This window comes from Streptomyces sp. NPDC048389 (assembly GCF_040706335.1).
Classification (GTDB): Bacteria; Actinomycetota; Actinomycetes; order Streptomycetales; family Streptomycetaceae; genus Streptomyces.
This window is the reverse complement of the sequence record NZ_JBEZKP010000050.1, coordinates 1-55,457: the sequence shown is the minus strand read 5'-3', so window position 1 is coordinate 55,457 and position 55,457 is coordinate 1. Positions and strand designations below refer to the sequence as shown.

Sequence of the window (55,457 nt, the reverse complement as noted above, 5' to 3'; positions counted from 1 at the left end):
TGCCGGGAGTCATACGCCCCCGACCAGCACGAGCACCCCGAAGCCCATGCACACCAGCCCCGTGACCTGCAACTTCACGATGCACACAACTCAATGCGTGGTCGCCCGGCGCCCGTCGAGGCGACCTGCGGCGGCCAGCACGTACGAGGCGGTGCAGATGGACACGGTCCGGGCCTCCGGGCGCAGCCGGCGCAGCGCGTCGGCGAGTGGCGCGGGAAGCCAGTCCCTGTCCTGGCCTGGCCCGCAGGCGAAGGGCGGGACGACGAGCGTGTCCGCGGTCGCGACGACGTCGGCGCTGTGTTCCACCATGACGGAGAAGTCCGCGCTGGTGCGGACCGGGCCGCCGTCGAGGCTGCAGGTGATCACTTCGTAGAGCGGTTCGCCGTCACGACCTGCCGCAGTGGCGAATATCCGTACGGGGATGCTCATTTCGAAGGGGTAGACGCCATCGAGGGCGAGTACGACGACTCGATGCAAGGACGGCGGCGAGGGCGGCGGCAGAGTCGGCGGGAGCGGCGGCGGAGACGACGGCATGGCCGGATCCTTGCACACCTTGGCCGCACGGCCACTCGTGGGGGCGTGGGCGGCGGCGGAGGGTGGTCGCACACCCCGTCGACCGCCTGTTGAAGGAGCGGACATATGCGTGCCATCGGCCAGAAGACCCTTGGTGGACCGGAAGTCCTGGAGCTCGTGGAGAGGGAACGGCCCGAGCCCGGCCCCGGCGAGGTCCTGGTGCGGGTGCACGCGGCCGGGGTCAACCCCACGGACCGGTGGCACCGTTCGACGGGCGGCCTGCTCTCCGACGGTCCGGTACCGCTCGGCTGGGACGTATCCGGTGTCGTCGAGTCGGTCGGCCTCGGCGTGACCGTGTACCGGCCGGGCGACGAGGTGTTCGGCATGCCGCGGCTGCCGCAGCCTGCCGGTGCGTACGCGGAGTTCCTGACGTCGCCCGCGCGCCACCTCGCCCGCAAGCCGGCCGGACTGTCGCACGTGGAGGCGGCCGCGTTGCCGGTCGCGGCGCTGACGGCGTGGCAGTCGCTGGTCGACACCGCGGACGTCCGTCCGGGGCAGCGCGTCCTGATCCACGCCGCCGCGGGCGGTGTCGGCCATCTCGCCGTGCAGATCGCCAAGGCGCGCGGCGCGTACGTCGTCGGGACGGCGTCGGCGTCCGCGCACGACTTCGTGCGGGGATTGGGGGCGGACGAGGTCGTCGACTACCGGGAGGCGCCTTTCGAGACGGCCGTCCGGGACGTGGACGTCGTCCTCGACGCGGTGGGCGGCGAGTACGGCCCGCGCTCGCTCGACGTGTTGCGGCCCGGCGGCGTGCTCGTCTCGATCGCCTCTGCGGCGGAGGCGTACCTCGCGGACGTCGCGGAACGGCGTGGCCTGCGCGCCGGCTTCACGATCGTCGAGCCGGACGCGGGTGGCCTCCGGGAGATCGCGGCGCTGGTGGAGTCGGGGCGGCTGCGGGTGCGGGTGGACGCGGTGCTGCCGCTGGAGGAGGCGGCGAAGGCGCATGCGATGGGCGAGGCGGGAGGTGCGCGGGGGAAGGTTGTGCTGACGGTGGGGTAGAAGATTGCGGGGACACGCAGGCGGGGCGGCGGTACGTGGGCCGGCCGGTGCGCGGAGCCCGCTCCCCGCCCCGCCCCTTCCCGGAACCGGGCCCCGCCCGGACTCGCCCCTGGGCTCGCCCCAGGGCCCGCCCGAACCACCCCACCGCCCCCGTCCCCGACCCAGCCCGGCCCCGCGCTGCGCGACGCGGTGCCTTCGGGCGCTCCCACGCCCGGGCCCCCGCGCCTCGAACGCCTGGCAGGGCTGGAACGTTGGGCGGGGGCGGGAGCAGAGAACCGGCGCTAAGACGTCCACTCGTCCGCGACCGACAGCGCCGCGTCCAGCGCCGCCAGGCCCTCCTTGGCCTCCGCCTCGCTGACGTTGCACGCGGGAACCGCATGCGTGCGGTTCATGTTGACGAAGGGCCACAGGCCGTTCTTCTTGCAGGCCGCCCCGAACGCCGCCATCGCCGCGTTCGCCTCGCCCGTCGCGTTGTACGGCACGAGCGGCTCACGGGTCTCGCGGTCGCGGACCAGGTCGAGGGCCCAGAAGGCGCCCAGGCCGCGGACCTCGCCGACCGACGGGTGGCGCTCCGCCAGTTCCCGCAGCCCGGGGCCGAGGACGTTCTCACCGATCGCGGCCGCGTGCTCGACGACCTTCTCGTCCTCCATGACCTGGATCGTGGCGACGGCCGCCGCGCACGCCAGCGGGTGGCCCGAGTAGGTGAGCCCGCCGGGGTAGGGCCGCTTGTCGAAGGTGGCGGCGATCTCGGCGGAGATGGCGACGCCGCCCAGCGGGACGTAACCCGAGTTGACGCCCTTCGCAAAGGTGATCAGGTCCGGCACCACGTCGAAGTGCTCGGCGGCGAACCACTTGCCCGTGCGGCCGAAGCCGGCCATGACCTCGTCGAGGACGAAGACGATGCCGTACCGGTCGCAGATCTCCCGGACGCCCGCGAGGTAGCCGGGTGGCGGCGTCATGATGCCCGCCGTGCCGGGGATCGTCTCGAGAACGATCGCCGCGATCGTCTGCGGGCCCTCGAAGGCGATGGTGTCCTCGAGGTGCGTCAGGGCGCGGGCGCACTCCTCGGACTGAGTGGTGGAGTAGAACGGCGACCGGTAGAGGAACGGCGCCCAGAAGTGGACGACGCCCGCCGTGCCGTTGTCGCTGGCCCAGCGACGCGGGTCGCCGGTGACGTTGATCGCGGTGGCCGTGCCGCCGTGGTACGAGCGGTAGGCGGAGAGCACCTTCGGGCGGCCCGTGTGCAGCCGGGCCATGCGGACGGCGTTCTCGACGGCCTCCGCGCCGCCGTTGGTGAAGAAGATCTTGTCCAGGTCCCCGGGGGTGCGCTCGGCGATCAGCCGGGCGGCCTCGGAACGCGGCTCCACAGCGAACGCGGGCGCGAAGGTCGCCAGCTTCCCGGCCTGCTCCTGGATCGCGGCGACGACCTTCGGATGCTGGTAGCCGATGTTGGTGTAGACGAGGCCGCTGGTGAAGTCGAGGTAGCGGTTCCCGTCGTAGTCCCAGAAGTAGGACCCCTCTGCGCCGGCGACGGCGAGCGGGTCGATCAGGCCCTGGGCGGACCAGGAGTGGAACACATGGGCACGGTCGGCGGCCTTCACGGCGGCGCCGGCCTGGGGGTCGGCATGAGGGGTCATGCCGACCAGCGTAAGGAGGCGCCACCGGGCGGCGACATGGCCACCTTGTACGGCCTCGGCCGCATATCTGGGCAAGATGTCGCGCCCGTCCGGGCAGGGCGCCGCGCCCGCTGGTGCTCCGGGAGGCGCAGTCCGTCGCACAGGTCGCCCGCACCATGGGCATCACCCGGCAGAGCGTGCAGCGCATCGCCGACGTGCTGGTCGAGCAGGGGCTCGCGGAGTACCGGCCCAACCCGGCCCACCGGCGCGCGAAGCTGCGGCACGCGACGGAGGACGGCCGGGCCGCGGTCGGGCGGATCGACCCCGGGCACGCACGGCTGGCCAACCGCCTGCTGGCGGAGCTCGGGCCGGAGGAGTTCGCCGAGACCGTACGGGTGCTGGAGCAGCTCTCGAAGGCGATGGCCGCGATCGAGGCGGAGCACACGATCGAGACGGAGGACACGGACGAGACGGAGGACGCGGACGGCCCGGAGAGCCCGGCCCGGAGCCCCGGCGACGCGTGACGACGTGGACGCCGGGGGCAGGGCGCCGGATGCCCCCGGCGTCCAGGTGCGCGGCAGGAGGCCGGTCCTGGCCCCTGCGGCCGCCGACGGGCGCACTATCCTCGGTGGCGTCGGGGTTTCGTACGGGGGAAGGGCTGCGCGGCGATGGAGCAGCTGGCACCAGGGGATCCGCAGAGCATCGGCGAGTACCGGATCCTGGCCCGCCTCGGCGCGGGCGGCATGGGGCAGGTGTATCTCGCCCGGTCCGACCGCGGGCGGACGGTCGCGGTGAAACTCGTGCGTCAGGAGCTCGCCGAGCAGGAGGAGTTCCGCGACCGCTTCCGTCTCGAAGTCCGTTCGGCGCTGCGCGTCGGCGGGCAGTGGACGGCGCCGGTGCTCGACGCGGACACGGAGGCACCGATTCCGTGGGTCGCCACCGGGTACATCGCAGGGCCCTCGCTGCACGCGGTCGTCTCCGGTGAGCACGGTCCGCTGCCCGAGCGCAGCGTCCGGCTGCTGGCCTCCGGACTGGCCCACGCGCTGACGGACATCCACACGGCGGGTCTGATCCACCGCGACCTCAAGCCGTCGAACATCCTGCTCACCATCGACGGGCCGCGCGTCATCGACTTCGGGATCGCCCGCGCCCTGGAGACCGTCACCGACGGCGGCCTGACCCGCACCGGCGCGCTCGTCGGCTCCCCCGGCTTCATGGCCCCGGAGCAGGTGCGGGGCCATCAGGTCACCGCGGCGTGCGACGTCTTCTGTCTGGGCTCGGTCCTCGCCTACGCGGCGACCGGCCGGCTCCCGTTCGGCTCGGCGGCCGGCGGCGGGCACGCGCAGATGTTCCGCATAGCGCAGGAGGAACCGGATCTGAGCGGCGTCCCCGCCGGTCTGCTCGACCTGGTCCGCGAGTGTCTGCGCAAGGAGCCGGAGGCACGGCCGGCGCTCGCTCAGGTGCTGGAGCGGACGGCCGCCGACGCGGACGGCGAGCCATGGCTGCCGGGGGCTCTGACAGCGCAACTCGGGCGTCATGCGGTGCGGTTGCTGGACTTCGAGGACCAGCCCCGGACGCCCGGCCCGGGGCTGGCCGCGCCCCCGCCGGGAACGCCCGTGCAGCCGCCGACGCTGACGGCTCCCCCACGCCGGGAACCGGCGCCCGCCCCCGCACCCCTCTTCTCGCCCCCGCCGACGCCCGTACCCGCGCCACCCCCGCGGTACGGGCCCGGGCAGCCCCCGCAGCACGGACAGGCGTACGGGTATCCGCAGCCGTACCCTCCGGCCCCGTACGCACCTGCCCGGCATGCCCCCGCCGGCGCCCCCGCGCCGCGCCATTCACGCGGCGGGACACTCGCGCTGATCGCCGTCGCCCTGGTCGTCGCGCTCGGCGCGGGCGGCTCCGTCTACGCGCTGATGTCCAAGGACGAGCACCGCGGGGCGAACGCGGACCCGACGCCCGGCCCCGAGACGCCCACACCGTCGCCGCAGACGCCCACGGACAACTTTGCGCCGCAGCCCGGCAGTACGCCGTCGACCGCGCAGGCAGACGGGGACGTGCCGCAGGAGTACGTCGGCACCTGGCAGGCGTCGTTCGACACTGCGGACGGCACCAACACACGGATCATGACGCTCACGCAGGGCGCGAGGGGCGAACAGGTGATGACCCTGACCGGCACCGGCCCGAACTACGACTGCCGCTGGTCCGCCACCCTCCGCGCCGCGGGCCCGCCCCTCGAACTCGACCCGACCGAGGTGGCGTTCGGGAACCGGGTGTCCTGCGCCCCGGGCCAGTGGAGCCGGCTGACCATGCGGGGCGACAGCACCCTCGTCCGCGAACTCGTCGGCTCCGGGGGCGAACCCCTCACCTACACCAGGACGGGCTGACATCCGCACCCGTACGGATTGGCCAACCCCGTACGAGTTGAGAGGCACGCCCCCCGTACGGGTCGTGAGGCACCCCCACCCGTACGAGTTGTGTGGCACACCCCGGCACGGGCGGGCCTGGTCAGCCCCAGCTGGCGCTGTGGAAGCTGCGGTACTCCCTGCGTTCCTGGGCCGACACCAGCCAGCGCGCGGCCAGCAGTCCCGTCAGGCTGACCCCGATGAGGCCCGCGCCCAGAGCCGGGTTGCCGAAGTCGACGATCGAGGTGACCGTACGCGACGCGATGCCCTCTTCCGGACGCACCGGCGGTACCGGCGGCGCGGGTACCGGCGGCGCACCGGCCCCGGTCTCCCCGTTCTCCTCCCTCGCCCCGTCCGCGTTCGCGTCGCCGGGAGCCGGCGGCCCGCCCGTCAGGTTCACCCCGAGGCTCTCCATGGCCGTGGTCACCGGCTGGAAGTAGGTCGTGCCGCCGGTGGTGCAGTCCCCGTCGCCGCCCGAGGTGACGCCGAGCGCCAGCCCCTCGGAGAAGAGCGGGCCGCCGCTGTCGCCGGGCTCCGCGCAGACGGTGGTCTCGATCAGTCCGGTGACCGTGCCCTCCGGGTAGTTCACCGTGGCGTTGACGGCGGTCACCATCCCCGACCGGAAGCCGGTCGTGCTGCCGCTGCGGAACACCCGCTGGCCGACGGCCGCCCGGCCGGCGCCGACGATCTGCACGGCGCTGCCGTTGCCGGTGTCCACGACGTTGGTGCGGTCGAGGGTGCCGACGTCCTCGTAGCGCACCAGGGAGTAGTCGTCACCCGGGAAACTGGACACGGTGGTGGTGCCCACGAGTTCGTCGGCGCCGCGGTCCAGGAACCAGGTGGTGTCACGCGGTCCGCAGTGCCCGGCCGTCAGGATGAAGGTGTCCCGGCCGTCGGTGACGTTGAAGCCCGCCGAGCAGCGCCGCCGGTCGCCGAAGACGGGGGTGCCGCCGTTCACCCGGGTGGTGAAGGCGCCGTCGGTCCGCTCCATGCGCACGAAGCCGCCGATCTGCTCGGCGAGGCCGGACAGGTCCGACCAGTCCTCGGCCGAGACGGTGCTGTCGGCGCGCACGGTGATGCTGTTGTCGGCGTAGTCCACCGACCATGCCGTGCCCGGCACGCGGGGTGCCGAGCGCAACTCCTCTGTGGCCGAGCGGAGTTGCTCCATGCTGTGCTCGACGACCTTCGCCTCCGCACCCGCCCGCCGCGCCTCTTCGGCCGCGTCCTGGTCGGTGACGGCGACGACCGTGCGCCCGTCGGCGCCGGTCCAGCTGCCGGCGGTACGGGACGGGCCGAGCCGCGCCACGACGTCCGCGGCCGGGTCCACCGCCTGCGGACCGCCGGCGGGCGGCTCGCCCGCGACGGCGCCGGAGACCATCAGGCCGCCGCTGAGCAGCCCGACGACGGCGGCCAGCCGCACGATCCGCTGGAGTTTTCGTCGTGCGCGCCTCCGGCGTGTGTGCATCATCCGCAGCCCCATGGTCGTGACGGAACGGTCTGACCGTTGGCGGGGGCCCCGGAAACCGGGGCCCCCGCGCTTCAGTACGTGCCACCGGGCCGGAGCGTTCAACGGCGCTTCTCCGAGGGTTCGGTGGCCGCCCCGCCGGTCTTCGGGCTCTTCGGCTCTTCGGGCTCCTCGGGCTCTTCGGGCGCCCCAAGCGCCTCAAGCGCCTCCTGGGACCCGCGCCGGGGCCGCTGCGTGGGCGGTGGGAGCCGTCGCCTGTACGGGATGAGCCGGAAGCCGGGCCGGTGGACGCCCGCGGGGGATGCGCCACGGGAGCGTGACCCGGTTCCTACGAGCCGGGAAGCCCCGCGTGTCCGCCCCCGAGTCAGCGATCGGCCGGAACCACCCTGGTCACCCTGCCCTTGAGATCGGCCTCGACGAAGCCGCCGCCGTACTCGTCGGACAGGTAGAACGCCAGACCGAGCGGGGTGTCGAAGGTGTCGTTCGCCGGGTTGACCAGCACGTAGCGGGAGGTGGGCTTGTCGACCTTCAGGTCCTTCTCCGCCCTCGCGATCAGGCCGGGTACGACGTCCCAGTCGAACTCGTCCACGTCGAAGGGGAGATCACCGCCCATGAGGGAACCGCTGATGGACCCCTTGCTCATGCCCTCACCCGGACGGTACGTCCACGTGTCGTACCGTTTGTCGCTGCCCTCCACCATGGCCCACACGGCCACGTACTGCGGATACACGGCCAGGTAACCGGCCCTGTCGGTCCCCGTCTCCTTCTTGATCTCCTTGACCGCCCCTCGGATGCCGTCGGGGGTGAGCAGGTTGTCGGCACCGACCTGCGAGGGCACAGAGGAGGACTTCGACGGTGCGGCGGTCGACGGCGAGGGCGTGGGCGAGCCGCTCTCACCGACCTGTGAGGGGACCTCACGGCCCTTGGCCCCGGCCCCCGTGCCGTCGCCGTCCTCGCCGTCCGGCAGCAGCGTCCACACCAGCACGGCGGTCAGCGCCGTACCCGCGAGCGACGAGGCGACGGCGAGCCGCCGACGCATCGGCCGCCCCCGGGCGGGCTGCCGCGGTGTGGTGGGCGCGGCTTCGGGCTGCGGGGTGGGCTGAGAGGTGGGCGCCCCCGTCGGCACGGCGTCGCGCGGCGACGCTGCGCCCGCCCCTGCGGCTGCGGCCGGTCGTGCCCCGACCTCGGGTGCGCCCGGCGGGGGCGCCAGCCGGTACGAGGTGGCCGTCGACCCGCCGTCCGGTGCGGCGGGCCCGTCCGCGCCCACGGGCGGCGTGGCCGTGGCGTCCACTGCCGTCGGCGGCGGCGCGACGCCGTCGGCCACCGAGGCCAGCAACCGGTCCACGGCGTCGGCACCGGGCCGGGCGGCCGCGTCCCGGACGAGCACGGCGTTCAGCACGTCTGTCAGGGGTCCGGCCTGCCGCGGCGGCGGCACTTCGTCGCTGAGCACGGCCGCCAGCGTCGCGAGCGTCGTACCGCGCCGCAGCGGATGGTGGCCCTCCACCGCCACGTACAGCATCATCGCCAGCGACCACAGGTCGGAACCGGCCCCGCCGCCCTCGCCTCTGACCCGCTCCGGCGCCATGTAGTCGGGAGTGCCGATGAGCGACCCGGTCGTGGTCAGAACGGTCGACTCGCGGATGGCCGCGATCCCGAAGTCGGTGAGCACCGGGCGCCCGTCGGGGCGCAGCAGTACGTTCGCCGGCTTGACGTCCCGGTGCTGGATGCCCATGTCGTGCGCGGCCCGCAAAGCGGCCAGCACCTCCCGGCCCAGCCGGGCGGCCTCGACGGGCGCCATCGGCCCTCGCGCGAGCCGGTCCGCGAGCGACCCGCCGGTCACCAACTCCATGACGAGCCACGGGTAGGTGTCCTCGCCGCCGTCCACCACGTGGTGGATCGTCACGACGTTGGGATGGTCGACGCGGGCGAGCGCACGGGCCTCCCGCAGCACCCGGGCCCGCAGCAGACGGGCCGCCTCCGGGTCGTACTCCGCGAGCCCCGGGTCGGGCGGTCGCACCTCCTTCAGCGCGACGGCCCGGTCCAGCACGGTGTCGCGCGCCCGCCACACCGTGCCCATCCCACCGCCGCCGAGCCGCCCCTCCAGCTCGAACCGGCCGTCGATCACCCGTCTCGCGGGCCCCCCGTCGCTCATGGCGGGAGCATAAGGGACACGGATGACAGCACATGCCGCGGGCGACGGGAGTGGCATCCCGATGGGGAGGATCGCGTGCCGACCGTCAACGTGGCAGTGCTGCTCGCGATCGTCGTCGTTCTTCGGCTGCCCGCCGGGCCGAGCGCCGCCCGGTCAGTCGCCCGCGCAGCCGGACCGAGCCGCACAGCCAGTCGACCGCCCAGCCGCACCAAGCCCGCGCGGCCGGGCCGAGCCGCCCAGCCGGGCCGCGCAGCCGGGCCGCGCAGCCGGGCGACGCGGCACCCGCGGTCGGCGTGCACCGGGCCGGCGACGGACTCACGCCTGCTCGTGTCCCGCCCGCCGGAATCGTACGGAACATGGTTGTTTGGGCGCATGATCAGCAGAGTCCGCGCCCGTGTTCTGCCCGCCTCTCAGCGCCGCTCACTGGACGAGCTGACCGAGGATCTGGACCTGTCGTCCGGGGACACCACGTCCAAGCGCTCGGCTTTCTGGACCATGCTGACGCTGTCGTCGGTCATCGCGGCCGGCGGGGTGATCACCGACTCGACGGCCACCGTGATCGGCGCGATGATCATCGCGCCGCTCTCCACTCCGATCATGGGCATCGCCCTCGGGTCGGTGAAGCGCCGCCGCACCGGATCGGCCAGGACCGTCCTCCTCGCGTGCCTGCTCGTGATCGCGGTCGGGATGCTCATGTCCGTGGCCTTGCCCGGCAACTACGACCTGCTGTCCAACAGTCAGATCGCAGGGCGTACGTCGCCGGGCCTGATGGATCTGATCGCCGCCCTGGCGACCGGTTTCGCCGGTGCGGTGGCGCTGGCCCGCCGGGACGTGGCCGCCGTGCTGCCCGGGGTCGCGATCGCCATCTCCCTCGTCCCACCCCTGGTGGTGGCCGGGGTGTGCCTGGGCGAACTGTCGGGGTGGCTGGCGCTGGGCGCGCTGGTGCTGTTCGTGTCGAACCTCTTCGCCCTGGTCTTCGGGGGCATCGTGGTCTTCGCCTCGCTGGGCTACGCCGCGGAGGCCGACAAGAAGGCCGGTCGGCCCGCCCGCAGGACCTATGCCGCCATGGTCGTGCTGTTCGCCGTCGTGTTCGTTCCGCTGACGGCCAACACCGTGGTCACGCTGCTGCTCAACGTCTGGACCGGCCGGACCAAGGAAGCGGCGCAGCAGTGGCTCGCCGACGAGCCGGGCGCGTCCGTCACGAGTGTCGACGCGACCTCCCGGACGATGTACATCCACGTCCGCACCCCCGGAGACCTCCCGCCGGTGGAGTCCCTGCTCGACCGGCTGGAGGGACGCGTCCCGGACGGCATCCCGGTCGTGGTGGACACGTCCCGTGGTCGCCGCATCGACGCCGGGGTGGTCGGCGACTGAGTGTCGCGACGGCCCGACGCATGGGAGGGCCCTGCCGTTGTCCGGGCCGTCGGCACCGGCGCCGGACCCGGAGGAAACCCCCGGGCGCGGATCCGCGGCGAAGGCGCTCGGCCCTCGCCGCGGAACTGCCCCTCGGGGGTTTCCAGTGTCCGCCTGACGCCCCACAGGAACGAGTCGATCTCGCTGAGGCCACATCGCCTGCCAGGTCGGGGAGTGGGGAGCGTGTGGGCGACACGATCACCTCCGCGTCGCCCACACGGGTCACCGGTCCACGACTACGGACGGTGGCCCCGGCCGCCGCCTACTGCGGGCTTGCGACAGTCGGGGAGGGCGGACGCAGGGGTGGTCGCGGACACGGTGTCGTCGTCCAGGGCGTAGCAGAGCTGCGCGTGGAGGACCTCCGCCTCGGCCGGTGTGAGCCGCAGCGGAAGGTCCGCGGCGAAGGCGCCGTCCCGGCACAGCCAGAGGTCGATGGTGAGGTTGCCGTCGCGCTCCCGCCGCACCCGCTTCCCGGGCACGCGACTGACCTGCATCCGGGGTGCGTTGCTCATGCCGCCACTCCCGTCAGGGCCGTTGCCGGGGCTGGTTGGCCGATCGGGTGCCCGTGGATCACCCACGGGCCGATGTCGATCCCGTCCAGCGCGAGTGCGAGCGCCCTGCGGCGCGAGCGCTGTTCGTGGGCGACCAGGTAGGGGCGCACACGGTAGGCGGACCGGTGGAGGACGTCGTCCTCGCGGCGCGCCCGCCGGAAGAGGTGCGGGGGCAGCATGGGCATCTCGGCGTCGTCACCGAAGACGCGGTAGCCGGGCGGACGCCGACCTGCGTCGGAGGCGGAGGCCGGTACGGGAAGGAGTGCGCGCACGAGGCACGCGAGGACGAGGACGGCGAGGCGCACGAGTGTTCGCGCGCGCCCGGGCCGGTTACGGTTGGGCATGCTGACGCTCCTGAGAGGCGTTGGCCGAGCCCCGGGGTGGTCGCACACCGCCGGGGCGCTCTACATGGCTGGACAGTTACCGGTCGGCTACTGTCCGGAATCACGCTAGCCGCAACAGTGAGTTCGCATCAACATTGATGCGCCAACTCGTTGGGATGGCATATGCCCGAACGAGACGGGTCAGACGAGGTCGTCGAACTCTCCGGCCTTCGCCCCCGCCAGGAACGCCGCGAGCTTGGACGGAGTCGTCCTGACGATCACGCCAGGGTCGTCGCTCTCCCGTACGAGCACCTGCCCATCGACCACCGCCAGCTCCAGGCAGTTTCCGGACTGTTCCGAGTACGAAGCCTTGCGCCACTGAATGTCCAACGTCCTTCACGCCCTCACAGCTCGTGCAGCACCTTGCGAATGAAGTCCCGAGAATGTGTCGCGTCCAAGGCCCTCTGCTCCATGCGGTCCAGTACTGCGCGGTAGTTGGTGAGGTGCGTCTCGGAGTCCAGAAAGGTGACGCCGTTCGGGACATCGATCTGCACGGTGTCCAGTTGCCGGACCGGGCCACTCGCATACATCGTTGAGCTGCCCGCGCTCGGGAACCCGCCGGCGGTGAATGGCACGACCCGCAGGGTCACCGACTCCCGCTCCGACTGCTTGAGCAGCTCCTCCAACTGCCGGCGTACGACGTTGCGATCGCCGAACAGCATCCGCAGGGCCGCTTCGTGGAGGAGGAACGAGCACCGTGGCGGTTCGGTCCGGTCGAGCAGCGCCCGGCGCTGCAACCGGAAGTCGACCTGAAGATCGAGCGCCTGAGGTGTCAGGGGCGGGACGGCCTCTCCGAAGACCGCCCTCGCATAGTCCTCGTGCTGCAACAAGCCGGGCAGGTGCGTGATCTGTACGTGTCGCAGGCCGACTGCGTGGTGCTCCAGCTCGACCAGGTCCAGCATGAAGGAGGCCATCGAATCACGATACGCGTCCCACCAGTTGGAGCCGGACCGCTCTCGGGCCATGTCGGCGAGCGCACCCACGTAGGCCGCATCGGGGCACGAGTAGTTGGCGGCCCACACTCGCACCCGGTCGGCGCTCACACCGAACCGCGCGGACTCGGTGTTGCTGATGGCCGTCTTGTCCACGCGGTGCAGCGCGGCTGCTTCGGTGAGCGACATCCCGACCTGCTCACGCATCCGCCGCAGCTCGGCCCCGAGCCGCCGCTGACGCGCGGTGGGCGGCTTACGGACGGGCATGCATGGCCTCCCGAGGTTTCGCGGGTCGTTCGACTACGCCGCTTGACCGGCCAGGTCACCGCTGAGCAGTTCGGCAGCGAGCCCCTGCTTCATGGTGTGGATCTTCTCAAGCTCGGCGGACTCCGCCGCGATCCGTTGAGTGTGCGGCCCTCAGCCTAGTAGCCGCGAAGGAGCAGTCCGTCCTCGACGAAGGCGAAGACGTCCGTGCAGGGGTCCCACTTGTTCGGATCGGCCGAATCGCAGCGGTCGTTGATCTTCTTCGCGTACCTGCGGGCATTCGCGTAGCGGCTGCCGTCCGCGCTCAGCACCTGGTCCGCGTACACGTGCTTGGACTGCTGCTCGGTGACGGCGCGCGCCCCTCGTCCATAGGTCGCTTGCGCTGCTTGCCCTCGGCGTTGGGGTTGCCGATGTGGCGCTGGACTTGCCGGAGGCGTTGGCGCCGAAGACACCGAGAACGGTGTGGACGGGGAGCCGCCGGCCGTCGGCCACCTTCCCGACGGACAGCCCGGTCAGCAGCGGCTTGCACGGCAACGGGCCGGCCACCACCCGACGCCGCCGTGCCTCACTGCGGCGGCTGACCACCGTAGGGCTGGTGACCGTACGGGGGCTGGGCCGGGGACTGGTGGCCGTACGGGGGCTGCTGGGCGTACGGCTGGTGCTGCGGCGCCGGGTACGGAGGCTGCGGCCCGCCGTAGGGCTGCTGGGCGTACCCCTGCTGCGGGCCGGGCCCGTACTGCTGCGGCTCGTGCCACTGGGCGGGCGGCAGGCTGCCGGGCGGGAGGTAGGAGACCTGGCCGGGGGAGGGCTCGTGACGCACGAAACCCGCGGCCTCAAGGTGTGCGGCGGCCCTTTTGTGGCGCGCGAAGTTGAACCAGACGCCGAGGCCGACGAGCGCGGCGAGGAAGCACACGTAGCCGAGAGCCAGGCCAGGACTGCCGCCCAGGGAGCCGAGCGGGCGCAGGCTCGCCAGCAGGAGCGCGATCCCGATGACCGGCAGCCGCCTCAGCAGCGCGGCTCTGCTGCTCAGGTCGAACAGAACCCGCTTCTTGTTGAGTTCCAGCACTTGCTGCGGGATCTCGGGGATCCGGGGTGCGTACGGCCAGTACTGCGCGGCACGCGCCTGCGCCTGCGGGCTCGGGTCGGGAGTGAAGGCCAGCTTGATGGAGAAGACCTCCTGCCGGGCCCCGGCGTACTGGTAGCCGAACAGCTCGGCGACGCACACCAGCGTCGCGAGCCGCTTCGTCATCGACATCTTGGTTGTGAACTCGAACGGCATGCCCCGCCGCATGCTGTCGAACAACTGCGTCGTCTGGCGATCCGCCATGTGTCTTCACCCCTGAACCGGCCTCGGCAGTGCTCCCGCCTCGGCGCCGGCGTGAACATTCGGAACACGCAGCCTAACCAGCCGTGTGCACGGCGGGGAGAGGCCCCTGCCCGCCTCGTACGCCGGCGGACCTCGGCCGTCATTCGTGCGTCACCGCGCGGACCGTCCACCGTCAGGCGGACGCCGGCGGTCGGGACCGGGCACCCTCGGGCGAGGACACCCGACCGCCCACCGCCGCACCGGCTGACTCCCCCGGCGGGAACCGACGCGAAGGCCCCGGACGCCGATTCGCGTCCGGGGCCTCGCACCGTGTCCGTCCAGCCCGGCAGGCCTACAGGAACGAGTTGATCTCGATCGTCTCGGTCCGGCCGGGGCCGACGCCGATCGCCGAGATCGGGGCGCCGGACATGTCCTCCAGCGCCTTCACGTACGCCTGCGCGTTCTTCGGGAGGTCGGCGAAGGTCTTCGCCTTGGTGATGTCCTCGGACCAGCCCGGCAGCATCTCGTACACCGGCTTCGCGTGGTGGAAGTCGGTCTGCGAGTACGGCAGCTCCTCGACCCGCTTGCCGTCGATCTCGTAGGCGACGCAGACGGGGATCTGCTCCCAGCCGGTGAGGACGTCCAGCTTGGTGAGGAAGAAGTCGGTCAGACCGTTGACCCGGGTCGCGTAGCGGGCGATGACCGCGTCGAACCAGCCGCAGCGGCGGTCGCGGCCGGTGGTGACGCCGCGCTCGCCGCCGATGCGGCGCAGCGCCTCGCCGTCCTCGTCGAACAGCTCGGTCGGGAACGGGCCCGCGCCGACGCGGGTCGTGTACGCCTTGAGGATGCCGATGACCCGGCTGATCTTCGTCGGCCCGACGCCGGCGCCGGTGCATGCGCCGCCCGCGGTCGGGTTGCTCGACGTCACGAAGGGGTACGTGCCGTGGTCGACGTCGAGGAGGGTGCCCTGGCCGCCTTCGAAGAGGACGACCTTGCCCTCGTCGATGGCGTTGTTCAGGATCAGCGTGGTGTCCGCGACGTACGGCTTGATCTGCTCCGCGTACTGGAGCATCTCCTCGACGATCTTCTCCGCCTCGATCGCGCGGCGGTTGAAGACCTTCGTCAGCAGCTGGTTCTTGGTGTCGAGGGCCGCCTCGACCTTCTGCATCAGGATCGACTCGTCGTAGAGGTCCTGGACACGGATGCCGACCCGGTTGATCTTGTCGGCGTACGTCGGTCCGATGCCGCGGCCCGTGGTGCCGATCTTGCGCTTGCCGAGGAACCGCTCCGTCACCTTGTCGACGGTGACGTTGTACGGGGTGATCAGATGGGCGTTACCGCTGATCATGAGCTTGGACGTGTCGACGCCGCGGTCGTTCAGCCCGCTCAGCTCGGAGAGCAGAACCGCCGGGTCCACAACGACGCCGTTGCCGATGACCGGAGTACATCCGGGCGAGAGGATTCCGGAAGGGAGGAGATGCAGCGCATACTTCTGGTCGCCGACGACGACCGTGTGGCCGGCGTTGTTGCCGCCCTGGTAACGCACCACATAGTCGACTGATCCACCGAGCAGGTCGGTGGCCTTTCCCTTGCCTTCGTCACCCCACTGAGCACCGAGCAGCACAAGTGCGGGCACAGGCGTACACCCCTTCCGGGCGGGGCAAGACCAAGGTCAGGGGGCTGGAGCCGTGCCTGAGTCCTGGGACAGGTTGCCCCGGAATAGACGAAGCCCCTGGCGCAATAGCGCAAGGGGCTCTTGCACAAAGATGCTACCCGAGGAAGGACCGAGGTGTCGGCTCACGACCAGCTGCTGGTGGTCATCGACCCGGTCGCCCGCCGAATGGACGGCGAATCCGTGCGCATCGCGAAAGATGTGCTGTGCGGCGGGTCGGAGGCGAAAATCTGTTTCCCGCAGGGTCCGGAGGAGTTCGCCCGTGCACTGGCCCGGCGGGGTCCGCGCAGGCCGGTGGTGGTGGGGGACGACCGGGCGCTGTTGCGGGCGGTGGCGCTGCTGCACCGCGACCGATGGCTGGGCGACGGTGTGCTCGCGCTGGTCCCGGTGGGCGCCTCGGTGGGGCTCGCGCACTCGCTCGGCGTGCCCGCCGGGGCGGTCGCCGCGGCCAGGGCCGTGCTCGACGGCAGCCCGCGGCGGCTGGACCTGCTGGTGGACGAGAGCGACGGCGTGGTGCTGGGCGACCTGTCGATCCCCGTGTCCCATCGGACGGCGTCGCGCATGGAGGCGGCATCGGTGTGGACGACGGCCCGCTCCCTGGTCCGCACGCTCGTGCGCCCCGTTCCCGCGACCGCTCCGGTCCGTACGCACCGGCTGCGGGTGGAGGCGGACGGCGTCCTGCTGACCGATCTCGACCGCCCGGTGGAGGACGTGACCGTACGCGCGGGTCTCGGCGGCCGCGCGGAGGTCGTCGTACGGCACGGTTCCGCGGAGGAGCCACTGCGGGCGAACGCCCGGTCCCTCACGGTCTCCGGCCCGGACTTCCGCTACCGGGCCGACGCCCACGTCACGGGCCCGGTCCGGACGCGGACGTGGACGGTGCGTGCGGGGGCCTGGGGGCTGACTTTGCCGGTGGCATAGTCTCGTGCCCCCCTCGGACCGGGGTTTCACATGAGCAGGACCGCCAAGGCGGCGGGCGACCTCGCCGCGACCGTGGACGGGTTCCACGCCTACCGCAGGCGGGCCGGGTTCTGGGCGGCGGCCGGTACGGCGCTGTTCGCGGCAGGCGCGCTCCTGGCCGGCATCGTGCCGACAGACGTCCTCGACGACATCGCCGTCGGGGCGATGGGGCTGAGCACCGTGATGTGCGCCGTGGGATTCGGCTCCCTCTTCCTGGCACGGCGGATGCGCCGCGTCCTGACGGCCGGACCCCGGCGGGCCTGCGCGGCCCTCGCCGTGCCGCGGAGCCTGCACGCTGCCACGGTCGGGCCGCTGCCCGCGGCCAGCGGCCATCCCGGCTGAACCGCTGCTCGCGACCGGGCTGTCCCGCGGCCGCTGGGTGGGCAGCCACCTGGCCGTGGCCATGGCGGGCGGTACGGCGCTGCTGCTGCTGGCGGGGCTCGGCTTCGGCCTCTCGGGGGCGGCGTCGGCGTCGGACGGCGCACTGTTCCTCGAACTGCCGGGCGCGGCGCTCGCGTACGCACCGGCGCTGTGGGTCACGGCCGGAGTCGCGGTGGTGATCTTCGGCTGGTTCCCGAAGGCGAGCGCGGCGGCGTGGATCGTGCCGGTGTACGCGTTCGTGGTCGGGTACCTGGGGCGGCTGCTGCGGTTCCCCGACTGGATGGGCGACCTCTCGCCGTTCGGACACGTCCCGCAGCTGCCGGCGGCGGAGATGAGCTGGACGCCGATGGTGGTCCTGACGCTGGTGGCGGCGGGACTGGTGTGGGCCGGGCTGGAAGGGTTCAGGAGGCGGGACCTGGAGACGAAGTAGGAGGCGCGGGTCCGCGTGGCGGCGCGGGTGGCGCCCGGAGGCGCGGGTCCGCGTGGCGGCGCAGGTCCGCATGGAGGCGCGGGTCCGCGTGGCGGCGCGGGTGGCGCCCGCGGCGGGCCGTCCCCTCCCCGCCCACCACGCGCGACCCGTCACAGCTCCACCCGCAGCTCCTCCACCCCCCGGATCACGAAGCCCGGCTTCCAGCGCGGCTCCTCCACCAGCCGCATCCCCGGCGCCTGCCGCAGCAACTCGCCGAACGATGCCACCAGTTCGACGCGGGCCAGCGGTGCGCCCAAGCAGTAGTGGATGCCCGCGCCGAAACTGACGTGCGGGTTGTCCGCGCGCGTCAGGTCCAGCGTGTCAGGGCGGTCGAACCGCGCGCCGTCGCGGTTGGCGGAGCCGAACAGCAGGGCCAGTTCGGAGCCGCGCGGGACGACCGTGCCGTCGATCTCGATGTCGTCGAGCACCCAGCGCTCGAAGAGCTGGAGCGGGCTGTCGTAACGCATCAGTTCTTCCACGGCACTGGACAGCAGCGAGTGGTCCGCCCGCAGCGCGGCCAGCTGCTCGGGGTGGCGGAAGAGCGTCCACCAGCCGTTGGCCGTGGTGTTGACCGTCGCCTCGTGCCCCGCGTTCAGCAGCAGCACACACGTGGAGACCATCTCCTGTTCGCTGAGCCGGTCGCCCTCCTCGTGCGCGGCGATCAGCGCGGAGATCAGGTCCTCTCCCGGGTCCGCGCGCCGCAGCGCGATCAGCTCCCGCAGGTAGGCGCTGAATTCGAGCGAGGCCCGCACCGCCCGCGCCGCCGTCTCCTCCGGCGGGTTCAGCTCGTACATGCCGCAGATCTCCGCCGACCAGGGCCGCAGCAGCGTGCGGTCGGACTCGGGGATGCCCAGCATCTCGGCGATCACCGCCACCGGCAGCGGCTCCGCGACCTCGGCGAGCAGGTCCCCGCCACCCGCCTTCTTGAAGTCGGCGACCAGACCGGCCGCCAGCCGCCGCACGACCGGTTCCAGTCTCTGCACGGTCCGCGGGGTGAACGCCTTCGTCACCAGGCGCCGGATCCGGGTGTGGTCGGGGGCCTCCAGATCCAGCAGCCCGTGGTCGTTCAGCGTGTGGAACGGCTCGTGCGCGGCGGGCGGCGGGGTGCGGCCGAACTCCTCGTGGGTGAAGCGGTGCAGATACGTCCGCCCCAGCCGCCGGTCCCGCAGCAGCGCCGACACCTCCGCGTGGTGCGGTACGAGGAACTGCCGCGTCGGCTCGTACCAGTGCACCCGGCCCCGCGCCCGCAGCTCGGCGAAGGCGGGGTACGGGTCGGCGACGAACGAAGGCGACCAGGGCTCGAAGGGCAAGGGCACGTCACTCGAAGCGTCCATGGCCGGACGCTAACCGCCGCTACCCGGGCGTGACCAGCCTCGCCTCGTACGCGAACACCGCCGCCTGTGTACGGTCGCGCAGCCCCAGCTTCACCAGGACCCGGCTCACATGCGTCTTGATGGTCGACTCGGCGACGACCAGATGCGAGGCGATCTCCGCGTTGGACAGGCCCTGCGCGATCAGTACCAGGACCTCCGTCTCGCGCTCCGTCAGGTCGGCGACCTGTGTCATCGCGGCAGGACGCGGAGTGTCGGAGAGCTTGGAGAACTCGGTGATCAGGCGGCGGGTGACGGTCGGCGCGAGCAGTGCCTCGCCGGCCGCCACGATCCGCACCCCGTCGGCGAGCTGCCGGGCGGAGGCGTCCTTCAGCAGGAAGCCGGAGGCCCCGGCGCGCAGCGCCTGGTACACGTACTCGTCCAGGTCGAAGGTGGTGAGCACCAGCACCTTGGACTCGGCGTGCGCGGCGACGATCTCGCGGGTCGCCTCGATGCCGTTGAGCTCCGGCATGCGGATGTCCATCAGGACGACGTCGGGCGCGAGCTCGGCGACCTTGGTGACGGCCTCGCGGCCGTTGACCGCCTCACCGATGACCTCGATGTCGGGCATGGCGTTCAGCAGGACGGAGAAACCCTCGCGGACCATGATCTGGTCGTCGACGATGAGGACCCGGATCGTCATGACGTCTCCTCGGAGGCGGCGGTCGGTGCGGCGACGGGGATGAACGCGGTGACCGCGTAACCGCCGTCCTCCGTCGGCTCCGCGGTCATCTCGCCGCTCAGCATCGTCACACGCTCCCGCATCCCCGTGATGCCGTGACCCGCTCCCGGTGACGCCTTGACCAGCCCCCGCGGAGCGGTGTTGACGATCCGCAGGCCCAGGCCGCCGAGGACGTACGAGAGCTCCACCTTGGCGGTGGAGCCCGGCGCGTGGCGCAGCGCGTTGCTGAGCGCCTCCTGGATGATCCGGTACGCGGACAGCTCCACGCCCTGCGGAAGGTCGCGGACCGCGCCGGTGATCGTCTTCTCGGTCTCGAGGCCGGCCTCGCGGACGTTGGCCAGCAGATGGCCGAGGTCGGCGAGGACGGGCTGCGGGGCGTCGGGGGCCTGGTAGTCCTCCGCTCGTACGACGCCGAGGATGCGGCGCAGCTCGGTCAGCGCGGCGACCGCGTTCTCCCGGATCGTGGCGAACGCCTTCTCCAGTTCCTCCGGCGGGTTCTCCACCCGGTAGGGCGCGGCCTCCGCCTGGATGGCGACGACGGACATGTGGTGGGCGACCACGTCGTGCAGTTCCCGGGCGATGGTGGTCCGCTCCTCCAGGAGGGTGCGCCGGTCGCGCTCGGTGGCGGTGACCGTCTGCTGGGCGGCGACCTGCTGCTTCGCCTCACGCCGGACGAGGAACATGCTCACCATCAGCAGAAGGACCGCCGAGGTGAAGAGCATGGGCGCCGCACCGGGGCCGTAGCCGCGGCTGATCACCGTGTCGGCGAACATCCCGTACGCCGCGGTGATCACCCACATCCAGGCGGCCGTCCGCGGGCGGGTCCGCAGGGCCACGACGATCATCACGGTCAGGTGGGAGAGGAACCCGGCCGGCGCCCAGGGCCAGTCGCCCCAGGAGCCCAGCACCGCCACGAACGGTGTGCTCGCGATCGAGACCCACCATGCGCCCACCGGTCTGACCAGGGTCATCACGACGGCCGCCGCGGGGACGAAGCCGCCGACGACGAAGGCGAGGCCGCCCTCGTCGTCGGCGTAGGCGAGCAGCAGTGTGCACAGGGCGAGGAACAGCACCACGGCGTGCGGGAGCCACACCGCGCCCCGGCGTATCCGCTCGCCCGGCAGCCGGCGGACCAGCGGCCCTTCGACGCTCAGCGGCGGCAGCGGCCGGTAGGCGAACGCGTCGTGGACGAGGTCCTGGCGGAGGCCGCTGAGCGCTCCCTGGGCCAGGTCGTATTCGGGGCTGCGGGTCTTCTGGGTCACGTAATGAAGGTAAGCGGGCGGCGGGTCCCCGGTCGTCAGCATCACTGCGGATCCTGGGGCGTCCGCCTTGAGTACTACCTGATGGGGCCGGGGTTTCGGTACGCGGCGGGACGCGTCGGCCCGTCTCGCACGCGACGACGACGCCGAGTGCGGTCACGGAGCGGGTACGGCGGGTACGGGCACGGCCGCTCGGGGCCCCGCCCGTACCGTGCCGCGTCAGCCGCGGAAGGCGTCCGCGTGCTCCTCGGCCCACCGGGCGAAGGTGCGCGGCGGGCTGCCCGTGACCTTCTCGACCGTGTCGACCACGGTGCGCCCTTCGACAGGCGTGTTGCCGTAGACGTCCAGCAGGAAGCCGATGACGTCCTCCGGCTGCCCGGCGGCCCGCCACTGCCGCACCGCCTGCTGCTCGCTCAGTTCGACGAGCCGGATCTTCCGGCCCCGGGCGGCGGCGAGGGCGTCGACCTTGTCCTTGAGGGTCAGCACCTGCGGGCCGGTGATCAGGTACTCCTGGCCCGCGTGGCCGTCCTCGGTGAGGGCGACGGCCGCGACGGCGCCGATGTCGGCTTCGTGGACCATGGCGCTGAGCCTGCCGACGAACGGTTCGCGTACCTCCGCGTCGGCGCGGACGCTCTCCGCCCATTCAAGGGCGTTGGCCATGAACTCGACGGGCATCAGCACGGTCCAGGCGAGGTCGCTCCCCCTGACCGCGTCCTCCAGCGGGCTCGGACCACCGCCGTGCAGCACGGTGACGCGCCGTACGCCGGCCGCCTCGGCCAGCTCCATGATGCGCGGGCCGGTCTCCAGTGGGGCGAAGTACGGACCACCGAAGGTGATCAGGTGCAGGCCCGTGACGCCCTCCAGGGCGGCGGCCAGGGTCTCGGCATCGGTGAGGTCGCCCCGCACCACCTCGACGCCATCGGGGAAGTCGGCTTTCGCCGGGTCGCGGGTCAGGGCGCGGACGGGCTTTCCGCGGCGGAGGAGTTCCGCCACCACCTGGCGGCCGACGGTTCCGGTTGCTCCGGTCACGAGATTCGTCATGGGAAGAACGTAGGAAGCCTTGCGGTCAGGTTCTGTCCGCTTCTACCAGGCGAGTTGAGCGATTTCCTCCGCCACCACCGCGCAGGCGTCGGCCGTCGGATCGATCAGCGGAAAGTGCCCGACCTCGTCCAGCAGCGTCAACCCCACGGTCTCGCCCGCCTTGGCCGCCGCGTCGACGTAGGCGTCCGCGACGTCCTGCGGGACGACGATGTCCGTGCGCCCCTGGACGACGACGGTGGCGATACCGGTCGGCACCAGAACGGCGGGATCGGCGTGCGGCGCACGCTTCTCGTACCCACCCTCGCCGCCCAGCAGTTGAGGGACCGCGCCGCCGCACACCCCGAGATCGACGGCAGTCGCGAAGTCGGCGATCGGGGCGAGCGCGACGACGCCGCGCAGCGGGGGCGGCGCCGCCAGCCGCCACGGCGAACCGGTCGGCAGCACATGCCGGGCGGCCGCCCACAGCGCGAGATGACCGCCCGCGGAGTGCCCGGTCACCACGATGCGCCGCGGATCGGCCTGCGGCAGCGCCTGTCGCGCCAGGTCCGGGAGCGCGTCCATCGCGGCGGCCACGTCGTCGAACGTGTCCGGCCACCGGCCCGCGACCGGCTCGGCCCCCGCGCCGTCGTCGCGACCCCGCCGGTACTCGACGTTGGCCACGGCCAGTCCGCGGCCGGCGAGGAACGCCGCGAACGGCGTGACGTGCCATCGGTCGTACGGCGCGCGCCACGCCCCGCCGTGCAACACGACCACGAGCGGCGCACCGTCCTGCCCGCCACGCGGCGCGTAGAAGTCCACGATCCGGTCGGGGCCGTCGCCGTACGCGGCGGACGCGTCGGGCTCGACGGCGGGGTGCGACAACGCCGAGGCTTCCTCGGAGGCGTCTCGGGCGACGAGGTCCGGCATGTGGTGCTCCAACAGTCCTGCGAGGCCGATGGGTTCGCTCTGATCAGCGCGGACGCTACCACTGGCGTCAGGATTCGGTCGGCCTGGCGTGGCTGCCCCGCGACGAACGAACCCATGCCCGGGGTCGTCGTGATCAGCCCTTCCTCCCGGAGCGTTCCCCAGGCCGCCCGATGCGCTCGACCTGCCGGCGACCGGTCTGCGCGACCGGGCGGAGGGCGAGCACTGACGCGACGGGCCCCGGGGGCGTGCGCCCCCGGGGCCCGACCGGTCAGCCGGCCAGCACGTCGGCCAGGACCCGTGCCGCGCGTTCGGTGTCCGCGAAGCCCACGTACAGCGGCGTGAAGCCGAACCGCAGGATGTCCGGACGCCGCAGGTCCCCCACGACGCCCCGGGCGATCAGCTCCTCCATCACCCGCGCCGCGTCCTCGCACCGCAGCGCGACCTGGCTGCCGCGGGCGGCGTGGTCTGCGGGGGTCAGGGACGTGACCGGCCCCGCCGGGACGTACGCCTCGACGCACTCCAGGAAGAAGTCCGTCAGGGCCAGGCTCTTGGCTCTGACCTGCTCGATCGCGATGCCGTTCCAGACGTCCAGCGCCGCCTCGAGGGCCAGCATGGACAGGATGTCGGGCGTGCCGACCCGGCCGCGGGTCGACCCGGGGGCCGCCTCGTAGCCGGGGGTCATCGCGAACGGATCGGCGTGCGACGTCCACCCGGGCAGGGGCGAGTCGAAGGACGCCTGATGCCGCTCGGCGACGTACAGGTACGCGGGCGAACCGGGGCCGCCGTTCAGGTACTTGTAGGTGCAGCCGACGGCGAGGTCGACGCCGTGCGCGTCCAGACCGACGGGCAGCGCGCCCGCACTGTGGCACAGGTCCCAGACCGCGAGCGCGCCCGCGTCGTGGATCGCCGCCGTGAGACGGGGCAGGTCGTGGAGGCGGCCCGAGCGGTAGTCCACGTGGTTGAGGAGCACCACGGCCGTGGCCGGGCCCAGCGCCGACGCCACGTCCGACGGGTCGACGGGCACGATCCGGTGACCGGTCATCCGGGCGGCGGAGGACGCGATGTACCCGTCCGTGGGGAACGTCGTGGCATCGACCAGGATGTCCGTACGGGCCGGGTCGTCGAGGAGCCGCACCGCGCCGACGACGGCCTTGAAGACGTTGACGCTCGTGGAGTCGCCGACCACGATCTGCCCGGGAGCGGCGCCCACGAGGGGCGCGATCCGGTCCCCGATGCGCTCGGGCGCCGTCCACCAGTCACCCTCGGTCCACGAGCGGATGCGCAGCCGCCCCCACTGGCGGTTCACCACGTCGGCGACCCGCTCGGGGACGTGCGCGGGCAGCGCGCCCAGTGAGTTGCCGTCGAGGTAGACGGTCCCGTCGAGGGTGAACAGCTTGCGCGCACCGGCGAGTTCGTCTGCGGCGTCGAGCGCCGCGGCCCGCTGGGCCAGGTACTCAGACATGGCTGCGCGCCGTCCACAGCTCGGGGAAGACGTTCTTCCCGGCGCGCTTCTCCAGCCAGGCCACACCGGCGGAGCCACCGGTGCCGACCTTGGAGCCCATGGCCCGCCGGGTCGCCACGAGATGGTCGTTGCGCCAGCGCCACACCAGCTCGCCGACGTCGGTGAGCGCCTCGCCGAGCCGCACCAGCTCGGTCTCCTGGTCGCCCGCGTACACCTCGGCCCAGACCTGCTCGACGGCCTCCGACGGCTCGTACTTCTGCGACAGGTCCCGCTCCAGCACCTCGGCCGGCACCGCGTACCCGCGCCGGGCGAGGAGCCGCAGCACCTCGTCGTAGAGGCTCGGCTCGTGCAGTGCCTTCTCCAGCTCGGCGTGCACGCGCGGGGCGCCGCGGTGCGGTACGAGCATGGACGCGGACTTGTCGCCGAGCAGGAACTCCATCCGCCGGTACATCGCCGACTGGAAGCCGGAGCCCTCGCCGAGGGCGTCGCGGTAGGCGTTGAACTGCGCGGGCGTCAGATGGGCGATCGGCTTCCACGAGGCGTTGAGCGCCTCCAGCTCGCGCCCCGACCGCTTCAGCGCGTCCATCGCCACGGGGATCCTGTCCTCGCGCAGGGCGCGTGCGGCGGTCTCCCACTCGTGGACGACGACGGTGAACCACAGCTCCATGACCTGGGTGGTGACCAGGAAGACCATCTCACCGGGGTCGTCCGACCGCGGATGCTGGAGGTGGGTGAGGACGTCCGCCTGGACGTAGTCCTCGTACGGCGTGGTGCCCGCGAAATCCAGATTCGGGGCGGCGTCATGTGACATCTCTGTCTCCTCGACGATCCGGGTAGCGGTCCGCCCCTTCCTGTTCCGGTGTGGGCCCCGGTCCCCACCGGCATCATAAACAGAACTTCACGCGGGCGGACCGGTGAGATACGTACCTTCGTCGTCGTACGGCCAGGCGTTGGAGACGCATCCGTTCAGGCCCTTGATCTGCTGCATCATCACCGGCGCGGGCTTGCCGGGGCCGGGGCAGCCCATGTGCTGCCGGATGCCGATCTCGTGGCCGACCTCGTGGTTGATGATCAGATGCCGGTACTCGGCCGGCGTCCCCGCGAAGGTGGGCGAGCCCAGCAGCCAGCGCTTCAGGTTCACCACGACACCCTCGACGGTCTCGCAGTTCAGCTCGCCCCGGGTGTTGAGCCCGACGGCGAGGCAGAGCTTGTCCGCGGTGGCGGGGGTGGCGATCCTGATCACGAAGTCGGCGTTCGACGAGACGAGCTGGAAGCGGCCCCGGCCGTTCGCGGCCCAGCCGCGGGGGTGGGCGAGGATCTGCTGGATCTCGGCGGCCGCCTGCCGGGCGGAGACGTCGATGCCGTCCTCGACCTCGACCCGGTAGCGGCGCAGCGTGCCGCTACCGCCGGTCGCCTCGCCGCTCGCCTGCGCCGCGGTGAACGTCCCGGGACCGGAGGCGGGGACCGTGGGCTTCTCGCTCTTCGACGGGGACGGCGACGGCGACTGTTCGGGCTTCGGCGAGCTCTTGGGGCTCTTCGGGCCCTTCGACGGGGACGGGGAGCCTGTTCCGGGTGACGCCTCGGCGGAGATCAGGGGCGCGGCCTCCGGCCGGGAGCCCTCGGCGGAGATCCCTGCGGGCGGGGCGCCCCGCCAGTGTGCGAGCGCGGCTCCCGCGCCCACGGACATGAGTGCCAGGCAGCCGCCCAGCAGAACTATCGGTCCGGTCTGACGGCGCCGGGCCGTACTCCGGCGGCTCCGTCTGCGGCTGCGCCCCTGACGAGCGGCGGCACGCTGGCCCAAGACAGTCCTCTCCCCCGCTTCGGCCGACGTTGGGGGAGAGGACGGATGGGCCTCTCCTCCGCACCGGCTGCGGTTCACTGAAACAGCAGTACGAAGTGCGATCGTACCCGGCCGTCGACCGGCTCTCCGGGGTCCGGGAAGCCGGCCCCGGGCCTGGCGACGGCACGGTTGCGGCACGGTTGCGGCACGGTGCCGCACAGCCGACGACCCGGTACGCAGCAGACGCCGCACGGCAGACGCCACACGGCCGACGACCCGGCACCCGGCGTTCGCCGGCGCCGGCTCATCGCCGCTGATGTAGCCGTGCCAGTAGCCCTTCAAGAGCACCTGGCATGCGATGGGTCGACGACCTGCTCCGCATCTTCGGCATGGATCGGTCATGAACGAACGGAGCCGGGCCTCCGACCACAACGGGGACCCGGCGCCCCCGTGTCACCGGAGCACCGGCTCGATGTCCGCTGGATCGAAGATCGGCCCGTTGGACGCGGGCTTGACGATGACCGCACGGAAGACCTTGAGGACGGCGGCGCGCTGCTGCTCGATCGTCAGCTTCTCCCACCGCTCCCGGATGTCGATGGGGGCGGCCGCGAACGTCGCGGCCTCGGCGCGGTGCAGGGCCCGCTCCCGCTGAAGTTCCGCGATCTGCTTCTCCAGGTCTTCGGTGAGCGCGATATAGCGGGCGGCCGACATGCGCTTCTCCTGCCACGCCTGCTTGAACTCGGCCATGTCCCCCTCCAGGGAGGCCAGCTGCTCCTCCTTCGTCCATTCGGGAGCGCGCTCACGGACGTTCGCGAGCGCCTTGTCCGAGCTGAGGAAGACAGCCTTCCTGATGAGGCGGTCGACCGGTTCACCCGCCCTGGCCACTCCCCCGCATCCGCCGTCGTTCTTTCCGGGGCACGCGTACCTGAACTGCGACGACGTCTTCGACTTCCGGTACGACGGGAAGGCCCGCATCTTGGCGCCACACCTTCCGCACCGGGCGATGCCGGAGAGAAGATACTTGGTGGCGTAGTCCCGTACCTCCCGCCCCTGCGACTCCCGCCTGACCTTCTCCGTGAGCAGGTACCAGTCGTCGGGGTTGACGATCGGCTCCCAGTCGCCGACGACGGGCTCACCGCGTTCGTCCAGGAACAGCTCACCCTGGTGCATCCGGTAGCCGCAGATCCGCGGGTTCATCAGCATCCGCTTGATCTTGGAGTCGTCGAAGAAGCCGCCACTGTGCGACCTGACCCCCTTGTCCCGCCAGTCACGCGCGATCGACGCCCACCGAATGCCGCCCAGGAAATCCTTCACCGCCTTGCGGAGGTTCTCGGCCTCTTCCGGGACCGGCGTCCTGCGGTCCTCGCGGTTCCATCCGTACGGTGCCCGGCCGCCGGGGAGCCTGCCCTGCGACGCCAACTCCAGGTGCTTGCGCTTCGTGCGCCGCGAGGTGTCCGCCGAGGACTTGTTGGCGATGTTGACCTTGATCCGCGCGATGAACCGGCCGTTCTCCGTGGACAGGTCGATGTCCGACGCGGAGACGGAGTCGAAGACGAGGTGGCACTTCCGGCGCTCGGCGTCCTCGTACTCGTCGATCCACGCCTCCAGTTCACGCGGCTGTCGCGTGAAGCGGTCGATGTCCCAGGCGACGACCCCGTCGATCCGACCGGCCTTCAAGTCCTCCAGCATCTGCCGGAACTCGGGTCGTACCGTCTTGCGCTTGTACGCGGAGAGGTCGTTGTCCTCGTAGACCTTGGCGACCCCCCACCCCCGGGCAGCGCAGTGCAGTCGGCAGTCTTCTTCCTGCCGCGCGACGCCCAACCCCTCGGCCTCGTCGTCCTTGCTGATCCGGGTGTAGATGCCCACCTGTACGGCCCTCGAGGACCCCCGTCGTGCCGCCATGCGCCGGATCGTCGCATATCACCATCGGTTACATCAGCCGCTGTTCTCATGTCTACCTGGCCCACGGCCGACAGTGCTCATGGGCATCCCGAATCCCTGTCCGCAGGTGGCAGACTGCTTCCATGACGACGCACAAGAACCTGCTCGGCGGCCCGGACCCGACGTACCTGCCGGAGAATGAAGAGGCGTACCGCCTGCTAGGGGAGGAATCCCAGCCCCCGGTCGAGGTCGCGGCGAAGCACCCCACGTTCTCGCTCGCCTGGGCGATGCTCGCCGACGACGCCTTCGAGGCGGGGCGAGTTGTCGAGTCGTACGCCTACGCGCGCACCGGTTATCACCGCGGTCTGGACTCGCTGCGCCGTGCCGGGTGGAAGGGACATGGCCCCATCCCTTGGGACCACCGGGCCAATCGCGGGTTCCTGCGCTGCCTCGCCGCCCTCGCCCGTGCCGCCGGCGAGATCGACGAGAAGGACGAGACGGAGCGTTGCTGGCAGTTCCTCAAGGACAGCAGTGCCGAGGCGTACACCGAGCTGAAGCGGTAGTCACCGCCGCTGAAACGTCTGTGCCGCCGTCACTCAGACAGCGACGGCGGCGCAGGGTGCAGAAACTGAACGATTACATGTAGCACCCTTCTCCCCCTGCACTGGGCCGTGGCCCTTCCAGCCGTCGCGGCGCAGCGCGTCGAGGCCGCGGTGGTAACCGGTGCGGGCGTAGGCGTACGACTCGACGGCACGGCCGTTCTCGAAGGCTTCGTCGGCGAGCTGCGCCCGGGCGAGGGAGCTGGTCGGGTGGCGGGCGGCGACGTCGGCGGCGGCGGTGCCGCCGGCCAGGAGCTCGCGCGGGCCGGGCTCGTCGGGCAGGTGGGTCGGGGGCGGGCCCCCGAGGAGGTCCTCGTGGATCGACATGGTCCCCGGTCTCACAGGTCCGGCGGTGCTCCGGGGCCGCCGGGCCCACGCCCGCGGGCGTCCGGACGGCCCGCGTCGCCGGAGCCCGGCGGCTCGAGCGGCGGCGCGGCGACACCGCAGTTGACCTTGCACTCGGGATGGCAGAACTCGGCGTCCTCCGCCGGGACCCGTATCGTCCGCCAGGCGATCAGCGCACCGGCCACCAGCACACCGGCGCACATCGGGATCGCCCGCCGGTACGTCTCCCCGAACTCCGTCGCCGAGCGGTACGACTCCGGTCCCATGCCCGCCAGCAGCGGCAGCGCGGCCACCGCGAGCAGGCCGGCCGCACGGGCCGCCGCGTTGTTGATGCCGCTGGCGATGCCCGCCCGGCCGGTCTCCACGGACGCCAGCACGGTCGCCGTCAGCGGCGCGACGAGCGTGACCATGCCGAGGCCCATGACCAGCAGCGCGGGCAGGACGTCGGCGACGTAGGACGCGTCCTCGCCGATCCGCAGCGTCAGCATGATTCCGGCCGCGCAGAGCAGCGGACCGACCGTGAGCGGGATGCGCGGGCCGATCCGGTCGCCCAGCGCGCCGGAGCGCGCGGACAGCAGCAGCATCAGCACGGTGGTGGGCAGCAGTGCGATGCCGGTGGCGAGGGCCGAGTAGCCGGAGACGACCTGGAGCTGCAGGACGATCAGGAAGAAGAAGCCGCCGAACGCGGCGTACACGCAGAGGGTCACCACGTTCACGGCGGTGAACCGGCGTGACGCGAAGATCGACAGGGGCAGCATCGGTTCGGGTGCCCGCCGTTCGAGCAGGACGAACGCCACCGCCGTCGCCACGCCCAGGAGCCCGGCCCACACGGTCGCGGCGATCAGCGCGTACGTCACGAGGCCCAGGGCCACAGCGCACAGCAGTGCGCCGAGCACGTCGAAGCGGCCGGTGGCCCTGGGGTCTCGGGATTCCGGTACGTGCCGCAGCGCCACGGGCACGCACAGCAGCGCGAGCGGCACGTTGAGGAGGAAGACCCACCGCCAGCCGGGTCCGTCGACCAGCCAGCCGCCGACGAACGGCCCGACCGCCGCGCCGACGCCACCGAGCCCGGACCACAGGCCCACCGCGCGGGAGCGGTCGTCGGGGTGGAAGCTCGCCTGGATCAGTGCCAGGGATCCGGGGGTGAGCAGGGCGCCGCCGATGCCCTGGAGGGCGCGGGCGGCAACGAGTACGCCGCCGTTCGGCGCGATCCCGCACAGCAGGGAGCCGAGGGCGAACCAGACCACGCCGAGTACGAAGATCCGGCGGCGTCCGTAGCGGTCGCCGAGTGCCCCGCCGAGCAGGATCAGCGCCGCCAGCGTCAGCATGTACGCGTTGACGGTCCACTGGAGGACGGCCAGGTCGGCGTCGAGGTCCTCGCCGATACGGGGCAGTGCGACGTTGACGACGGTCGAGTCGAGCATGGCCATGCCCGAGCCGAGGACGGTCGTCAGCACCACCCATCGGCCGGTGGCCGACGACAGCCTGATGCTCCCCGGGCCGGTGTCCATACCCGGGATCATTCCAGCCGTGGGCGGGTCAGACGAGTCGGCGAAGGGCCCGGATCAGGGCGTCGGCGCCGTGTTCCGCCTTGCTGCGGGGGCAGCCCACGTTCAGCCGGACGAAGCCCTCGCATCCGTATGTCGTGCCCGGCATGACGGCGACCTGCTCCCGTTCGACCAGCTCGCGCTGGAGGGCCGTGTCGTCGATGCGTGAGCCCACACCGAGCGGTCTCAGGTCGATCCAGGCGAGGTAACCGGCCTGCGGCGGCCGCCAGCCGAGCTGCGGGAACGCCGCTGTGAGCCGGTCGGCGAGCATGCGCAGGTTGTCGGCCACACAGGCGTTGAGCGCGTCCAGCCATGGCCCGCCCTCGCGGTACGCGGCGATGTGGGCGGTCAGCGACAGTACGGCCGGAGAGGCCAGGCCCTCGCCGGTCCGCATCCGGCGCAGGAACTCCGCGTGGTCGTCGGCGTCGCCGATGATGCTGTACGAGCCGGTCAGCGCCGGGAAGTTGAACGCCTTGCCGGCGGAGGTGATCAGCGCCCAGCGGCCGGTGCCGTAGCGGGTCCAGGGCAGCAGTCCGTCGACACCGAACCGGTCGGCGACGCCGTCCCTTCCCCTACCTTCGGTGGGGAGACCCCATGCACGCACCGGGTGCCCCGCCGGTCGACGACGGCATCGAAGTCAAAGGTCATGTCGCTCCCTCCCCGGAGCGGACACACCGCAGGCCCGGCGCCCCGCGAAGGGTGCCGGGCCTGCGGTGACTGCTGACGACCACGTGATCCTGCCGGACCTGCTTCGCCCTGGTGGACTACTTGAGCCTGGTGCCGGTGGAGCGCAGGGCCGCGCACGCCTCGGCGACACGGGTGGCCATACCGGCCTCGGCCGCCTTGCCCCAGGTGCGCGGGTCGTAGGTCTTCTTGGAGCCGACCTCGCCGTCGACCTTCAGTACGCCGTCGTAGTTCTTGAACATGTGGTCCGCGACGGGGCGCGTGAAGGCGTACTGGGTGTCGGTGTCGAGGTTCATCTTCACGACGCCGTTCTCCAGCGCGGTGGCGATCTCCTCGGCGGTCGAGCCGGAGCCGCCGTGGAAGACGAAGTCGAACGGGTCGGCCTTGCCGTACTTGGCGGCGACACCGGCCTGCAGGTCCTTCAGCAGCTCGGGACGGAGCACGACGTTGCCCGGCTTGTAGACGCCGTGCACGTTGCCGAAGGAGGCGGCCAGCAGGTAGCGGCCCTTGTCGCCGAGGCCGAGGGCCTCAGCGGTGCGCAGCGCGTCGTCGACGGTGGTGTACAGCTCGTCGTTGATCTCGTGGGTGACGCCGTCCTCCTCGCCACCGGTCGGGGTGATCTCGACCTCGAGGATGATCTTGGCGGCGGCGGCCTGCGCCAGCAGCTCCTGACCGATGGCCAGGTTGTCGGCGAGGGTCTCGGCCGAACCGTCCCACATGTGGGACTGGAACAGCGGGTTGCGGCCGGCCTTCACGCGCTCGGCGGAGACGTCGAGCAGCGGGCGGACATAGCCGTCCAGCTTGTCCTTCGGGCAGTGGTCGGTGTGCAGCGCGACGGTGATGTCGTACTTGGCCGCGACGATGTGCGCGAACTCGGCCAGGGCGACGGCGCCGGTGACCATGTCCTTGTTGTGCTGGCCACCCAGGAACTCGGCACCGCCGGTGGAAATCTGGATGATGCCGTCGCTCTCGGCCTCCGCGAAGCCACGCAGGGCCGCGTGCAGAGTCTGGGACGAGGTCACGTTGATGGCCGGGTAGGCAAACTTGCCCGCCTTCGCCCGGTCGAGCATCTCGTTGTAGACCTCGGGAGTCGCGATGGGCATGTGTCCGCTCCTTGTGATGTGCGGGTGTGTGGTACGGGGTCCGGGGTGTCCCGGTGAGACCCAGTGCCCTGACCTTGGGCGACGTCATCGTCGCGGCCCATCTTTCCAGACTCCCGGCCCGCGTCCACCATGCCTGCCGTGCCCGCAACCCGAAGGGGCGTGTTGTTTCACGTGAAACAACACGCCCCTTCGCGTCGATGCAGGTCAGCCCGTGATCAGGCGAGGCCGAGCTCGTCGAGCGAGTACGCGTTGACGTACGGAAGCCCCGCCTCCGCGATCTTGGGGGCGGCACCGCGCTCCACGATGACGGCGACGGCGACGACCTCGCCGCCGGCCTCCCTGACCGCCTCGACGGCCGTCAGCGGGGAGCCGCCGGTGGTCGACACGTCCTCGACGACGAGGCAGCGCCGGCCCTTCACGTCCGTGCCCTCGATCCGGCGCTGCATACCGTGTGCCTTGCCCGCCTTGCGGACGACATACGCGTCGAGCCGCTTACCGCGCGCGGCCGAGGCGTGCAGCATCGACGTCGCGACCGGGTCGGCGCCCAGCGTCAGACCGCCCACGCAGTCGTAGTCGAGGTCGGCGGTGGCGTCGAGCATCACCTGACCGACCATCGGCGCGGCCTCGCCGTCCAGCGTGATCCGGCGCAGGTCGATGTACCAGTCGGCCTCGATGCCCGAGGAAAGGGTCACCTTGCCGTGCACCACGGCCTTGTCCTTGATCTGCTGAAGCAGCTCAGCACGTACGTCAGTCATGCCCAAGAGCTTAAAGCCGCCGCCGGACTCACAGCCGCCGCCAGCTCCAGGTCGTCGTGATCTCGAGCGGATCGATCGGGGTGACGAACCGCGGATCGGTGTTGAGGCCGTTCGGCGGGCCCGACTGCGGCTCCACACACACCGCCTCCGGCTGCTCGTCGTAGACCACGACCCACTCCGCCGGGCTCTTGACCGCCAGCTCCAGCTCACCCGGCCAGGTCAGGGTCACGTCGACCCCGTCGGGCATACCGAAGCAGTCGTCCCAGGGGCCCGGCAGCGGCGTGATGCGCTTGCCCGTCGGCAGATGATCCTCCCCGCGTTCCTCCTGCCACTCGGGGGCGAAGTCGAGCCGCACGTCCTCGCCGCCGTTCCCCAGGTTGCGCAGGAACCAGGGGTGCCAGCCCGCCTGGGCGGGGAACGACGTCCCGTACGTCTCCACGCCCATCCGGATGGTGAGGGAGTCGTCCGTCAACGCGAACGTCTGCGTGACGCGCCCGGCGTACGGCCACGGGTCCGCCAGGTCGTAGTAGAAGGCGGCCTCGTCGCCGGACTCCCGCGCGGTACGCCAGACGGTGTCGCGGCCGGTGCCGTGGATGGCGTGCGGCGGCGCGTTGAGCGGCAGCCTGTGCTGCACACCGCCGTTGCCGAACTCCCCGTCACGCGTGCGCCCGCACCACGGCACCATGGGGAACGAGCCGTACGACTCACCCTGGCGCAGCAGTTCGATGCCGCCTGTGCGCAGGCTCCCGACGCGGCAGCCGATCGTAGGATCCACGGTCAACTCGACGTCACCGGCGGCCAGCCGGATGCTCTTTTCGCTACTCACACCCCGACATTACGGCGTGTCACCTACGGCGACGCAGCGCCCTGCCGACCACGACCGCCGATGCCAGCGCGAGAGCCGCCGCCGGTGCCAGCCACCGCAGCGTCGCACCGGCGGAGCCCGCCTCGGGCGCGGGCACCGGCGCGTAACGCCCGCGCGGCGGGGCGTGGTCGACCTCCTCGGCACTGCGGCCGATCATGGTCCGCCGCGCGTGGGCGGCCTCGGTGGGCACGGCGCCGGGCAGGCCGGAGAGTTCGTCGAGGTCCTCGATGCCGTCGACCGCCTCCACACCGTCCGGGTCGTCGTCCAGATCGTCGAACTGGTCGTCGGCGTCGGGACCGAGCGAGGGGAGCGGCACGGGCGTCTCGAATACGGACCCGCCGGCGGTGTCGGCGTCGGAGGCGTCGGACGCATCAGCGGAAGCGTCGGCGTCGGCGTCGGCGTCGGACGCATCAGCGGGGGCGTCGGCGTCGGCCTCTTTCTTGGTGTCGGCTGCGTCCGGGGCCGCGGGCGCGGCGGGGGCTTCGCCGCCGCGCCGGTCCGTCGCTGCGTCCACGGCCTCGTCGGCGGGCCGGTCCGTACCCACGTCCCGGTCGTCGTCGTCGGCGGGCCGGTCCGTACCCACGTCCCGGTCGTCGTCGGCGGCCGGACCCTCCGGGCCGTTCCCGTCACCCCCGTCGCCGCCGTCACCCGGCGTGCCGGCGGCGGCCGCATCCGCCTGCGCGGTGGCGGCCGGACCCGTTTCCTTCGTGTCTGCGGCACCGTGCACGGACCGCGGTTCCTCGAACGCGGCCGCGGCCAGCGCCTCCGCGAAACGGTCGAGCAGCCGTTGGGCGGCCGACGTCTTGGCGCCGACCGCGAGCTCGGCCAGGCGGCCCTCCGCGTGCGACGAGCCCGTGAACGTCACCGTCGTTCCGCCGTCCGTCGGCGCCGGGCGGATCGTCAGCGCCAGCTTCACCGAACCGCCGCCGCGGACCTCCGCTCCCTCGCCCTCGACCGCGAAGGCGCCGCCCCGCTCGTCGCCCTGCTCCTTGATGCGCAGGGCACCGCGGTAGGTGATGGTGTGCCCGGCGACCCTGACCTTGAGCCGCCCGGCGAGGGGGCCGGCCGACTCGTCCGCGTCCTGCTGGAGCCCTGGAACGCAGCGGGCCACCCGGGCGTGGTCCCTCAGCGCCTGTCGGAGGGTCTCAGCCGGTACCGGAACGAACACCTCATGCTCCATGGGAGCCGAGCCTACTCAGCACGGCCCGCCGCGTCTGCCTTTCGGCACGCGCCCGGCGCGTGCGGTTCGTCCGGCGCCCTGGACGGCCCTCTGCGTCGCCCGGACCGGGTCATGGCGTGTAGCGCGGGTGGACGAGGGTCGACGGGGCCAGGCCCGGAAGCCGGGTGCGTTCGGCGGCAGCCGCGTCCCGGGCGAGCGTGTCCTGCGTGTCGGAGCGCAGCGGCGGCGTGTCCGGGCCGAGCCCGAGCCGCGGGGTGCGGCCCACGGCGGCGAGCAGCAGCCCCCAGTCGGTGGACCGGGCGGCGGCGGCCCTGAACCGCTCGGGGCCGCCCGCCGCACCCGCCTCGGCACACCGCACCCGGTACGCCACGGTCCCGTATCCGGCGGCGCGCAGGGTGGCGTCGACCGTCCAGTACGTACGGGGCCGTGCGGTGGGCCCGGCGTGGACAACGAACCGTCCGCCGTCCGCCAGGGCGCGCCGGGCGAGCCCGTAGAACTCCAGGGAGTACAGCTTGGTGCCGGCGCTGATGCCCGGGTCGGGCAGGTCGGAGACGATCACGTCGTAGGGCGTCTCGTCGTGCTCACGCAGCCAGGTGAAGGCGTCCGCCGTGACGACCCGCACCCGGGGGTCGTCGTAGACGTGGTCGTTCAGCGCGGTGAGACCCGGATCGCTGCGCGCCAACCTGATCACCCCGGGGTCGAATTCGACGATCGTCAGGGCGCCGACGTCCGCGTGGCGCAGCACCTCGCGGGCCGCGAGCCCGTCACCGCCCCCGAGGATCAGGACGCGTTCGTGCGGCCCGTTCATGGCGGGGTGGACCAGGGCCTCGATGAAGCGGTGCTCGTCATGGCCCCGGACCTTCAGCCGCCCGTTCAGAAAGAGGTCCGGCGGCCGGGACGGTGCTCCGGTGAGCACCACCTCCTGGACGCCGGTGCGCACCGCGACGCGTACCTCCGGCCCGTAGACCGCCCGGCGTGTGGCCGCCTCGAAGTCGTCGGCCATCACCATGGCGCCCGCCAGCAGCGCCAGCACCAGCGCGTTGACCAGGAGCAGCCGGGCCCGCCAGCGCGGTGTGAGCTCGCCGCGGAACAGCCACAGCACGACCGCCCCGCCGGCCACGGTGTTGAGCGCGCCGGTCACCAGCGCTCCCGTGAGCTCGCCCAGCCACGGCAGCAGCAGGAACGGGAAGGCCAGCCCGCCTACGAGCGCCCCCACGTAGTCGGCGGCGAACAGGTCGGCGACAGTGCCTTCCGCGTCGCGCCGTGAGATGCGCTGGATCAGCGACATCAGCAGCGGTATCTCCGCACCGATCAGCACCCCGATGGTCAGACTGAAGCACACCAGGACGGCGCTGGAATCTCCGAACCAGGCGAACGAGGCGTACAGCACCATGGCCGACAGTCCGCCGATCAGGGCCAGTGCCGCTTCCAGCAGTCCGAAGGCGACGGCCGCGCGGCAGCGCAGCCGCTTGGCGAGGAGTGATCCAACGCCCATCGCGAAGACCATCAGCGACAGGACGACGGATGCCTGGGTGACCGAGTCGCCGATCAAGTATGTGGCAAGCGCGACGAGTTCGAGTTCGTAGACCAGGCCGCAGGCGGCGCAGACGAAGACGGCGGCCAGCACGAGACGGCGGCCGGTGTCGGGGCGCACGGGCAGCACCGTGCCCTGAGGCGACGGTGAGGTCTGCGGCCGGTCGATCATCCGGCAAACGCTACGTCACACACCGCGCACTTTCCGTAACCCACGCGCGCCAACTACGGTACGGACGGCTCCCGATGGCGCTTGGGACGGCGCCGGGACGGCACACCCTGCGCCCCCTGGGGCATCACACCCACACGCGTACGGGTGACCACGAGCCGGCCCTCCTGCGGATACGCGTGCCAGGTGCGCCAACGGACCTGACCCTCGTCACTCTGCACCACCATCGCCGTGAACGCGTACGGGGAGCCGGGGAACGTGCCGGCGAGACCGCGCGGATGGTCGGCGACCAGAGCCAGCAACTCCTGGGCCCGGCCGGCGAAGGAGCGCTGCGAGAGCGTCTCGACGCGCGCGGCGAACTCGTACTCCCATGCGCCGAGCCGCTTGGCCACGCCCAGTGGCAGGGGGGTACTGCTGCCGGGGATGCAGGCGACGGTCTCCGAACACGCGCCCCGCCCCCCCTCGAGCAGCACCTGGTGGGACGCGCCCAGGAGACGCAACTGCACCTTCGCTTCCGACAGTTGCAGGTCGAGGACGGCCAGGGCCGGCAGTGGTTCCCGCCCCAGGGCCCAGGCCAGGTCGTCGGCACGGGTGTCGGTATAGGCGGTATCGATGGTCGTGAGCATGTCGGCTCCGCAAACGCGCTTCGGCGGGGTGGACGCGTGGACCCGGGCGCTCCGGGCATGGAACGCCGGCATATGGGGGTGGCCTGCTCCGGTCCACGTAAGGTCCGATGGCTGAATGTATCCAACAGGTTCCGACAGCGAGAGAATCACGAACTGGGCAACACCTACAGCGTTTTTACCCAACTGGACGTGGTTTCCATCCCCTCGGGGGCAGTGCGGTTCAACTGTTCAACGGAGTGCTGAACCCCGAAGTCAACCCATCTGCCAGACAATCTGCCAACGGACGTGCGCCCGTGGGACATTGGGCCTTCTGCCCGCATCCGCCGGGCGCATTCACCGGGCCGGCTGCCGCGTGTCAGCTGCCTCCGCCGCATCCGCCCCCGCCGCCACCGCCACCGCCACCGCAGGACGAGCTGCTGCCGCAGGACGACGCGCCCCCGCACGACGATCCGCCGGCGCCGCCGCCCGGGGCCCACCAGCTGCCGCTGTACCCGGCCACCCCGCCCCGCCGCCGCCTGCCCCTGGCCATCGACACCGCGAAGACCACGCCGACCAGTGCGAGCACGATCCCGAGAACCGCCAGCGTTTCCATCGTCCTTCTCCTTCCCCCGAGGGGGACATCTCCCGGGCCGATGGCCCTTGGGGAGGGACCCCCGTGACGCTCCGTGACCGCTTTCCGTGACCACGGGACGCCCTTTCCGTGTGGCAATGGGATGCCCTCCGCCGCGCGGAGCCAAAGCAGACTTGAGCAACTCCAGAGGTTCCGCGCAGGACGGCCCCCATGGCGACGGACTGGACGGCACGCGACGAGCGCCCACGACCGCTGCTCAACCGCAGACTGGCGGAGTTCGGCACCACGATCTTCGCCGAGATGTCGGCGCTGGCCCTGCGCACCGGCTCGATCAACCTCGGCCAGGGCTTCCCCGACACCGACGGGCCCGAGGAGGTCAGGGAAGCGGCGGTACGGGCGCTGCGGGACGGGCGCGGCAACCAGTACCCGCCCGGCCCCGGCGTCCCGGAGCTGCGGCACGCCGTCGCGGAGCACCAGCGTCGCTTCCACGGCCTCGTCCACGACCCCGACACCGAGGTCCTCGTCACGGCGGGCGCCACGGAGGCGATCGAGGGCCGCCCTGCTGGCCCTCGTGGAGCCGGGCGACGAGGTGATCGCCCTGGAGCCGTACTACGACTCGTGCGCGGCGTGCATCGCGATGGCGGGCGGTGTGCGGGTGCCGGTGACGCTGCGCCCCCACGAGCAGGGCTTTTGCCTCGACCTCGACGAGCTGCGCGCCGCCGTCATGGGCCGCACCCGGCTGCTCCTGATCAACACCCCGCACAACCCCACCGGCACGGTCCTGACCCGCGGGGAACTCTCCCGGATCGCCGAGCTGGCCGTGGAACGGGACCTCCTGGTGGTCACCGACGAGGTCTACGAGCACCTGGCCCTCGACGGCGAGCACGTGCCGCTGGCATCGTTTCCAGGGATGCGGGAGCGCACGGTCATCATCTCGAGCGCCGGAAAGACGTTCTCTTTCACCGGCTGGAAGGTCGGCTGGGTCAATCCCCATTCGCCAACCTATTGGGCACTGGCCGCGTGAACGTCTGGTCGGGCATCGGCAAGGATGGTCCCGAAGGATCGACGGATACCCGAGGTGAGGACGGTGGAGACATGGGCGGCAGGCCGCTGCTGAACCGCAGGCTGGACGGGCTCGGGACGACGATCTTCGCGGAGATGTCGGCGCTCGCGACCGCGACGGGCGCGATCAACCTGGGCCAGGGCTTCCCGGACACGGACGGGCCGGAGTCAGTACGGGAAGCGGCCGTACGAGCGCTACGGGACGGGCGCGGCAACCAGTACCCGCCGGGACCCGGCATCCCGGAGTTGCGCCAGGCGATCGCCGACCACCAGCGACGTTTCTACGACCTGAGCCTCGACCCCGACACGGAGGTCCTGGTCACCACGGGCGCGACGGAGGCGATCGCGGCGACCATGCTCGCGTTGCTGGAGCCCGGTGACGAGGTGATCGCCTTCGAGCCTTTCTACGACTCCTACGCGGCCTGCATCGCGATGGCCGGCGCGAAGCGCGTACCGCTCACCCTGCGAGCCCCGTCCTTCCGCCCGGACCTGGACGAGCTGCGGGCCAAGATCACCCCGCGGACTCGCCTCCTTCTCCTCAACACCCCCCACAACCCGACCGGGATGGTCCTCACCGCCGAAGAGCAGAGCGCCATCGCCGCACTCGCCGTCGAACACGACCTGCTCGTGGTCACCGACGAGGTGTACGAGCACCTGGTCTACGAAGGCACGCACCGCCCCATCGCGGCCCTGCCGGGCATGCGTGAGCGCACCGTCTCCATCTCCTCCGCCGGCAAGACCTTCTCCTTCACCGGTTGGAAGGTTGGCTGGGTCATGGCGGACGGCCCGCTCGTCTCCGCCGTCCGGACGGCCAAGCAGTACCTGACTTACGTCAGTGCGGGCCCCTTCCAGTACGCGATCGCCGAAGCACTGCGCCTGCCTGACGCGTACTTCGACGGCTTCCGCGCCGACCTCCGCCGCAAGCGCGACCTGCTCGGCGACGGCCTGCGCGCGGCCGGGTTCGAGGTCTACCAGCCCCAGGGCACGTACTTCATCACCACCGACATCACCCCCTTCGGCGAGAAGGACGCCTACGCCTTCTGCCGCGCCCTCCCCGAGCGCTGCGGCGTCGTTGCCATCCCCAACTCCGTCTTCTACGACGACCCCGACGCCGGCCGCAGCCAGGTCCGCTTCACCTTCTGCAAGAGGGACGACGTTCTCGACGAGGCTGCCAGTCGGCTGCGACACCTGGCGTCCTGAACTCACGCCCTCTTCGTCCCGAATGAGGTTCGGGTGTGATCGGCTTCGACTGGGGGCCGCACGGCGCACGGCTGCCGTTCCTGCCGCGCGTCCGCTACGGGCGCGTGGTCCTCTCCCCCAGTCGCTGGAACCTGACCGCCCACGACCTTCCAAGCCGCGGCGCGGACATGCGGGAGTGGGCCGACGCCCTGGGCCGGTGGCGGAAGCGGTGGCACTGCCACGGTGCCGTCGAGCTGCGGGAGGACGACCGGACCCGGCGGCTCCAACTCGACGTGCCCGCCCACGCCACCGTCCTCCGCGCTCACCTGGACCGGGAAGCCCATGCCGCTCTCACGGAAGCGCCGGCCGAGGAGAGCTACGGCTGGATCGGCGGCCACGTCCACGAGATCGCCCTGCCGATGACCAGCACCCGCCCGCCGATACCGGACCCGCTTTCCGGCTTCCTCCCCGTACTCACCAACGGCACCCTCGGACCCGTACCGGGGGCGGTGCAGGCACCCTGGCTGAATGCCAAGATCTACAGCCACCCCGAACAGTTCGAGGAGCTGATCGGCACTCACCTCGCGCGGCTCGTGGCCCAACTCCCGGGCACACCCGAGTGGTGGTTCGTCCGCTACCGCGCCCCGCGCGATCTCGACCACCTGCGCCTGCGCATCCGCACGCGCAGCCCCGGACAGTACGCCGCCTGCACTGAGCTCGTCGCCGGATGGGCCACCGGGCTGCGCCGCGAGGGGCTCAGCAGCAAGCTCGTGTTCGACACGTACACCCCCGAGATCGGCCGTTACGGCCCAGGCACGGCCCTGCGCTGTGCCGAGGCGGTGTTCACGGCCGACTCGGCCTACGCCCTCGCCGCCCTGCAGGGCCCCGGAGTCGACGGCGCCGACGGACGCGCGCTGGCCGCCGTCGGCATGGTGGACACCGCCTGCGGCTTACTCGGCCCCGACGAGGGCATGCGGTGGCTGGCGAACCGGCCCGCGCCTCCGGCTCGCGTCGGGCGAGGCGTCAGCGACCAGGCCATCGAATTCGTTCGCCGGCCCACGCCCCAGGCCCGCGGCTGGGGCGAAGCGCTCGCCCAGGCTTGGCACCGCCGCGCCGTGGCCCTGGCGCTGTATCGCGAGCGCCTCGCCGAGGGCATGGACCTCAACTCCGTCCTGGAATCCTTGCTGCACATACATCACAACCGTCTGCGCGGCGTGGACCGGGAGGACGAGGGGATCTGCCGCCGCCTTGCCCGTCAGTCCGCCGTCGCACGGGCCGCCTGGCCGGGGGAGAGCCGCTGATGAACTACGACGCGCCGCCCACACCCACCTGGCCCGGCTGGGGGCAGTCGCTGTACTCCGGTGCGGCGGGGGTCGCCCTGCTGCACGCCGTCAGGGCCCACTACATCACAACCGTCTGCGCGGCGTGGACCGGGAGGACGAGGGGATCTGCCGCCGCCTTGCCCGTCAGTCCGCCGTCGCACGGGCCGCCTGGCCGGGGGAGAGCCGCTGATGAACTACGACGCGCCGCCCACACCCACCTGGCCCGGCTGGGGGCAGTCGCTGTACTCCGGTGCGGCGGGGGTCGCCCTGCTGCACGCCGTCAGGGCCCACATCGGCGAAGACGACAGGGACGCGCTCCGGCCGTGGGCCGCCGCCATGGTCAAGGGCCCGATCCAGGCCGCTTCCGAGGCATGCGGTCTGTACGAGGGCGCCCCGGCCGTCGCGTACGTCCTCAGCTTCATGCGCACGAACACCGCCACACGCGCCCTGGCGACCCTGGACACACACCTCGCCGACGTCACAGGCCAACGACTCAAGCGGGCACACGCCCGCATCGATCGCGGCGCGTTGCCCACCCTGGGCGAGTACGACCTCATCAGCGGACTGACCGGGCTGGGCGTGTACCACCTGCACCGCGGCCACAAGACGGAACTTCAGGACGTCCTCGCCTACCTGGTGCGGCTGACAGAACCGGTCATCATCGAGGCGCAACATCTGCCCGGCTGGTGGACCAGCGACAGCCCCGATCTGCGGCCGTCGCCGCGATGGCCCGGCGGACACGGCAACTTCGGCCTCGCCCACGGCGTCGCCGGACCGCTGGCGCTGCTGTCCGCGGCACTGCGCCACGGCCACACGGTGCCGGGACAGACGAAAGCCATCACCCGGATCTGCGACTGGCTCGACCAGTGGCGCAACGGCACCGGCTCGTGTGCCTCGTGGCCGGACCTGATCACCCGAGCCGAACACCGACGCGGCGAGCTCCAGCGCCCAGGACCGAGACGCCCGTCCTGGTGCTACGGCACCCCCGGCATCGCCCGCGCCCAGCAACTCGCCGGCCTCGCCCTCGGCGACCGTGACCGGCAACGCCAAGCCGAGCAGGCCCTCACCGGATGCCTGGCCGACGACCAGCAGCTCGACCAACTCACTGACGCATCCCTCTGCCACGGCTGGGCGGGGCTCATACAGACCGTCTCCCGTGCCGCCGCCGACGCCACCGACAACGAACTCGCGTCGCACCTACCCCGCCTGAACGCCAGGCTCAACAAGCACTTGGACCACCACGGACTGCCGGACGGCGCCGGCCTGATGGACGGCACGGCAGGCATCCACCTGGTCCGTCTCACCGACCCCGTCAGCACGGCGGCCAACGCCTCCTGGGACCGCTGCCTGCTCCTGACGGGATGAAGCCGCGACCCGCACCCGCGCACCAGAACGAATAAGTACGATCTGCCCCTGCCGTACGCACGGCCGGGCACCTTCCGGAAGGACGCGATGAACACCACCACTGGCGCCTCCCCCGAGGACCTGCGCAACCGCCTGGTCGACGCCATCTTGAAGGAGGACATCTCCGGCCTCCGTGACGCACGCGTCGAAACCGCCATGCGGACCGTCCCCCGCCATGCCTTCCTCCCCGACGCGCCCCTCGAGGAGGCGTACGCCAACAAGAGCGTGACGATCAAGGAGAACCCCGACGAGGACGCACTCCCGCTGAGCTGCGCCTCCCAGCCCGACGTCGTGCACTTCATGCTGGTCCAGCTCGCGGTCCGCGAAGGCGAGAACGTCTTCGAGATCGGGGCCGGCACCGGCTACAACGCCGCCCTCCTCAAGCACCTCACCGGGAAGTCCGGACAGGTCACCACATGCGACATCGACCCCGACGTGACCGCCTACACCCGCCGGATGCTCGACGCGAACGGATACGAAGACGTTCGCGTGGTCACGAGGGATGGCGCACTCGGCGCCCCGGAGTTCAGCCCCTACGACCGAATGATCGCCACGGTCGGTATGTGGGACCTCCCCGGTGCCTGGTGGGACCAGCTCGCCGTCGGCGGACGCCTCGTGGTCCCACTGCGATGGCGCGGGCTCTCCAGGGCCGTGGCCTTCCAACGCGAGGAGAGGCGGATGCGGTCCGACTCCGTCAAGATGTGCGGCTTCCTCCCGGTGATCGGCCAGGACGGGGAGCGGAACGACTACATCGACGACGACCGGCTCGTCAGGCTCTACTGGGACGAGGACCAGTCCATCGCCTTGGACCTCCTGCGCGACGTCCTCACCCAACCGAAATCGGTCGCTTGGACCGATGTGACGGTCGGACCCGTCGAGTCGTTCGACGGCGTCTGGCTACGGCTGAGCGCCACGGAGCGAGCGACCTGCCGCATCACCGTCAAGCCCGAAGCGATGGAGGCAGGTCTCCACCCCCCCCCGCCTCGCCCGCCCTGAGCCCCGCCCTCGTCGAGGGGGACTCCATCGCGTACCTCACTCTGGAGCGGACCGCCGAAGACCCGGGGGCACAACCCCGGTTCCGGTTGGGAGCCGTCGGCTACGGCCCGGCCGGCGCCGATCTCGCTGAGCGAATCTGCGCGCAGATCCGCGCCTGGAGCCCGGCCCGGACCGCCGAACCCGTGGTCACGGCCTACCCCGTGGACACACCGGACGGCGACCTCGCCGACGGGGCCTTGATCGACCGGCCCTCCGTGCGGCTCGTCATCGCCTATTGATCCTGACGCAGGTGGGCGTAGCCGTTGGCAGGTGCGGCCGCGCCCACCGAAACGAGAACAGTGCTGCGTCGGAGCACGGTGGTCACCCCTGCGCGAGGTTCGCCTCACAGTCGGTGCACCGCCGTACGGCCCGTCGCCTCGGATTGCCCGCGGTGGCGTTCGCCGGAGAAGCATCGCTCAACCGCTCCCAGAGCCCAGGCTGGGGATTCGGGATCCACCCCCACCGCGGGGGCCGTACGTCGTCCTCCGTCATGTGGTCGCACCAGCCGGGCCTGTGCGCGCACTGCGACGGGGAGATCAGGACCGTGTCATCCGGGTGAGTACGCCACTTTCTCTTCACGAACGTGCCTACGGAACGCGTGGGCGCCGACGCCGATGAGCCCGGCGGACACTCGCATCCGAGCCCGAGGACGATCTTGCCGCCGCACTCGTCGCAGCGCTCTACTTCCACTGGCCTCGTACCACCCTCACGCGGTGCCGGAGTCGACCTGGTAGACGATCTTCCTCCACGAACTGGTCAATCGGCTCGGGGCCTACTCGGCATCGCAGGTCGTGGCTCGGATCCAGTCGGTTCGGCAGACCTCGTGCCGGTACTCTCGCTCTTCTCGCCCGCCTCAATGGAGGCGTGGCGCCGCCGTTGCAGCTCATCGCGTTCAGCGTCCGGGATCGTCATCGACTCGGCAAGCACGGCGGCGAGCGCGTCCACTTGAGTGTTGTCTATGTCAGCGTGGAAGAGCCACCGGATGTTCTCTTCGCGCGTGATGAGGTCGATCGCCAAGCGCGCGCTTCTGTCCTGTGTGGTCGTTGCTCGGACGTATCGCACCTGGTCGATCAGGATAACTTGACGGATCTCGGCTTGCTCGAGGAATGCGTTCGTCTTGGCCGTGATGATGCGGCGATCCGTGACGGCGACCAGTGTCTTTGCCGCAGCCTTGTCCCTCGCTGCCGCCAACTTCTCCTTCGCTCCGCCAACGATCGCGGAAATGGGGCCGAGGGCATCGAGCTGGTCGGGGAAGCCGAGGACACGTAGGGCCTCACCGTCCTCGAGAAGCCATCGCAGAATGCGAAGGTACGGCTCTGAATCCAGCGATTCGGGTGCGCAGACAACGCCCGGAGCCTCGAGCGGAGGGGCCGGCGGATGGAGAGTATCGGCAAGAGGCTCGATCGCCTCCAGAAGCCGGGCGGAGACTTCGCGGGCTGCCTTCACGTCCTTCCGCTTCCCCGGCAGCGGCCATGCGTCGGGTCCGGGGAGCTCGGCGGTGATCCGCAGCTCCCGCGCCAGCGCGTCGACGAGGCTCGTCGACTCGGCGAGAGCGGAGTCGAACTCCGCGCGGGTGTCGCGCGCGATGACCTCGGCGTATTGCGCCTCGGCGGCGTCTTCGCGTCCAGCGGCTCTCGCCCTCGCGGCGCGGAGCGCGTGATACCCGGTCCATGCCTTGAGGGAGGACAGGAGGGCGTAGGCGTCGAAGGCGATCGCCTCGGCGTTCGTCTGCAGATACTCGCGGTGGCTGCGTGCGTCGGCCCGACCGATCTGCCTGACGTGGTCGCGGACGTTCCCCTGGTAGAGCTCAAGCTGCTTCTGCAGCAGCGCTCCACTGCCCGCGACGTCCTCCCACAAGGACGTCGGGACCGACTCGATCTCTCGCGCCTGATCGACCGCGCGATCGATGGCGGCGACGAGCCCTGTCAGTTCGGCCCACTGATCCTTGCGGATGGTGGTGAGGACCTGACTTGTCACCGCGAGGTTGGTCCTGACGAGGCCCGAGACTTCACTCAGCATCATCTGAAGGGCGACCATGGCCAGCGCCGGCCCGATCGAGGCCGCGGTCTGCGCCTTGCTCACCGCATTCACGGGGTAGAAGCGGGCCGCATGCAGGATGCGGCCAGGAACCATCACTGTTCCGAGGTTCGCGCCGTCCTTGACGGCGAGCGTCGCGCCGCTGTTCAGCAGGGTCTGTGCCGTGTCGCCGATCCTGTAGAGCCCCTGCACGCCGGCGAACGCGTTTCCGAGATTGCCGACCACGGTCGCCGCGTTCCCGATCGAGGCGAGGATCGCTGAGATCTGCTTGCGGTCGGCAGCCGGCACTATCCCGAAGTCGATCAGATCGGGCTTCAGCTCCGGCGGGACCTCACCGGCGACGACGGCCACCCCTGGGAGCACCTCCACCAGGACCGTCGACGTCGTCGTCGCGTCGATGTCCGAGTCGGACGTCGGATCGTCCACAACAGGTGAGTCGGCGGTATCGCTCCGGCCGTTCTCCTCAGGCTCGGCGATCTCCATCGAGTCCGAAGGGTCCTGCATGCGATCTCCTCCCCGCGGGCGCGCGCAACGGCCGGACGTCGTCGGCGTCGACTGCCGGAGTCTACGGCTCAACGCCTTGCGGGCAGCCCGAATCCACCGAGTTGATTCCGGACTGGCTGGTGCCAGGCATGGGTGCACCTGGCGGCGCAGAACCGCTCCCCGCGCTGCTTGTCGGCCACTCCAAGCAGGGGTACCAGAAGCCGAAACAGTGCTGGGGGCATGACGAGCGGCGTCGTTCACGGATCGCGCGGCGGGCGCTGAGGGCGGGGCGCGGTGCTTGGGTCGGGAGGCGTGTCCTGGGGGTTTTCCGGGGCGGGCAGGTGGGTGCTGCGGAAGCGCCGTACAAGGGCGTCGCTGATCGCGGCGGCTGGGCGTAGGGGTGATCAGCGTCGCCGTGTCTGGGGTTCCTGCGGGCGCGGAGCGGTGGGTGCGCTGCGGCGTGGTGCGCGTTGGCTGCTTGGGCTCGTGGGCCGGGCGCGTGGCGTTCGCCGAGGCGGCGGATGCGCCAGGTCAGTGCTCGTGCGGGGCTGTGGGCGAATCGGAGTCAGCCACAGACGGCAGAGAGCTGAAAGCCACACCCGGACCCCCTGGGTGAGCCCTACGAATGGCTCGCTCATCCCGAACAACAAGGCAGGGAGAGCTGACCGGACTCGAGCGGATCGAGCACAGCCTCTGTCGGCCTCAGCGTCGCGCAGCGGTCAGCGCGTCGGCTCCTCATCCTCGACGCTGTGATCCGACTTTGGTCGCGGACCTGCGTAGTCGCTTGGCCAGCGCCTTGTCCCGAGCCCTCAGAAGTCGCCCCGCCGCATCCAGAACGGCCCCGGTGGCGGGGTGGTCGCAGCGCCACAGGTCGTCGGCGGCCTGCTCCAGGAGCGGCAGTACCGAGTCCTCCTCCTGTTCCAGGAACATGGCGAGTGCCTCGTCCGCCACGCCGAGCGGGCCCCACAGATGGTCCACGAGCCCCCACAGCCGGAGTTCCGGACCGTGTCCCTCGGGGATCTCACCACGGTCGGCCAGCGCGATCGCCGCGGTCTCGGCGCAGCCGGGGACACCCGAAACCGCGGCTTTGCGCAGGACCGCGAGCGCTCTGGCTTCGTCGAGTTCCGCGAGCACCGGCGCGGCGGCAAGGCGGCGGAGGGCCGCGTCGGCCTCCAACCCGGCGCAGGCGTCGATGAGCTGGACAGCGGCCGGGCCCTGGCCCCGATGGCTGATCCACCCGGCGATCTCGGCATGGGCGGCGTCCTGGTCGTAGTCGAGCAGGGCGTCGAGCAGCGTCAGGGCGTCGGCGTCGGCCAGTTCGCCGATGAGCGGGGCGTGGAATCCCTCGGCGAGCAGGTACTCGCGCAGCCCGTGGCGTCCAAGTGGGGTGAGCCTGAACCGTGTCCCGGCCGGCGGGGTGCCGTCACTGTCCTCGGTGCCCGCCTCGATGCCGAGGATGCCGAGGACGATGTGATCGCGCTGTCGGCTCGTCTGCGGGCCGCTCTCGACTTCCGCCGCCTGGTACTCGGCAAGGGCAGAGGCCGCCCGGTCGAGGATCTGCAGGAGAAACAGCTCGACCAGTCGTGCCTGCTGCTTCGGAAGGCCCTCGCGAAGGGCGCCGACGAGCAGCGCGCTGTCCAGCCATTCACCGTCGGGAACCTCGTACAGTGCCCGCAGCACCACCGCTGCCAGGCCGGCGCCGTCCTCGTCCTCCATGCCCAGCCCGCTCAGCAGCACCGGGGGCAGCCCGAGGTTCCCGAGGTCGTTCAGGTTGTCGAGTTCGTCCTCGAGCGCATGGCACCAGAGGTCCAGTACTCCCTCGTCTCCCACGGTGGCGGGCAGGCCGGTACCGGGGTGGGCGATGCCTTTGCCGATCTCCACCAGGTCCGCGTACACGGCGAGCTGCCAGGGGCCGTCCAGGCAGGACAGGTCACCGGAGCTGCGCAGGCGGGTCAGCCGCTTGTCGCGCTCCTCGGGCCGGAGTTCGCTCAGCTCGTCGTCCTGGGTCCAGAGTTCGAGTTCCTGGACGGCCTGGCGGCCCAGTGCGGGCTTGAGCACGTCCCGGGACGTAACGGCTCGTCCGCCCTGGCACCAGTGGGCCAGGCGGAGCGCGGAGGCGATCAGCGGCACCTGCCGGGCGGCAGCGGCGAGTTCCGCGCGCGGTGCCAGGGAGACGGGTCGCACCGGGGAATCCATGTCCCGGTCATCGCCGTCCTCGTCGTCGTGGACCTCGCCACAGGAACAGCGCCGCCCACCGGGGGCGGTTTCGGCCGGGCCTGATCCCGGGGTGGCCGTGGGCGGCTGTGGGTCCAGGCCGGCCAGTTCCCGGTCCAGGGCGTCGCGGTCGAAGCGGGCGGGGTCGAAGCCCTGCTCGCGCAGGGTTTCCACCAGGTCGGTCCACGGCTCGGGGGCCGGTGCGCCTCGGTCCGCGACGGCGTCGAGTACGGCTTGCAGCCCCCAGGCTCCCCCGATGTCCTCGGCACAGGGCATGGCGCGGCGGCCCCCGGTACAGCTGACGCGTCGGTCGGGGGTGGACGCGGGAAGGATCTTCTCCAGCGTGATCCGGTGCCGCCAGTCGTCGCCGAAGTCGTAGGTGTAATCGAGCCGGCCGCCTTCGTAGGGCAGCACCTCCGCCACGGTCACGGACTCCTCGTCGGCATCGTGGAAAGGATCGCGGTCCACCGGTGCGTCGAGGTCGACGAATTGGCGCCCGGAGTCAGGTTCGGTGAACGAATGCAGGTGCGAGTCGTCCCAGCCGAAGCACACCTGGACGATGTCGTGCAGGCAGCCGAGCGAGGTGTCGGCGGGCAGAGTGACCCGGCGCCAGACCGGCGGGCTGGTGTCTCGCAGGGCGATCTTCAACTGGTACGTGGGCACGGGCTCGGCGGTCACGGCAAAAAGTTCCCTCAAGGCGGAGGTGGATTCCGACACCGGTGACGGGCTGCGATCGCGAAGGGGTCGCGCCGGTCACTGGCAGGTGCCGGCGACATCTTTCCGCACTGCGCCGAGTGGGCGAAACACTTCTGGCAGTCGCTGTCCGTCTGCGCGGATAGCCTTGACCTGCCGAGGGCACGTGGGCTACCACCCGCGCCCTCCCGAACAGTTGCGGAAGCCAGGCCAGGAGTGGACGTGAGGGCGAAGGTCTATCCGTCGGCGGAGCCCGAGTCGGCGACTCCGGACCGGGAACGGATGTTTGCCGGGTTGCCGGAGCTCGCCCTGGGCGAGGCGGTGTTCCTTCCCGCGGATCCCCCTCGGACGGGACGGATGGCGTTCTGGGCGCCTGGGAGCGAGCCACCGAACCTCGGGATGGAACCCGAGGAACTCACCGTGGTCCGCCCGCACGGTTCGTCCGTGCGCCGGGCGCGGGTGGCCGCCGTATCGCTCTCCGTGGAGCAGGCGCTGCCGCTGCTGACCCGCTGCCGGGCACTCGGTGCGGACGGCAGCGGGCGGGCATCGGCCGGTACCGCGTTCTGGGGCACAGCGGCCCTGCTGGGACTGCGTCTCCTCGCCCGTGGCCGGATACTGCCCGGGGTGTCACCCGAAGGATTCGACGCCTGGCGGGTCGGCCCGCTGGACACCGAGGACCACGAGCGGCTGGCCACCCTTGCCGCCGCCATGCCTCCTCAGGCCCGCGCGGTCGCGGTCCCTGGAGTCTCCCCCCTCGCGCTTCCGGCGGCCGAGCCACTGCTGCGGGCCTTCCTGGATGCCATGGCCGATTCCCTCGCCCGCCCTCCCTCCGCCCGCCAGGTGACCGGCGGACCGGCGTTCGCGGTACGCGCCCCGCAGTCCGTGCCCGAGCAGCGGGGGTGGGCGGCGGAGGTCGCTGCCGGCCGCGACGCGGGTCTGGCTGTCTCGCTGCGGCTGGAACTGAACCGCGCGGACTCCTTCCGGGCCGTGGTCCAGTTGCGCAGTCTGGCCGATCCCACGGTTCTCGTCGACGCCGCGGACCTGTGGTCCGGCAGGGCCACCGCCCCCGAACTGTTCGGCCCACGGGCCCAGGTGGACACCCTGCTGACGCTGCGCCGGGCCGCCCGCGCCTGGCCCCCGGCCGGACGGCTGCTGGACTCCGCCGCCCCGGCCGGCCTGGAGCTGTCCGACGAGGAGGCCCAGGCGCTGCTGGGCGACGCGGCGGAAAGCCTTGCCGCCGCCGGCGTCGCCGTGCACTGGCCCAAGGAGCTGGTACACGAGCTGACGGCCTCCGGCGTCCTGGAACCCGTACGCCGACAGGGAACGCAGTCTGCGGCCGAGTCGTTCCTGTCCTCCGGCGGCCTGCTGGACTTCCGCTGGCGGGTCGCGCTCGGAGACCGGGAGCTCACCGAGGAGGAGCTGGAGCGGCTGGTCCAGGCACACCGGCCGATCGTGCGGCTGCGCGACCAGTGGGTGGTCGTGGACCCGGATCTGGTCCGCCGGCTGCGCCGGGCCGCGCAGTCCAGGACGGCCCCGCTCACCCCGATCGACGCCCTGGGCGCCGCGCTCACCGGCAGCGTGGAGGTGGACGGCGAACAGGTGGCGGTCACCGCGAGCGGCGTACTGGAGGAGCTGCGCTCCCGGATCGCCGACCCCGAGGCTCGCGCCGCGCGCGAGCCCCAGGGGCCGCCGAAAGCCCTGGCCGCAACCCTGCGCGACTACCAGCTGCGCGGCCTGAACTGGCTGCACCGGATGACCTCGCTCGGCCTGGGCGGCTGCCTCGCCGACGACATGGGCCTGGGCAAGACCGTGACCCTGATCGCTCTCCACCTGCGTCGCCAGGAGCGGAAGACCACCGCCGGCCCGACCCTGGTGGTCTGCCCCGCCTCGCTGCTCGGCAACTGGGAGCGCGAGATCCGGCGCTTCGCACCCGCCACCCCGGTGCGCCGCTTCCACGGCCCCGGTCGTGACCTGGCCGGCCTCGACGGCGGAGCGGACGGCGGCTTCGTCCTGACCACCTACGGGACCATGCGCCGCGACACCGAACGCCTCACCGAGCAGCCCTGGGGCCTGCTCGTCGCCGACGAGGCCCAGCACGTCAAGAACCCGCACGCGCTCACCGCCCAGGCCCTGCGCCGGATCCCCTCCCGGGGAAGGGTCGCGTTGACCGGCACCCCGGTCGAGAACAACCTGTCCGAACTGTGGTCACTGCTCGACTGGACCACCCCCGGCCTGCTCGGCACGCTCACCTCCTTCCGTGACCGCTACGCCACGGCCGTCGAGGGCGACCGCGACGAACAGGCCGCCCGGCAGCTGGCCGCCCTGGTCCGCCCCTTCCTGCTGCGCCGGCGCAAGTCCGACCCCGGCATCGCGCCCGAACTGCCGCCCAAGACCGAGACCGACCAGCCGGTGTCCCTGACGAAGGAACAGGTCTCACTGTACGAGGCGCTGGTACGCGAGCTCATGGCCGAGATCGAGGAGAGGCAGGGCATCACCCGGCGCGGCCTGGTGATGAAGCTCCTCACCGGCCTGAAGCAGATCTGCAACCACCCCGCGCAGTTCCTGAAGGAACCCGCGGACGTCAAGCTCCCGGGCCGCTCGGGGAAATTGGAACTCCTGGACGAACTCCTGGACACCGTCCTGGCCGAGGACGGGTCGGCCCTGGTCTTCACCCAGTACGTGGCCATGGGCGCGCTGATCGAACGCCACCTGGCCGACCGCGGCGTGGACACCCTGTTCCTGCACGGAGGCACCACGGTCAAACGCCGCGAGGAGATGGTCGACGCCTTCCAGACCGGCGAGAAGAAGGTGTTCCTGCTGTCCCTCAAGGCCGCCGGGACCGGTCTGAACCTGACCCGGGCCGGACACGTCATCCACTACGACCGCTGGTGGAACCCGGCCGTGGAGGACCAGGCCACCGACCGCGCCTACCGGATCGGACAGACCCAGCCGGTTCAGGTGCACAAGCTGATCGCCGAGGGCACCGTGGAGGACCGGGTCGCCGAGATGCTCCGCCAGAAGCGGGAACTGGCCGACTCGGTGCTCGGCTCTGGCGAGGCGGCCTTCAGCGAACTGAGCGACAGCGAACTGGCCGAACTGGTCACACTGCGAAGGACGGGACGATGACCGGGCGTAGCCGGCCGGGCGAGTCGGCTGCCCGTACCTTCGACGCACTCCCGCCGGCCAAGGGCAGCCGCGCGCCCTTCGCCGCCTCCTGGTGGGGCCGCGCATGGCTGCGTTCCCTGGAGGAGTCCTCCTTGGACTCCGGCCGCCTGTCGCGAGGCCGGACCTACGCGCGCGGCGGCGCGGTCGGACCGGTCACCGTCGCCCCCGGCTCGGCTGCCGCCCCGGTGCAGGGCAGCCGCCGCACCCCGGGGTCGGACCGGTCACCGTCGCCCCCGGCTCGGCTGCCGCCCCGGTGCAGGGCAGCCGCCGCACCCCGTACCGTTCCACGGTCCAGGTCGAACAGCTGACGGACCAGCAGTGGGACCGGCTGCTCGACATGATCGCCGAGCGGGCCGCCAACATCGCCGCACTGCTGGACGGCGAGATGCCCGCCGGGCTCGCCGACGACGCGGCAGCCGCCGGTGTCCCGCTGCTGCCCGGCCCACGGGACCTCGACCCCGAGTGCGGCTGCCCCGACTGGGGCTACCCCTGCAAACACGCCGCGGCCCTCTGTTACCAGGTCGCCCGGCTTCTGGACCGCGACCCCTTCGTGCTGCTGCTCCTGCGGGGGCGCGGCGAGCAGGAGCTGATGGACGAGCTCGGCCGCCGCAACACCGCCCGCGCCTCCGCCGAAGCCGCGGTGTCTGCGACAACGGCACGAGCGGATCCGGGCGGGTCCCCGGCGCGGACCGGCGATCCCGCAGGACCCGCCTTCGCCTCACGCACCGACCTGCCGACCCTGCCTGCCCCGCCGCCGCTGCCGGAACGGGCCGGCCGCGGCCCCGCGCTGGTGGACTCGGCCGTCCCGGAGCCAGGCGTGGACCCGGCCGCACTCGAACTGCTCGCCGCGGACGCCGCGATGCGTGCGCACCATCTGCTCGCCGGAGCCCTCGGCGCGCGGCATGCCGACACGGCTCCGCCCGTCCCGCTCACCGAATGGCAGGACGCCGTCCGCTTCGCCGCCGCTCACCACACCCTGGAGGACTTCGCCCAGATCGCTTCGAACTGCGGCCGCACCCCCCGCGAACTCGCCGCCGCCACCCGCGCCTGGCGGCACGGCGGCGTCGCATCCCTGGACGTGCTGGAAAACCCTTGGACCCCACCCGCCTCCCGTCTGGAGCGCGACCGCGAGGCGCTGCGAGCGGACTGGGCCGACGGCAGAACGCCCCGGCTCCGCTCCTGGCGCAACCGCTGGACCGTCGAGGGCCGCGACGCCCAACTGCGCCTGGGCCGGGACGGTCTGTGGTACCCGTACACCAAGGGCCAGGGCACCTGGTGGCCGGCCGGACCGCCTGACGCCGACCCCGCCGTCGTCCTGACCGCTCTCCTCGAAGCATGATGCCCGGGGTGCCCCTGCGATCCACCGATTCCGTCCCCGACCGCGTGGTGCGTTCGGTCGCGCGGCGCGGATGCGCGGATCCGGTCGGCGACGGCGGACCCCGGTGAGCCCGGTGCGCCACATACGAATGAGTGTGTGAACGAGGAGTGGCCTGGGTGACCGGTACCGCAGAACTCGTGACCGCCGTCCGCTCCACGAAGCAGTTCCTGACGTACGTCGGCGCGGGACCGTTCCAGTACGCGATCGCCGAATCGGACGGCTTCGCCTTCTGCCGCGCGCCGCGGTGTGGTCGCCATCCCGAACGCGGTCTTCTTCGACCACCGTGAGGAGGGTGCGCCGTTCGTTCGGTTCGCGTTCTCAAGAAGGCGGACGTTCTGCGCGCGGCGGTGGCCCGCCTGAAGTCCCTGGCGTCCGGAGCGGGAGCGGCACCGGGAGACGAAGCGGCCCGGTCGGCCCGCGATCACCAGGATCGGGAGCCGGCCGGGCCGTGAGAACCGCACCGACGCGTCAGGCGTCGTCGGCGGGCTTCTCCTCCTCCTTGACGGCCAGGCCGAACTGCTCCGCGAGCCACTTGTCGAACTCGATCGACGCGCGCACCCAGCTGACCGTGGACGACACGAAGTGCTCGAGGCTCACGCCCGTGCCGATCAGCATCTGGGCCTCGCCGATGAGGCGGATCGTCGGCAGCTCCGCACCCTCCTCCTCGTGCAGGTGCGTGTAGACCTTCGGCCACAGCGTGCGGCGGTTCCAGTCGTCGATCGCGTCGAGGATCTTGGCCTTCTCGGTGACCGCGTGGGGACGGTCGTAGAACGTCCGCACCGAGAACACCTGCTGCTCGTTCTCGCCACGGAACATGAAGTACGTGCGGAAGTCCTCCCACGGCGCCGCGAGGTCACCCTCGTCGTCGACGACGTACTTCAGCTCCATCTGGTCGAGGAGCTGCTTGACGAGATCCTGGTCGGGAACGACGGGGCCCGCCGGTCCTGCGGCCTGGGGCTTGGGCTGGCCCCCGAAATTCGGAATCGAGGACGGATCGATGGTCACCGTGTATTTCCCTTCGTACGGATGCCGCCATCCTCTCCCATCCCCGGCGGGGGGTGGCAAGCCCCGCCGCCCGCGATCCGCTGCGGGCTGACAAGATCCCGGCGTGAAATGACACGGGGCGGGACGGGACGAACGGGCCGTCCGGGGTAGGCGGGCATCCCGCACCGGACAGACGGTCGGAAGCAGACCGGCACGCCCGCACCGGACCGGCGGTCGGGCACGCCCGCACCACGGACCGGCATCCCGCACCGGACCGGCGGTCGGAAGCGGAGGGCGGGAAACCCGCGCCGACCGGCGACGCCATCGCGTCCGCGACCGCCGACCGTCCCCGCGCGGACCCCCGCCCCGCCGGGCGGAGCGGCCGCGGTCGACGCGACGGCGACGGCGCGCCGGCGGCGGCGACGGTGACGGTGACGTACGAGGACGGGCGAGGCCGGGCGAGGCCGCCGACACCACCCTCGTCCGTCTCGCCGCCTGCACGGTCCGAGCGACAGGCCCGGGGCCGGGGGGGGGCGCCCCCCGCCCCGGGCCGGGAGACTACCGACCCACGCCGCCCCACATACCAGCTCACCTACGGGCCC

General features: G+C 71.8%; 45 protein-coding genes and 6 pseudogenes. 17 read left to right on the top strand and 34 right to left on the bottom strand.

Annotated features, from left to right (window positions below; all coding sequences use genetic code 11):
* Positions 1-90: 90 nt before the first annotated feature.
* The gene (locus AB0903_RS27095) at positions 91-534 is read right to left on the bottom strand and encodes a DJ-1/PfpI family protein (RefSeq protein ID WP_366707124.1); all 444 of its coding nucleotides are present in this window, start codon (positions 532-534) and stop codon (positions 91-93) included.
* Between the two features lie 105 nt (positions 535-639).
* Here AB0903_RS27095 and AB0903_RS27090 point away from each other — a divergent pair, with 105 nt between their 5' ends.
* Entirely contained in the window at positions 640-1,572 is a 933-nt protein-coding gene (locus AB0903_RS27090) for an NADP-dependent oxidoreductase (RefSeq protein ID WP_366707122.1), read from the top strand.
* A gap of 281 nt (positions 1,573-1,853) precedes the next feature.
* Here AB0903_RS27090 and AB0903_RS27085 read toward each other — a convergent pair whose 3' ends face one another.
* On the bottom strand, positions 1,854-3,209 hold the full coding sequence (locus AB0903_RS27085) for an aspartate aminotransferase family protein (RefSeq protein WP_366707120.1): 1,356 nt from the start codon (positions 3,207-3,209) through the stop codon (positions 1,854-1,856).
* A 134-nt stretch (positions 3,210-3,343) separates the two neighbouring features.
* On the opposite strand from AB0903_RS27085, the pseudogene AB0903_RS27080 reads away from it, so the two are divergent.
* A pseudogene (locus AB0903_RS27080) lies at positions 3,344-3,712 on the top strand (MarR family winged helix-turn-helix transcriptional regulator); the annotation flags it as partial.
* Between the two features lie 144 nt (positions 3,713-3,856).
* Positions 3,857-5,575: a serine/threonine-protein kinase gene (locus AB0903_RS27075; RefSeq protein WP_366707118.1), complete on the top strand. Its 1,719-nt coding sequence runs from the start codon at positions 3,857-3,859 to the stop codon at positions 5,573-5,575.
* A 121-nt stretch (positions 5,576-5,696) separates the two neighbouring features.
* On the opposite strand, the gene AB0903_RS27070 is transcribed toward AB0903_RS27075, so the two are convergent.
* Together AB0903_RS27070 and AB0903_RS27065 are read right to left on the bottom strand one after the other, a co-directional pair.
* Positions 5,697-7,061: a S1 family peptidase gene (locus AB0903_RS27070; protein WP_366707116.1), complete on the bottom strand. Its 1,365-nt coding sequence runs from the start codon at positions 7,059-7,061 to the stop codon at positions 5,697-5,699.
* A 361-nt stretch (positions 7,062-7,422) separates the two neighbouring features.
* Positions 7,423-9,210: a protein kinase gene (locus AB0903_RS27065; RefSeq protein WP_366707114.1), complete on the bottom strand. Its 1,788-nt coding sequence runs from the start codon at positions 9,208-9,210 to the stop codon at positions 7,423-7,425.
* A 372-nt stretch (positions 9,211-9,582) separates the two neighbouring features.
* Between AB0903_RS27065 and AB0903_RS27060 the strand changes: the two genes are divergently transcribed.
* Complete coding sequence (locus tag AB0903_RS27060; RefSeq protein WP_366707112.1) at positions 9,583-10,584, top strand: TIGR00341 family protein; 1,002 nt, start codon at positions 9,583-9,585, stop codon at positions 10,582-10,584.
* A gap of 275 nt (positions 10,585-10,859) precedes the next feature.
* Here AB0903_RS27060 and AB0903_RS27055 read toward each other — a convergent pair whose 3' ends face one another.
* From AB0903_RS27055 to AB0903_RS27025, 7 genes are all read right to left on the bottom strand, one after another.
* Positions 10,860-11,135, bottom strand: a complete 276-nt coding sequence (locus tag AB0903_RS27055) for a hypothetical protein (RefSeq protein WP_366707110.1) — start codon at positions 11,133-11,135, stop codon at positions 10,860-10,862.
* Positions 11,132-11,518 carry a hypothetical protein gene (locus AB0903_RS27050; RefSeq protein WP_366707108.1) on the bottom strand — a complete coding sequence of 129 codons (387 nt, stop codon included), beginning with the start codon at positions 11,516-11,518 and terminating at the stop codon, positions 11,132-11,134. The genes AB0903_RS27055 and AB0903_RS27050 overlap by 4 nt, the downstream gene beginning before the upstream one ends.
* Positions 11,519-11,698: 180 nt before the next feature.
* Positions 11,699-11,887 carry a DUF397 domain-containing protein gene (locus AB0903_RS27045; RefSeq protein WP_366707106.1) on the bottom strand — a complete coding sequence of 63 codons (189 nt, stop codon included), beginning with the start codon at positions 11,885-11,887 and terminating at the stop codon, positions 11,699-11,701.
* 14 nt (positions 11,888-11,901) lie between these two features.
* Entirely contained in the window at positions 11,902-12,756 is an 855-nt protein-coding gene (locus AB0903_RS27040) for a helix-turn-helix transcriptional regulator (RefSeq protein WP_366707104.1), read from the bottom strand.
* Positions 12,757-12,911: 155 nt separating this feature from the next.
* Positions 12,912-13,079: a hypothetical protein gene (locus tag AB0903_RS27035; protein ID WP_366707102.1), complete on the bottom strand. Its 168-nt coding sequence runs from the start codon at positions 13,077-13,079 to the stop codon at positions 12,912-12,914.
* 239 nt (positions 13,080-13,318) lie between these two features.
* Entirely contained in the window at positions 13,319-14,080 is a 762-nt protein-coding gene (locus AB0903_RS27030) for a hypothetical protein (RefSeq protein ID WP_366707100.1), read from the bottom strand.
* Between the two features lie 331 nt (positions 14,081-14,411).
* Complete coding sequence (locus AB0903_RS27025) at positions 14,412-15,695, bottom strand: adenylosuccinate synthase (protein WP_366707098.1); 1,284 nt, start codon at positions 15,693-15,695, stop codon at positions 14,412-14,414.
* A 153-nt stretch (positions 15,696-15,848) separates the two neighbouring features.
* Between AB0903_RS27025 and AB0903_RS27020 the strand changes: the two genes are divergently transcribed.
* From AB0903_RS27020 to AB0903_RS27010, 3 genes and pseudogenes are all read left to right on the top strand, one after another.
* On the top strand, positions 15,849-16,652 hold the full coding sequence (locus AB0903_RS27020; protein WP_366707096.1) for a diacylglycerol kinase: 804 nt from the start codon (positions 15,849-15,851) through the stop codon (positions 16,650-16,652).
* Positions 16,653-16,682: 30 nt separating this feature from the next.
* A complete protein-coding gene (locus AB0903_RS27015; RefSeq protein ID WP_366707094.1) occupies positions 16,683-17,033 on the top strand; it encodes a hypothetical protein in 351 nt (116 codons plus the stop codon).
* Positions 17,029-17,502, top strand: a pseudogene (locus AB0903_RS27010) (ABC transporter permease); the annotation flags it as partial. The gene AB0903_RS27015 and the pseudogene AB0903_RS27010, both read left to right, overlap by 5 nt.
* Before the next feature lie 149 nt (positions 17,503-17,651).
* Here the strand turns inward: AB0903_RS27010 and AB0903_RS27005 are convergent.
* The 9 genes from AB0903_RS27005 to AB0903_RS26965 all read right to left on the bottom strand — a co-directional run bounded on the left by AB0903_RS27005 (position 17,652) and on the right by AB0903_RS26965 (position 27,943).
* The gene (locus AB0903_RS27005; protein WP_366707092.1) at positions 17,652-18,875 is read right to left on the bottom strand and encodes a cytochrome P450; all 1,224 of its coding nucleotides are present in this window, start codon (positions 18,873-18,875) and stop codon (positions 17,652-17,654) included.
* A 19-nt stretch (positions 18,876-18,894) separates the two neighbouring features.
* Positions 18,895-19,554 (bottom strand): response regulator transcription factor, encoded by a 660-nt coding sequence (locus AB0903_RS27000; protein ID WP_366707091.1) that lies wholly within the window; start codon positions 19,552-19,554, stop codon positions 18,895-18,897.
* Complete coding sequence (locus tag AB0903_RS26995; RefSeq protein WP_366707089.1) at positions 19,551-20,897, bottom strand: histidine kinase; 1,347 nt, start codon at positions 20,895-20,897, stop codon at positions 19,551-19,553. Before AB0903_RS26995 ends, AB0903_RS27000 begins: the two co-directional genes overlap by 4 nt.
* Positions 20,898-21,071: 174 nt before the next feature.
* The gene (locus tag AB0903_RS26990; protein ID WP_366707087.1) at positions 21,072-21,893 is read right to left on the bottom strand and encodes an NAD(P)H-binding protein; all 822 of its coding nucleotides are present in this window, start codon (positions 21,891-21,893) and stop codon (positions 21,072-21,074) included.
* A gap of 42 nt (positions 21,894-21,935) precedes the next feature.
* Positions 21,936-22,799, bottom strand: coding sequence for an alpha/beta hydrolase (locus tag AB0903_RS26985; protein ID WP_366707085.1), 864 nt, complete (start codon positions 22,797-22,799; stop codon positions 21,936-21,938).
* A gap of 268 nt (positions 22,800-23,067) precedes the next feature.
* Positions 23,068-24,261 carry a kynureninase gene (kynU, locus tag AB0903_RS26980; RefSeq protein ID WP_366707083.1) on the bottom strand — a complete coding sequence of 398 codons (1,194 nt, stop codon included), beginning with the start codon at positions 24,259-24,261 and terminating at the stop codon, positions 23,068-23,070.
* Complete coding sequence (locus tag AB0903_RS26975; protein WP_366707081.1) at positions 24,254-25,072, bottom strand: tryptophan 2,3-dioxygenase family protein; 819 nt, start codon at positions 25,070-25,072, stop codon at positions 24,254-24,256. The genes kynU and AB0903_RS26975 overlap by 8 nt, the downstream gene beginning before the upstream one ends.
* Before the next feature lie 87 nt (positions 25,073-25,159).
* A complete protein-coding gene (locus tag AB0903_RS26970; protein WP_366707079.1) occupies positions 25,160-25,948 on the bottom strand; it encodes a DUF3152 domain-containing protein in 789 nt (262 codons plus the stop codon).
* Between the two features lie 546 nt (positions 25,949-26,494).
* The gene (locus tag AB0903_RS26965) at positions 26,495-27,943 is read right to left on the bottom strand and encodes a recombinase family protein (RefSeq protein WP_366707077.1); all 1,449 of its coding nucleotides are present in this window, start codon (positions 27,941-27,943) and stop codon (positions 26,495-26,497) included.
* Between the two features lie 122 nt (positions 27,944-28,065).
* Here AB0903_RS26965 and AB0903_RS26960 point away from each other — a divergent pair, with 122 nt between their 5' ends.
* The gene (locus tag AB0903_RS26960) at positions 28,066-28,485 is read left to right on the top strand and encodes a DUF3151 domain-containing protein (protein ID WP_366707075.1); all 420 of its coding nucleotides are present in this window, start codon (positions 28,066-28,068) and stop codon (positions 28,483-28,485) included.
* A 99-nt stretch (positions 28,486-28,584) separates the two neighbouring features.
* On the opposite strand, the pseudogene AB0903_RS26955 reads toward AB0903_RS26960, so the two are convergent.
* From AB0903_RS26955 to AB0903_RS26910, 10 genes and pseudogenes are all read right to left on the bottom strand, one after another.
* Positions 28,585-28,848: pseudogene (locus AB0903_RS26955) on the bottom strand (DUF3151 family protein); the annotation flags it as partial.
* 11 nt (positions 28,849-28,859) lie between these two features.
* Positions 28,860-30,377, bottom strand: coding sequence for an MFS transporter (locus tag AB0903_RS26950; protein ID WP_366707073.1), 1,518 nt, complete (start codon positions 30,375-30,377; stop codon positions 28,860-28,862).
* Positions 30,378-30,405: 28 nt separating this feature from the next.
* A pseudogene (locus AB0903_RS26945) lies at positions 30,406-30,942 on the bottom strand (aminotransferase class I/II-fold pyridoxal phosphate-dependent enzyme); the annotation flags it as partial.
* Positions 30,943-31,177: 235 nt separating this feature from the next.
* Complete coding sequence (gene fbaA / locus AB0903_RS26940; RefSeq protein WP_366707071.1) at positions 31,178-32,200, bottom strand: class II fructose-bisphosphate aldolase; 1,023 nt, start codon at positions 32,198-32,200, stop codon at positions 31,178-31,180.
* Between the two features lie 215 nt (positions 32,201-32,415).
* Positions 32,416-32,955 carry an orotate phosphoribosyltransferase gene (gene pyrE, locus AB0903_RS26935; RefSeq protein ID WP_356899387.1) on the bottom strand — a complete coding sequence of 180 codons (540 nt, stop codon included), beginning with the start codon at positions 32,953-32,955 and terminating at the stop codon, positions 32,416-32,418.
* A gap of 28 nt (positions 32,956-32,983) precedes the next feature.
* Positions 32,984-33,781 (bottom strand): aldose 1-epimerase, encoded by a 798-nt coding sequence (locus AB0903_RS26930; protein WP_366707069.1) that lies wholly within the window; start codon positions 33,779-33,781, stop codon positions 32,984-32,986.
* 19 nt (positions 33,782-33,800) lie between these two features.
* The gene (locus tag AB0903_RS26925; protein ID WP_366707067.1) at positions 33,801-35,000 is read right to left on the bottom strand and encodes an SRPBCC domain-containing protein; all 1,200 of its coding nucleotides are present in this window, start codon (positions 34,998-35,000) and stop codon (positions 33,801-33,803) included.
* 109 nt (positions 35,001-35,109) lie between these two features.
* Positions 35,110-36,705 carry a polyamine aminopropyltransferase gene (locus tag AB0903_RS26920; protein ID WP_366707065.1) on the bottom strand — a complete coding sequence of 532 codons (1,596 nt, stop codon included), beginning with the start codon at positions 36,703-36,705 and terminating at the stop codon, positions 35,110-35,112.
* A gap of 53 nt (positions 36,706-36,758) precedes the next feature.
* Positions 36,759-37,328: a DUF2617 family protein gene (locus tag AB0903_RS26915; RefSeq protein ID WP_366707063.1), complete on the bottom strand. Its 570-nt coding sequence runs from the start codon at positions 37,326-37,328 to the stop codon at positions 36,759-36,761.
* A 355-nt stretch (positions 37,329-37,683) separates the two neighbouring features.
* A complete protein-coding gene (locus AB0903_RS26910) occupies positions 37,684-37,920 on the bottom strand; it encodes a hypothetical protein (protein ID WP_366707061.1) in 237 nt (78 codons plus the stop codon).
* A 189-nt stretch (positions 37,921-38,109) separates the two neighbouring features.
* Between AB0903_RS26910 and AB0903_RS26905 the strand changes: the two are divergent.
* The 6 genes and pseudogenes from AB0903_RS26905 to AB0903_RS26880 all read left to right on the top strand — a co-directional run.
* Positions 38,110-38,884: pseudogene (locus tag AB0903_RS26905) on the top strand (aminotransferase class I/II-fold pyridoxal phosphate-dependent enzyme); the annotation flags it as partial.
* Positions 38,885-38,994: 110 nt separating this feature from the next.
* Positions 38,995-40,161, top strand: coding sequence for a pyridoxal phosphate-dependent aminotransferase (locus tag AB0903_RS26900; protein WP_366707059.1), 1,167 nt, complete (start codon positions 38,995-38,997; stop codon positions 40,159-40,161).
* A 35-nt stretch (positions 40,162-40,196) separates the two neighbouring features.
* Entirely contained in the window at positions 40,197-41,441 is a 1,245-nt protein-coding gene (locus AB0903_RS26895) for a thiopeptide-type bacteriocin biosynthesis protein (protein WP_366707057.1), read from the top strand.
* 210 nt (positions 41,442-41,651) lie between these two features.
* Positions 41,652-42,827 carry a lanthionine synthetase C family protein gene (locus AB0903_RS26890; protein ID WP_366707055.1) on the top strand — a complete coding sequence of 392 codons (1,176 nt, stop codon included), beginning with the start codon at positions 41,652-41,654 and terminating at the stop codon, positions 42,825-42,827.
* Positions 42,828-42,914: 87 nt separating this feature from the next.
* The gene (fxlM, locus tag AB0903_RS26885) at positions 42,915-43,862 is read left to right on the top strand and encodes a methyltransferase, FxLD system (RefSeq protein ID WP_366707053.1); all 948 of its coding nucleotides are present in this window, start codon (positions 42,915-42,917) and stop codon (positions 43,860-43,862) included.
* 86 nt (positions 43,863-43,948) lie between these two features.
* Complete coding sequence (locus AB0903_RS26880) at positions 43,949-44,140, top strand: hypothetical protein (RefSeq protein ID WP_366707051.1); 192 nt, start codon at positions 43,949-43,951, stop codon at positions 44,138-44,140.
* Positions 44,141-44,657: 517 nt separating this feature from the next.
* Here AB0903_RS26880 and AB0903_RS26875 read toward each other — a convergent pair.
* The 3 genes from AB0903_RS26875 to AB0903_RS26865 form a co-directional block, all read right to left on the bottom strand.
* The gene (locus AB0903_RS26875) at positions 44,658-46,442 is read right to left on the bottom strand and encodes a hypothetical protein (RefSeq protein WP_366707049.1); all 1,785 of its coding nucleotides are present in this window, start codon (positions 46,440-46,442) and stop codon (positions 44,658-44,660) included.
* Between the two features lie 68 nt (positions 46,443-46,510).
* Positions 46,511-46,663: a DUF5958 family protein gene (locus AB0903_RS26870; RefSeq protein WP_366707047.1), complete on the bottom strand. Its 153-nt coding sequence runs from the start codon at positions 46,661-46,663 to the stop codon at positions 46,511-46,513.
* 493 nt (positions 46,664-47,156) lie between these two features.
* Positions 47,157-49,313 (bottom strand): plasmid pRiA4b ORF-3 family protein, encoded by a 2,157-nt coding sequence (locus AB0903_RS26865; protein ID WP_366707045.1) that lies wholly within the window; start codon positions 49,311-49,313, stop codon positions 47,157-47,159.
* 297 nt (positions 49,314-49,610) lie between these two features.
* Between AB0903_RS26865 and AB0903_RS26860 the strand changes: the two genes are divergently transcribed.
* The 3 genes and pseudogenes from AB0903_RS26860 to AB0903_RS26850 all read left to right on the top strand — a co-directional run.
* Positions 49,611-52,454: a DEAD/DEAH box helicase gene (locus AB0903_RS26860; protein WP_366707126.1), complete on the top strand. Its 2,844-nt coding sequence runs from the start codon at positions 49,611-49,613 to the stop codon at positions 52,452-52,454.
* A 103-nt stretch (positions 52,455-52,557) separates the two neighbouring features.
* Complete coding sequence (locus AB0903_RS26855) at positions 52,558-53,832, top strand: SWIM zinc finger family protein (protein WP_366707043.1); 1,275 nt, start codon at positions 52,558-52,560, stop codon at positions 53,830-53,832.
* 146 nt (positions 53,833-53,978) lie between these two features.
* Positions 53,979-54,323: pseudogene (locus AB0903_RS26850) on the top strand (hypothetical protein); the annotation flags it as partial.
* 16 nt (positions 54,324-54,339) lie between these two features.
* Here AB0903_RS26850 and AB0903_RS26845 read toward each other — a convergent pair.
* The gene (locus AB0903_RS26845) at positions 54,340-54,876 is read right to left on the bottom strand and encodes a YbjN domain-containing protein (protein ID WP_366707041.1); all 537 of its coding nucleotides are present in this window, start codon (positions 54,874-54,876) and stop codon (positions 54,340-54,342) included.
* Positions 54,877-55,457 lie beyond the last annotated feature (581 nt).

Coding starts and splice junctions, on each gene's coding strand:
- AB0903_RS27095 (WP_366707124.1), bottom strand. CDS start 534: ATGCCGTCGTCTCCGCCGCCGCTCCCGCCGACTCTGCCGCCGCCCTCG.
- AB0903_RS27090 (WP_366707122.1), top strand. CDS start 640: ATGCGTGCCATCGGCCAGAAGACCCTTGGTGGACCGGAAGTCCTGGAG.
- AB0903_RS27085 (WP_366707120.1), bottom strand. CDS start 3,209: ATGACCCCTCATGCCGACCCCCAGGCCGGCGCCGCCGTGAAGGCCGCC.
- AB0903_RS27075 (WP_366707118.1), top strand. CDS start 3,857: ATGGAGCAGCTGGCACCAGGGGATCCGCAGAGCATCGGCGAGTACCGG.
- AB0903_RS27070 (WP_366707116.1), bottom strand. CDS start 7,061: ATGATGCACACACGCCGGAGGCGCGCACGACGAAAACTCCAGCGGATC.
- AB0903_RS27065 (WP_366707114.1), bottom strand. CDS start 9,210: ATGAGCGACGGGGGGCCCGCGAGACGGGTGATCGACGGCCGGTTCGAG.
- AB0903_RS27060 (WP_366707112.1), top strand. CDS start 9,583: ATGATCAGCAGAGTCCGCGCCCGTGTTCTGCCCGCCTCTCAGCGCCGC.
- AB0903_RS27055 (WP_366707110.1), bottom strand. CDS start 11,135: ATGAGCAACGCACCCCGGATGCAGGTCAGTCGCGTGCCCGGGAAGCGG.
- AB0903_RS27050 (WP_366707108.1), bottom strand. CDS start 11,518: ATGCCCAACCGTAACCGGCCCGGGCGCGCGCGAACACTCGTGCGCCTC.
- AB0903_RS27040 (WP_366707104.1), bottom strand. CDS start 12,756: ATGCCCGTCCGTAAGCCGCCCACCGCGCGTCAGCGGCGGCTCGGGGCC.
- AB0903_RS27030 (WP_366707100.1), bottom strand. CDS start 14,080: ATGGCGGATCGCCAGACGACGCAGTTGTTCGACAGCATGCGGCGGGGC.
- AB0903_RS27015 (WP_366707094.1), top strand. CDS start 16,683: ATGAGCAGGACCGCCAAGGCGGCGGGCGACCTCGCCGCGACCGTGGAC.
- AB0903_RS27005 (WP_366707092.1), bottom strand. CDS start 18,875: ATGGACGCTTCGAGTGACGTGCCCTTGCCCTTCGAGCCCTGGTCGCCT.
- AB0903_RS27000 (WP_366707091.1), bottom strand. CDS start 19,554: ATGACGATCCGGGTCCTCATCGTCGACGACCAGATCATGGTCCGCGAG.
- AB0903_RS26995 (WP_366707089.1), bottom strand. CDS start 20,897: ATGCTGACGACCGGGGACCCGCCGCCCGCTTACCTTCATTACGTGACC.
- AB0903_RS26990 (WP_366707087.1), bottom strand. CDS start 21,893: ATGACGAATCTCGTGACCGGAGCAACCGGAACCGTCGGCCGCCAGGTG.
- AB0903_RS26985 (WP_366707085.1), bottom strand. CDS start 22,799: ATGCCGGACCTCGTCGCCCGAGACGCCTCCGAGGAAGCCTCGGCGTTG.
- kynU (WP_366707083.1), bottom strand. CDS start 24,261: ATGTCTGAGTACCTGGCCCAGCGGGCCGCGGCGCTCGACGCCGCAGAC.
- AB0903_RS26975 (WP_366707081.1), bottom strand. CDS start 25,072: ATGTCACATGACGCCGCCCCGAATCTGGATTTCGCGGGCACCACGCCG.
- AB0903_RS26970 (WP_366707079.1), bottom strand. CDS start 25,948: ATGTCCGTGGGCGCGGGAGCCGCGCTCGCACACTGGCGGGGCGCCCCG.
- AB0903_RS26965 (WP_366707077.1), bottom strand. CDS start 27,943: ATGGCGGCACGACGGGGGTCCTCGAGGGCCGTACAGGTGGGCATCTAC.
- AB0903_RS26960 (WP_366707075.1), top strand. CDS start 28,066: ATGACGACGCACAAGAACCTGCTCGGCGGCCCGGACCCGACGTACCTG.
- AB0903_RS26950 (WP_366707073.1), bottom strand. CDS start 30,377: ATGGACACCGGCCCGGGGAGCATCAGGCTGTCGTCGGCCACCGGCCGA.
- fbaA (WP_366707071.1), bottom strand. CDS start 32,200: ATGCCCATCGCGACTCCCGAGGTCTACAACGAGATGCTCGACCGGGCG.
- pyrE (WP_356899387.1), bottom strand. CDS start 32,955: ATGACTGACGTACGTGCTGAGCTGCTTCAGCAGATCAAGGACAAGGCC.
- AB0903_RS26925 (WP_366707067.1), bottom strand. CDS start 35,000: ATGGAGCATGAGGTGTTCGTTCCGGTACCGGCTGAGACCCTCCGACAG.
- AB0903_RS26920 (WP_366707065.1), bottom strand. CDS start 36,705: ATGATCGACCGGCCGCAGACCTCACCGTCGCCTCAGGGCACGGTGCTG.
- AB0903_RS26915 (WP_366707063.1), bottom strand. CDS start 37,328: ATGCTCACGACCATCGATACCGCCTATACCGACACCCGTGCCGACGAC.
- AB0903_RS26910 (WP_366707061.1), bottom strand. CDS start 37,920: ATGGAAACGCTGGCGGTTCTCGGGATCGTGCTCGCACTGGTCGGCGTG.
- AB0903_RS26900 (WP_366707059.1), top strand. CDS start 38,995: ATGGGCGGCAGGCCGCTGCTGAACCGCAGGCTGGACGGGCTCGGGACG.
- AB0903_RS26890 (WP_366707055.1), top strand. CDS start 41,652: ATGAACTACGACGCGCCGCCCACACCCACCTGGCCCGGCTGGGGGCAG.
- fxlM (WP_366707053.1), top strand. CDS start 42,915: ATGAACACCACCACTGGCGCCTCCCCCGAGGACCTGCGCAACCGCCTG.
- AB0903_RS26875 (WP_366707049.1), bottom strand. CDS start 46,442: ATGCAGGACCCTTCGGACTCGATGGAGATCGCCGAGCCTGAGGAGAAC.
- AB0903_RS26870 (WP_366707047.1), bottom strand. CDS start 46,663: ATGCCCCCAGCACTGTTTCGGCTTCTGGTACCCCTGCTTGGAGTGGCC.
- AB0903_RS26860 (WP_366707126.1), top strand. CDS start 49,611: ATGTTTGCCGGGTTGCCGGAGCTCGCCCTGGGCGAGGCGGTGTTCCTT.
- AB0903_RS26855 (WP_366707043.1), top strand. CDS start 52,558: ATGGCTGCGTTCCCTGGAGGAGTCCTCCTTGGACTCCGGCCGCCTGTC.